This is a genomic window from Corynebacterium sp. 122RC1 (genome assembly GCF_024580955.1).
In the GTDB taxonomy this organism is placed as follows: Bacteria; Actinomycetota; Actinomycetes; order Mycobacteriales; family Mycobacteriaceae; genus Corynebacterium; species Corynebacterium kozikiae.
This window is the reverse complement of sequence record NZ_JANIKD010000009.1, coordinates 1-55,660: the sequence shown is the minus strand read 5'-3', so window position 1 is coordinate 55,660 and position 55,660 is coordinate 1. Positions and strand designations below refer to the sequence as shown.

The following is a 55,660-nucleotide window of genomic DNA, read 5'->3' as shown; positions in this document are numbered from 1 at the left end:
CATCGCCGAGCAATTTGGGCGACCAGCTCAGCAACGGGCGTGGCGTTGGGTTGTGTTTTGGGGTCGAAGGTCAGGCGATGACCACCCGCCTCCACACCCTGCACAATGAGGGCGTCCACTCCGGCCTGTGCAGCGGTCTCAGCCTCATCCACGCTGGTCACGCTGTTCCATGCCTGCGCGCCGAGCTCGTGGAGCTGCGCTACTTGGGCCGAGGTGAACGCACCAAAGCTGAGACTTACTACCGACGGCCCCCGGTCCCCTCGCAACGCCTCCAGGATGTGCTGCCATTTTTGTGGAAAATCGCTGGCCGCCGCGGTGGGTGCCGCTGGGATCTCCTGGCCTGGGAATGCTTTGCTGAGGAGTTCGCGGGCTTGCTCAACGTCTTGCGTCCGTGGAAGTGCCACCTGTGGCGCAAAGAGATTGACGCCGAAGGGCGTGCCGGCGAGCGCGGCCATATCAGCGGCAAATGCATTGAGGGGTTGATTTCCCGAGGCCAGAAAACCGAACCCACCTCCCCGAGCCACCGCCGCGACGAGCTTAGGCGTGCTCGGGCCGCCAGCCATCGGGGCGGCGATCACTCGAACAGTGTGAAACAGCGTTGGCGTATCCGTGGTACCCATGAACGTTGAGTATAGGATCGAGTGCGTGTTTGAGTTCCTTAATCGCATGGATAGGAACAATCGAGAAGTCTTACAGACACCAGATGGCTACACTTCCCAACAACCAGTGCTGTGATACCACTTGCCGTCCACCAGTTTTCTTTGCAATACCTGGTTCAAGCAATTTCCTGCAAATGCCAGGGCCTCCTCGAGATTGTGCAAATTCTCTGGAAGGATCCCATAAGACGATGCTTTTCGGGAAAAACCATTTTCCCAACTCTTTCCTGGTGATGAAATCTGCTGAGGCCAGTCGATTCCACGCCGTTTCACCTCGTGAGCGAGGATCCGAAGGAGTTTTTCAGCAAGGAAATCCTGGGTTCGAATAATCTCAATGAAGTCTGCCAGATCATGGAAACGGGTGCTTTCGATGCCATGGTGAGATTCCCGCATTGCGCAAATTTTGTCTGCAAGGTGGGCCTCAATCGGAGTAACCAATATCCGAAACGGTTTATATCCTTTCTCTTTAGTTACCCGATTAAGTAGCGGATCAATTTCCACAGTTTCGGGCGGTAGTTGAGTGTGGCGTCCCGGAGTCACATCGATTCGAAAGGAATAGAATAACCCGATGCCTAAATAGGCTCCAAGGGTTACGGCAATTGAAGGATTACCGTACCCAGTTTCAACACCCCAACCCCGAGAATTCGCACCTATTACTTGAAACCGGAAAGGGTCTTTTCCTCCTCGTTTCAGTAGACTTTGCAGCTAAATGGCTATTTCCTCGGCACCTCCCCAGGTTGCGCCGTGAGCAAGATCGATATCCTTTGTGAATCGGCCAGACCCGTTCCTCATGAGGAGGGCCGTGCCACCTTTGAGAACCCAGTCAGTGGAAGGTTCTGCGAAGATGCGACTCAGGAAACACTCAAAGACCATCTGAAATTGGATGCTGTCCTTTGCTCGCCCTTGCTTGTGTGCAAGGTCAGCAACCCGGTGAGCAACACTCCTCTGCCAATTGCGAAGTAGCAGATGATCGTCAAAAGCGTCCCGTTTCTTCGCCATGGTGTATTTCCTAATCCAGCAAACCTTTAAGCTGTTACTCGCTGTCGGGAATGTACGTCCATACCCGGCAATCCACGGTGAATCAAAGGTGGGTTTGGCACGTACATCGATTCAAAATCCACTCGAGAAAACGCTCGATACAGCCTCTCTTCTCGGTCCTCATCAGATTCAGCCACGTCTTGGCACGCATGGATGAGGTCCAATCCGGAGTGGAATCCATAGTGATCGGCCGATGGGTCTAAAGCCTCGGCGAGTTTCCGCATGCGTACACCCTCTTTGCGAAGTGCCTCAATGACGAGAGTCGCCAAGTAATTGAGCTCAATTTTTGCAGAGGCTAGGTCTGCAACTGTTCGCACGACAGAGGTCACAGGGAGCCCATTTATCAGCACCACTTCTTCGGATCGCAAAATCCGGTTGCAATACAACTTGATGTCTTTTTGCCCTGTTTGTTTACGCAAGCTGGCTGAAAATTGGTGCCTTTCGGGAATGAAGTCACCAATCTGGTGGACAAAGGCGGCGGATTCGTGGGACACAGCGACGTTGTTGTGCGAATCAATGCGCTCCACCGCAAGTTTTTGCTGCTCCAAAGACACCCAAGCGGCACGCAGATCCGTTACTGGCCCAAATTGCGCGGACGGAAGCAGGTAGACCCCTCGTCGAACCCGCGTAAGGATTCCCCTTTCGGCCATATTGCTCATGTGCAACCTCGAAACACCTGCACGTTTAGCTTGGGCAGTCGTAATGATTCCCCACTGATCCGAGGCCAAGGATTCTAAGAAGTACAACACTTCAAGTGACTTCATTTGCTCCAGCTCCTCAACGACCAAGAACGCAACGTTTCTTCATTTGTATCATCTTAGTCCATACAAATAAAGAACCTATGAGGTGCCAATATTAAGAGCTCTCAAGAACAATCTCGATTCTGGCTGGCCCAAACTCCCCAAATCCCGCCAAAGCCCAGCACCTTTCGATGACGCCCCTCAGGTGGTGCCCGAGAACGTTGAGTATAGGATCGAGTGCGTGTTTGAGTTCCTGAATCGCATCGCTGCACGTTTCCGAAAGACGCCTAATACCCAGGCCGCTGGGCCGCAGCCAGACCCGCAGTGGCTCATCGTGGGCCTTGGCAACCCCGGCGAAAAGTACGCCCAAACCCGCCATAACGTGGGCTATTGGGCAACGGACGCGATGCGCACCCTTGAGTGGCAGCCAGTGTCCGGCACCAAAGCCCTGGTGGTGCGCAAAACTATCGGCGAGGTTCCCGTGGCGCTGGTCCGTTCCACCACGTTCATGAACAATTCCGGCGAGGCAGTGGCTGCTCTGGCGCGCAAGTGGAACATCCCCGCGAGTAACATTGTGGTGCTCCACGATGAGCTGGACATCCCGGCTGGCACCGTGCGGGTGAAAGCGGGCGGCAACGAGAACGGGCACAACGGCCTCAAATCCACCAGCGCAGAGTTGGGCACGAGGGACTACGTGCGAATCAAGATGGGCATCGGGCGTCCGCCAAAGGGCGAGCCGATCATCGACTGGGTGCTGGGGGAAATCCCTCACGACGCCACCCTGGTTGCCCGCAGCGTGGAGGCCGCAAACATCGTGGTTACTGAGGGGTTGCAGCGGGCGCAGCATGTTATTCACAGCATGCGCTAACCTTATTGGCTATGAGTAACCTTGCCGCTGAGGCTTCCCGCCGCCGTACATTTGCCGTGATCGCCCACCCAGACGCCGGTAAATCCACGCTGACAGAGGCCCTGGCGCTGCACGCCCATGTGATCTCAGAGGCTGGCGCGGTGCACGGCAAGGCTGGGCGCAAGGCCACGGTTTCTGACTGGATGGAGATGGAAAAGGACCGCGGTATCTCCATCGCTTCCTCCGCCCTGCAGTTCGAGTACGCCCCTGAGGGGCATACCGGCGAGCCCTACATGATCAACCTGGTGGACACCCCAGGCCACGCCGACTTCTCTGAAGACACCTACCGCGTACTCACCGCAGTAGACGCTGCGGTGATGCTCATCGACGCCGCCAAGGGCCTCGAGCCCCAAACCCTCAAGCTGTTCCGGGTGTGCAAGGCCCGTGGCCTGCCAATCGTGACGGTGATCAACAAGTGGGACCGCCCTGGCCGCACTCCCTTGGAGTTGGTGGATGAGATCGTCTCCGAAATTGGCCTGCAACCCACCCCGCTGTATTGGCCAGTGGGCGACGCCGGCGATTTCCGCGGCCTCGCCCACATCAACCCGGACGGGGAGACGGACCAGTACATCCACTTCTTGCGCACCGCGGGCGGTTCCACCATCGCCCCCGAAGAGCACTACTCCCCCGATCAGGCTTCGGAGAGGGAAGGCGAGGCCTGGGAAACTGCCGTTGAGGAGGCTGAACTTCTTGCTGCCGACGGCGCCGTGCACGACCAGCAGCTCTTCCTGGAGTGTGTGACTTCCCCCTTGATTTTCGCCTCCGCCATGCTGAACTTCGGTGTGCACCAAATCCTCGATACCCTGTGTGAGCTCGCACCCGCACCCGCCGGACGCGCTTCGGATGAGGAAGCGGTGGCCGCGTCGACAAGCGCCATTGATGAACAGCGTGAGGTCACCGGTGACTTCTCCGGCGTTGTGTTCAAGGTGCAGGCCGGCATGGATAAGAATCACCGTGACTCGCTGGCGTTCATGCGTGTGGTGTCCGGGGAATTTGACCGCGGGATGCAGGTGACGCACGCGCAGTCGGGGCGTAGCTTCTCCACAAAATACGCGCTGACCGTGTTCGGGCGCACTCGCTCGACCGTGGAAACCGCCTACCCGGGGGACATCGTGGGCCTGGTCAACGCCGGATCGCTTGCTCCTGGTGACACCATCTTTGCAGGCAAAAAGGTGCAATTCCCGCCAATGCCGCAGTTCGCCCCCGAGCACTTCCGGACCCTACGGGCCAAGAGCCTGGGCAAATACAAGCAGTTCCGCAAGGCACTGGATCAGCTTGCGGCGGAAGGCGTGGTGCAGATCCTGCGTAACGACGCCCGTGGTGACGCTGCTCCCGTGATGGCAGCGGTGGGCCCCATGCAGTTCGAGGTCATGATGGCGCGCATGGAAAATGAATACAACGTGGAGACGGTCGCGGACCCAATCCCCTACTCCGTGGCCCGCAAGACCACCGCAGAAACAGCACCAGAGCTGGCCAAGCAGCGCGGGGTGGAGATCTTCACCCGCACCGATGGGCAGCTCGTGGCACTGTTTGGCGATAAGTGGAAGCTGGCGTTCATCGAAAAGGAACACCCCGAGTTTGAGCTGTTCCCAATGGTTGCTGACTAGCTGAGCCCCGGGATCACCGCGTTCAGCCCCAGCATGATGAACAAGGTGGCCAGTGGGATTGCCACGGTGACCATGGCAACGTCCTTGTAGCTTAGGCGGTGCGTCATGCCACACACCATGAGCATGGTGAGCACCGCGCCGTTGTGCGGCAGGGAATCAAAGCTCACCGAGGCCATCGCGGTGACCCTGTGCATAAGCTCCAGGCTAATCCCCTGTTCGGCGGCCAATTGCGCGAGCTGCTCGCCAAGGGTTTGCATGGTAATGGACAACCCGCCGGAGGAAGATCCGGTAATCCCGGAGATGACCGCAGTGGACACAGTGGAAACCACCAGGGCGTTGCTGCTGACTTCCAACATTCCAGACTTCACCATCGACCACGCGGCAAGCAAGTACCAATGCTCCAAATCAACGATCTACAGCCTGGGAAACACGAAAAATGAGATCGTCTACCGCGTCTTGGTGAGTTTCTTCAAGGAGCTCACCCAGCGCACACACTTGGCGCTCGGTGGAAACAAACCGGTGCCTGCAAAGCTGCAGGATTATTTCCGGGCGATCAACTCTGCGCTGCAGCCGGCATCACCAGCATTCATGCAGGATCTCATCGCTACCGAGGTTGGCAAGAAAGTCTACGATCACAACACCAAAGCAGCTATTGAAACCATCCGCAACCTCTTGGAAGAAGGCGTGATCCGCGGAGAGTTCCAGGCCGTAGACACACACCTTATTGCAGCATTCGTTGGCCACACAATGGAACACATCCAGCAAGGCGATTACCTCCACTTGGCTAGTGTCACCGAGGCATACGCGGCACTGGACACCCTCATACGCAACGGATTAAGCACGCCGCCAGCACCCTAGGCGCTCTCATTTTCGCCGTTGAATCCTCTTGAAAGCAGCGCAGAAAACCTCCAACTTTTTGCCCTACTCAACACCATTCGCGCCGCCAATGGTGACCTCGTGGAGTTCTCTCAGGAGCGGCGCGAAGAATCAAATTGAGCAGCAAGCAATCAGCGATGCTGGAAATCAGGGTCGCGCTTTTCCACAAATGCCGCCATACCTTCCGTTTGGTCTTCAGACGCAAATACGGAGTGGAACAAGCGGCGTTCGAACTGCAGCCCTTGGCCGAGTGTGGTCTCAAAGGCAGCGTTCACTGCTTCTTTCACCATGTAGGAAGCCACCAAGGACTTGGATGCAATGAGCGTGGCGGCCTCCAGAGCGGTGTCCATGAGATCGGCCACGCCCACAACCCTGGACACCAGCCCTGCGGACTCTGCTTCTTCCGCGCCCATCATGCGCCCGGTAAGGCACATGTCCATGGCTTTGGATTTGCCCACGGCTCGGGTGAGCCGCTGGCTACCACCCATCCCCGGCAGCACACCCAGGTTGATTTCTGGTTGACCGAACTTCGCATTATCTGCAGCAATGATGAAATCGCACATCATCGCCAGCTCACAGCCCCCACCTAGGGCGTAGCCGGAAACGGCGGCGATCACCGGTGTGCGCAGGCGGGTAAACTCATCCCATTTGGCAAACCAGTCACTCACAAACATTTCCGTGGCAGATTTGGAGGCCATCTCTTTGATGTCCGCGCCCGCGGCGAAGGCCTTTTCGGAGCCGGTGAGGATGATGCATCCAATGCCTGGGTCTGCATCAAACGAGCGGCCCGCTTGGACAACCTCATTCATGGTTGCCTCGTTGAGCGCGTTGAGGGCCTTCGGGCGGTTGAGGGTAATGATTCCCACGCGGCCTTTGGTTTCGGTGAGGATGTTTTCAAAGTTGCTCATGATGATCCTTTTCGCTTGAGGCTTGCTTGATGTTCGCTTGGTGCTCGCTTGAGGCTTGCTTGGTGCTTACAGCCTGAGTGGCTCAATGTCTGTGGCGTGCAACGACCCGAGGAGGCGTTCAATCTGCTGGGCGTCCACTTTTTCCAGTTCCGCGGGGTCTACTTGGGGTTGCGGTCTTTGTCAATGATCTGGGCACGCACCCCTTCCACAAAATCCGGGTGGGCGTGCATGTTGTTGGACACCGCGAATTCATGCTCGAGCGCCTCACGCAAAGTGAAGTTGGTGGCACGGCAAATGTAGGCCAAGGTGAGCACGCAGGCAGTGGGGCTGTTCCAACGAATCCGCTTGGCAGCATCCGCAGCAAAGTCAGCTTCCTCCGCATCCAGCGCCGCCAAAATCTCGGCCACGGTCTGCCCCTGGTATGCAGCTTCAATGCGGTCCACTTGACCCGAGAACGCCTCGCCGGGATCGGCAGCGTACTCTGCCAAGATTGCGTCCACCTCTGCCGCGGATTCGACCAGCGCATTGAGCGCTTTCGGGCGATTCAACGTGATGATTCCGGCGGTTCCTCGAGTTTCCACCAGTACTTCTGCCACTTCTGCTTCACGTGCTCGCATTGCTTCTCCCCTTTCTCCGCAGCTATCCGCAGCTGTCCGCCTCAAGGAGTAGGGCTTCTCCCTGCCCGCCGCCGCCACACAGTGCAACGGCCGCGCGGCTGGCTTTGCCTGCACCGAGCTGCAATGCGGCGTGAAGTGCCAGGCGCGCACCGGAGGCACCAACCGGGTGGCCGAGGGCAATGGCGCCGCCGCGCATATTCACGTCTTCAGGTTCAAGGCCGAGCATTCGGGCGGAATGTATGGACACAACGGCGAAGGCCTCGTTGATTTCCACGAGGTCGAGGTCACGGACCTCCCAACCCTGGCGTGTCAGCGCCTGTTGGATCGCCTTAGCGGGCTTGTCTTGCAGCGCGTGGTGGGGTCCCGCAATTTGTCCAGGGGCACGCACCACGGCAAGGATCGGGGCGTTCCGACGCTGCGCCTCCTCGCGAGTGGTGAGCACGAGTGCCGCGGCGCCGTCGGTGATTTGGGAAGCGTTTCCCGCGGTGATAGTGCCCTCGGGCGCGAAGGCTGGGCGCAGGCCGGCGAGGGTTTCTGCGGTGGTGTCTGGGCGCACGCCTTCATCGGCGGACACGGTCACCTTCCCCTTGCGGGTGTGTACGCTCACTGGGACGATCTCCGCGGAGAGGTCTGCGGCGGCAGCACGCTGGTGGGAGAGCGCGGCAACGTGGTCTTGTTCTTCGCGGGTGACGGGGAATTCTTGGTTGTAGTGCTCGCTCAGAGCGCCCATGGAGTTGCCCATGTTGGCGGAGGTGAGGGCGTCGTATTCCATGTGGTCCACCAGGGAGGCGCTGCCGAATTTCACCCCGCCGCGCACCTGGGCCAGGTGAGGGGCGTTGCTCATGGATTCCATGCCTCCTGCAACCACGATTGTTGCCTCGCCGCAGCGGATCATGCGCGTGGCATCAATCACTGAGGTGAGCCCCGAAAGGCACACTTTGTTCACCGTGTTGGTGTGCGCTTCCTCGCGTACACCACCGGCGAGTGCCGCCTGCTTGGCGGGGTTTTGGCCAACGCCAGCCTGCAACACCTGCCCCATGATCACCGCGTCTACTTCACTTCCCTCCACGCCCGCGCGCTCCAGGGCACCGCGGATTGCAAACCCGCCGAGTTCCGTTGCGGGAAACGAGCTCAGCCCGCCGAGCAGGCGCCCAAAGGGGGTTCGTGCGGCACCGATAATCACCACATCCTGCGGTGATGCGCCATTCGTGTGTGGGGAGGTGTGCTGCGCCATCGTGAGGGGTCCTTTCCGTGCAAAAGGTGCGGCACCCCAAGATGCGTCACAGGGGATGGCACACAAAACTGTTCAGTACGTTTAGTGTTTGTATCGTAAAGCCACATAGTGACCTGCGGCACCTTTTTCGCGCGGAAACCCCTTACAGCGAGCCGATCCCCATCGCCACCAGGAACACCGAGACGCCGTAACCCGCCAGCTTTGCCATGAGATCCCCGTTGCGCCGCGCCGCGTCGAAAAGCCTACCAAACACACTTTCTGGGAACGCCCGCACCACTCCCGCCAGCACCGCCACGAGCGCAGGGAGGCTCAGCGCGAGGCTTGCATAGACGACGAGGCCGGCGTAACGAACGAACGCGGAGAACTCGCCCGTGGAGAGGTGCGCGAGCCCGAAGAAGAACGGAAGTGAAGTAATTGATTGCACGAATCCCAGCACAAAGCCGGCGAAAACGGTCTGCGCGGAGGGTGCTCGTAGCGGCCCGAGCAGGCGTTGGATGAGGGCGGAGTTGTCGCCGCCGCGCCACGTCCCGATCGCTGCGAGGAGTCCCACCAGGATAAGGAGTATCGCAGCCCAGGGGGATTCAAGGAAGGCCTGGACGTGGGACTGGAGGCCGTCGAACACCAGCATGGTGAGCACGGAGAGGAAGAACACCCCGGACCAGTCCCCGGCGATGAGCAGGCCGACCGTGCGCCAGTATTTTCCTTGTTGCGGAAGGATGACGGCACAGGCGAGCACCACAGCGATCAGCAGCAAGTTCACTGAGTCTGCGAGCGCATAGCTCACCGCATGCAGCATTTACATTCCTTCCCATGAGTACCGTGCAAGTCTACAAGGTTGCAGCCACAAGCCAATCTCGCACATTTTTCCCGCGCAGCCGCTCCCCCGCAGGCATTCCCCTCATGGACAATACAGACCCCAATTTGGGGGCAAATAGCTGCCAAAAGCGGTAAAAATTGCCCCCATTTTTCACTAGAATCAACGGCGGGTTTTCTTGAAACGCCCGATATTTCCGTGTCGGGTTTCATAGGCCCTCGCTAGGCACACGCAAGGCTCACGCTGGGCCCAGGCGGGGAGCGCGGGGATCGCGCGCTGCTCGGCAGTACAGCGTCCCAAGCCTTAAGACCTCAGACCCAAAACCTAAGACCCAAGACCAAAAACCCACGATCTTTTACAGCAGATTTTCAACCGCAAACCGAAGGAAAGAACGTCTCCCATGGCCAAAGACTGGAACGAGAAAATCGAAGCAGCACAACAAATGCTTCCGCTGATCGGCAAGCTCCACCGCAACAACAATGTGGTGGTGTCCGTGTTTGGCCGGCTGTTGATTGATGTGACGGACATTGACATCGTCAAGGCCCACCGCTACTCCCGTTTGGCAACCCACTCTGAGCTCACTCCCGCCCAGACGCTCCCAGTGCTCCAGGCGCTCACCGAGCTGGACTTGGGCACCGCCTCCATTGACATCGGACGCCTCGCGGTGGCACATGAGGAGCGCGGCGGTGACCTCAACGACCCCGCCGGGCTCAAGGAGTTCCTCACCGGCGAGCTGCAGGAAGTGATCGGCACCGAGAACACCTTGGAATCCAAGGACGTAGTGCTCTACGGTTTTGGCCGCATTGGCCGCCTGCTCGCCCGCATCCTGATTGCCCGCGAAGCAGCCTACGGTGGGGTGAAACTGCGCGCCGTCGTTGTGCGTAAGAACGGTGACAAAGACCTGGTCAAGCGCGCTTCCCTACTGCGCCGCGATTCCGTCCACGGCGCGTTCAACGGCACCATCACCGTGGATGAAGAAAACAATGTGATCTGGGCAAACGGCACCAAGATCCAGGTGATCTACTCCAACGATCCCGCCAGTGTGGACTACACCGAGTACGGCATCAACAACGCCATCGTGGTGGACAACACCGGCCGCTGGCGCGACCGCGAAGGCCTCTCCCAGCACCTGCAATCCAAGGGCGTGTCCCGTGTCCTACTCACTGCACCGGGCAAGGGCGACCTGCTGAACGTGGTGTACGGCATCAACCACGAGGCGATCACCGATGAGCACACCATCATCACCGCCGCCTCCTGCACCACCAACGCCATCACCCCAGTGTTGAAGGTGCTCAATGACCACTACGGCGTGATCAACGGTCACGTGGAAACGGTGCACTCCTTCACCAATGACCAAAACCTCATTGACAACTTCCACAAGGGCGAGCGCCGTGGCCGCGCCGCCGGGTTGAACATGGTGCTCACGGAAACCGGCGCCGCAAAGGCCGTGGCCAAGGCACTGCCGGAGCTCGAAGGCAAGCTCACCGGCAACGCCATCCGGGTGCCCACTCCCGACGTCTCCATGGCGGTGCTCAACCTCACCCTTAACCAAGACGTGACCAGGGATCAGGTCAATGAGCTGATGGACAAGGTGGCGCTGCACTCCGATCTGCGCCAGCAAATCGCGTACATCCACTCCCCGGAGGTGGTTTCCACGGACTTTGTGGGCACCACCCACGCGGGCATTGTGGACGGCCTGGCAACCATCGCCAACGGCAACAACCACCTCGTGCTCTACGTGTGGTACGACAACGAGTTTGGCTACTCCAACCAGGTGATCCGCATCGTGGAGGAAATCGCCGGGGCTCGGCCGAAGGTGCTGCCAAAGCGCACCCCAAGCGCGGAAATCTAAAGCAATTCAGAAGGCTGCTTGACCTCACGCCCCAAGGCCGCCGAGACGGTAGGTGCCCACGGCACCTCCAGACCGGCGGCCTTCATGAATGCGTGGTCAGTGATCATTTCCACCCCGCCGGAATGCAGCTCACCATCGTGGAGCACCACAAAGCGGGTGGCTAGGCGCCAGGCGGCGTTGACGTCATGGGTGGAAAACAGCAGCGCAGTGCCCAGGTTTTCCAGGGTCTCAATCAGGGCGCTGGTGCCCTCAGGGTCCAGTCCGGCAGTGGGTTCATCAAGGAGGAGCACACTCGGGCGCATCGCAAGCGCGCCGGCGAGGGCCACGCGTTTGCGCTGGCCAAAAGAAAGTTGGTGTGGCACAGCGTCAGCAAGATCGGCGATGCCCAAGCTCGCGAGTACCTCCTCGACCCGCTCCTGCACTTGCGCAGCATCCAACCCCATGTTGGTAGGTCCGTAAGCTACGTCTGCGGCCACTGAGGTGGCAAAGAGCTGGTCGTCTGGCTCCTGCAACACCATTTGCACAAACGCGCGCACCTGATTGCGTGCCTTGCGCGACGCCGCAACGGGCGCGCCGTTGATGAGCACCTGGCCGGCGTCGGCACGCCAAGACCCCGCCAGAATCCGCATGAGACTGGACTTGCCCGCGCCATTTCTGCCCAGCAAACAGATACGCTCACCTGCGGCGATGTTGAGGGTGACGCCGCGCAGAATGTGCTGCTCACCGCGAGAAAAGTGCACGTCTATACACCCGAGCAACGACCTCACCACAACATGCCTTCCTGGCTCGCACCAATACCTGCGATACACACTAACAACGCGAACGTCGCGCACAGGAATCCCGCCCGCCCACGCGCGCCGAGCTCACCACCGGCCGCAAGCGTTGCTTGGGGGTCCGCGCGCAGCTCCAGGCCCTCGGCGAGGCGGCGGGCCCGGGCAAAGGAGGTAACAAACAGGCTCGCCCCCAAAGAAGCTGCCGACGCCACCCAGCGGCGCCTACTCGAATACCCCAACCGGGCCTGCTGGGCCAAGAAGACGCTGCGTGCGGTGGCCACGAGCAGCGCCACCATGCGATACATGGAGACCATGAGCTCGATGATGAACCCTGGGACGTGAAGGCGTTGCAGCAGGGCGATTGTCTGCGGCAGCGGCGTGGTGAGCGCGTAGAGCACAGTGGCCCACGTGGCCAACAAGCTGCGCAGAAGCAGTGTTGCGGCGTTGCGGACACCGCCGTCGATGAGCACCAGGCCATCGCCGGTGATCGCCACCACCAGTGGGAGCACGCCCACCACCAGGAAAGCGATGGGCGCTGCTACCAGCGCGAGCAGCAATTTCAGCGGCGGCCGCGCGGCGATCACGGTTGCGATGAGCACCCCAGCGATCAGCAACCAGGCGTAGCCGAAAGGGAGCGCCACCACCAACACCAGCACCCCCAGCAGCAGGAGCGCCTTCTCCGCCGCGGGGCGCGAGGCCCAACGGCTGTGCAGAGCGGCGAATTCAAGCTGGTTCATTTACTCAAAAAGACTTGTGGTGGCTGGGGTGTTTTTCGAGGGGCCAGGATGTTATTCCTGAGTACGCTCCTGCTCTTTGGTGCGCCCGCGGTACACGCCGATGGCGTAGCCCAGCACGCTCGCACCGAGCGCCGCCTGGAGGGCAAACAGCCCGGACTCTACCTCGCCGGGGAGTTCCCCGATGAGGGGGTCAAACCACGGATCGTATTCCGGATTGACTTCCTCCACCAGGCCTTCGGCTGCGGCATCAGTGCCTGCGAAGGGTTCTTCAGCGTCGCGGTTACCAAGGTTAATGAACATGGGGAATGCGGCCACCACGATGGCGATTCCGGCGAGCAGCAAGGAGCTGCCCTTGGAGCCTTTTTCGCCTGGGTTTGAGCCGCCCTTTGTGTGCTTGAGCGTTTCTGCCATGGCCTAGATCCCCACCTTCTGTGCCACCGGCTGCGCTGGCTCGGGTAGGAAACCGAGGCGTTGCAACTCAGGTACGGCAATCTTGCTCAGTGCACGAACAATGAGCACCGTGACAATCGCTTCAATCACCGCGATAGGAACCTGGGTGGGCGCGTACAGCCCCATGAACGTGAGCCACGCCTGCACCAGACCCTGCGCATGGTGCGCCAGTGCCAACTGGGTGGCGGTGACAACGTAGGTGGCAAGGTTGCCCAATAGCGCCGCAAGAAACACCGCTAGGTCCATGCTCGCCCCAGCGCCGCGGCTTGCCCGCCACACGCCGTAAGCCACCCACGGGCCCACAATCGCCATGGCAACCACGTTGGCACCCAGGGTGGTGATGCCTCCGTGGGCGAGCAGCAGCGCTTGGAAGAACAACACCAAGGTGCCCAAGAGAGCCATGACCGGTGGTTTGAACAGCACTGCTCCCAGCGCCGTTCCCGTTGGATGTGAGGAAGATCCAGTGACGGAGGGGATTTTGATTGCGGAGAGCACAAAGCTAAACGCGCCGGCTGCGGCGAGCAGCAGTTTGGTTTCCGGCTGCTCCTTGAGCTGCTTTTTCACGGCCACGGCGCCGTGCGCCACAAACGGCGTTGCTACCGCTGCCCACGCCACGCAGTGAGTGACGGGGAGGAACCCTTCTGCAATATGCATAAGTGACAAACTTCTTTCCGTATAAGCCCAGATCCCCGTGGGCTTGCGCTATACCATTTGGGGGCGCAACCGGTCTCCTGGCTTCCACCCGCAAATCCTTAGTGGTTTCCCCTTCCCGCCCGAAAGCAGTGAGGTCACCTGCGTATTTGGTGGTGACAGTGGCGGGGCCCGCTGCCGGATTTGCACCGGCATTCCCGTTGTTGCGCCCTCCGTAAAGACCTTATCACTCAGCTCCTCACCCGCCACCCCACAGAACCCCCCGGTCAAGCTTCCTCACTTCCTACCGACGGTCATCGCACTGTCCGCCGGCCTGAGCAACAAAGGAGCCAAGAGCTACTACGCTGGTACTGGCCCCTGTACGCGGCCCACATTCGGACCCTGCAATTCGGACCCTGCACTGCGAAAGTGAGCACCCTGTGGATGTTTCAGACCCTACCCAGCTCAAGGATGTTGTCACCGACGGCTTTTTCCACCAAATTGAGAAGTCCTGGGCGTTCCAACACAACCTGGGTCAAATTGAAAACGTGCGATTCAACCCCGTAGGTGGCACCCCCAACTACGAGATTATTGCCGACAGCGCCGCGGGCCCCGTTGGCTTCCGTGGCGTCGTGGTTGCCCACTGCACGCGCAACTCTTGGACATGGGCGCACAACAACCAAACCTGGAATATCCCGGAACTCAGCGGCACGCACCCCTTCCACCCTGATCTGGTAGCCGCCGCGCGCACGCTGCATGGTAACGGTCCCGTATTCCAGGTACCCATCACTGATTCCACACAAGAAGGCGCTCGAGAAGGCACAGAACAGGAAGCATTTGACGTAGTGGTGATGGTCGGTGATGCCCTCGCGCTCGCCCCTCGCGCGGCAATCACTCTGGGCCTGGGCCAGCTACCCAAGGACTTGGATCTGGAACGTGCGCTCACCTCCTATGCCGCCGCCCGCGGCCTCACGGTGGCCAAGGGACACCTCAACAAGGGTGCAAATGGGGGCGCAATCGAGGCAACGCCAGAACAGGCCACTCACCAAATAGCTGATTCCGCACACCTGTTTCACCTGCGTGATCAGAAGGGCACCATCACTACGGTCAACCTGCAAACGCAGCAGATTGTCTCTGCGATCACCACTGCGGAGGTGGCGTCGGACGCCTTCTACCTTGCCCACGAGCACAAGCTGTTCGCCGAGGCCACCTTTGGGGCGCAGGATTGGCAGCAAGGCGTGAACGATGTCAGCCTCACCCACAGCATGGTCCGAGTGGGCGATCACGAACTGCAGGCATTGCTGCTCGCCGTGGACGGAACCTGGTCCTGGTTCCACCCCGGCTTTTCCCAGTTCCCGGCAGCAAAGCTCGCGCGCGGGGCGCTCGACTTCGCCCTCGAGCACGGACTCAAAGAGTTCACCACGCCGCAAATAAGCCCCCTCGCGGTCAGCGCCGCACAGTCCATCCTTCAAGCCTGGATTCTCTGGAGCGGACCCATCGGGGAACACCAAGGCACCTTCCTGCTGCGCTCCCCAAGCCTCCAGCTTCCGCCACTCACCCCGGAGGTGATGCAGGCGGTAGAACGCACGCCGGTGCCAGAAGGTATCGACGCAGCCCGGGCGTGGCGCTTCTACATGCAGTCTCGCGGCGGTGGCGTCGAAGCAGGCGCAAGTATCCCGGGGAGCAGCGCCTAGGCGATCGCTGAAGATTACTGCCGAAGCGCTGCGCGAACCTCGGCGACATCTACCGATGGTGGGAAGTTGGGCTGGCGGTCTTTGTCCACCAGCACCGCGCGCACGCCTTCAACAAAGTCCGGCAGGCGGCGGACGTACTCACCCAAGGTGATCTCAAGGTCCAATTCTTGGCGGACCGTGGTGCATTTCGCGCTGGCAGCCATGAGTTCGGCCGCAGCCACCAACGCGCTCGGGGAGGCTGCTGCGAAGTGCTGGGCTACGAGCTCGCGGAACTTCTCATTGGGATGCTGGGCAACCGCTTGCTCGATTTCGGCAAAGCTGGGGCCGGCAAAGGTGGCCTCGATGTCCTCCGCCCACTTGGCCAGCTCGCTTTCCTCCTCCAGTTCCGTGCCGTAGCGCTCCAGGGCGTCATCGATGTCCTCCGCAATGAGCATCTCCCGGAACAACTGCATGTGCTCGGAATGCACCACGTCGGTGGCGATGCCCGTCCACAGCAAATCAGCGGCGCTCAGGCGCCAGCCGGTGAGCACCACAAAGTTCGCGAGCGCAAGGGACGCCTGCCCCACCCGCTGCAGCACAAAGGGCACGCCCACGTCTGGGATGTAGCCGATCGCCATTTCCGGCATTGCTCCGAAGGCACGCTCGCTGATCACACGGTGGGAACCATGCACGGACACCCCAAGGCCGCCGCCCATCACCACCCCGTCAATCAACGCCACATAGGGCTTGGGGAAGGTGGCAATGCGGTTGTTCATGGCGTACTCCTCCACAAAGTACGCATCAGCGCGCTCTTCCTCACCTGCCAGGATGTGCTCGCGAGCTTCGCGAACATCCCCGCCAGCGCAGAAGCCTTTGTTGGACTCCGTGTAAATCACCACGCGGTGGATTGCATCATCGGTTTCCCACTCGCTTAAGGCTTGGTCGATGATGTCCACCATCTCGTGATTCAGCGAGTTCAACGCCTTGGGGCGGTTAAGTTCCAGCACGCCCGTGGAGTTGAGCACATAGGCGCGCACCGGGGAATCTTTGTGATCTGCATGTTTGTGAGCCATGCCCTCATTCTTACCACCAGCACACACTCTAGGTGGCCCGGATCACCATAGAAATGTGAATGTGAGGGGCACAACTACCCCCTTGTTCACACGCACAGAACTCCGGGCACAGGCTGTCCACCCGAACTGGCACAATGGGTGCAGCACAGATGAATCCTCTTGAGTAACCTGAAAGACTAATTTGGCATGAGTATCCCCACCCCCACCCCAACTTCTGCGCCCCGCCGCGGCACTTACTCCGGCCTGATTGCAACGGACATGGATGGCACCCTCTTGGATGGCAATCACCAAATCCCAGATGACTTCTGGCCGCTGCTGGACCGCCTCCATGCGCAGGGGTGGGCTTTCGCCCCGGCGAGTGGGCGCCAGCTTTACACCCTGCTGGACCAGTTTGATCGAGTTGCGGGCAACCAGATCAGCGTGATCGCGGAAAACGGCACCGTGGTGTACCACGAAGGCGAGATCGTCTCCACCACCACCCTTGCCCCCAAGGACGCCCACGCGGTGATCGAAACCATCGAGAACTCTGACTTGGACTGGGGCGTGGTGCTCTGCCGGGCCGACGGAGCCTTTGTGAGCCGCACCGACAATGCATTCCTGAAAGAGGGCATCAAGTACTACCACCGCCTCGAGCGGGTGGAGGACCTGCACGAGCACGTCAATGACCAGGTGATTAAACTTGCCGTGTTTTCTTTCCCCGATGCGGAAACCGTGGCCGCTCCCCTGCTGCGCGGCGTGGCGCCGGACCTCAGCCTGGTGATTTCCGGCGCACACTGGATTGACCTCATGGCACCGGAAGCCAACAAGGGCGTGGGTTTGCGCCTACTCGCACAGGCACTGGACATCCCCATGGAACGCACCATCGCCTTCGGGGACTTCCTCAACGACCTCGAGCTTCTGCAGGCCGCGGGGACCGCGGTGGCAATGGAAAACGGGCACCCCAAAATCAAAGAGGTGGCCACTCGCATCGCCCCACCAAACACCGAGCATGGCGTGCTCACGGTCCTTGAAGAACTCCTCAACTAAAACCCCAGCACCCCACAATCTTGGGGGCACTGGGGCCTTTAGAGGTGCGGCGTGGGGGCGTCGGAACGCTCCCCTCAAGCCCTCAGCCTACTTGCCAGACTTTTTCGCCTTCTTGCCCTTCCCTGACTTTTTCGCCTTCTTTTTGTCTTCCACTTCCAACTGCGCCGCAACATCGGGCACGTAGCGGAAGTCTTCGCGCGGCGGGCGCTCGTAGTCATTGTTGGACTCGGGGCGCTCCGGGATCTCCGGCAGCTCGCGCTCAATGTGCTCATAAGGAATGGTGGAAAGCAGGTGGCTGATCACGTTAATACGGGAACGCTTCTTATCCTCTGATTCCACGGTGTACCACGGCGCGGAAGGGATATCCGTGTGGATGAACATTTCATCCTTCGCCCGGGAGTAATCCTCCCAACGGGTGATGGACTGCAGATCCATCGGAGAAAGCTTCCAGCGGCGCAGGGGGTCATTGCGGCGGGACTTGAAGCGGGCAATCTGCTCCTCATCGGACACAGAGAACCAGTATTTGCGCAGGATGATGCCGTCTTCCACAAGCATTCGCTCAAAGATTGGTGCCTGGTGCAGGAAGCGGCGGTACTCGGCAGAGGTGCAGAAGCCCATCACTCGCTCCACGCCCGCACGGTTGTACCAGGAACGGTCAAAGATCACGATCTCACCGGCGGTTGGCAGGCGCTCAATGTAGCGCTGGAAGTACCATTGGCCCTGCTCTCGGGAGTTCGGTGCGGGCAGCGCCTCAATACGGCAGGTGCGCGGGTTGAGGTATTGGGTGATGCGCTTGATGGCGGAGCCCTTGCCGGCGGCGTCGCGGCCCTCCATCACGATCACCACGCGGGCGCCGGTTTCCACCACCCACTGCTGCATCTCCACGAGCTCAGCCTGCAGGCGCTTGAGCTCTTTCTCATAGGCCTCTTTGGCCAGCTTCTTTGGTTTTGCCACTGCTACTTCACCTCAAATTCCACGAGCTTATCCCACTCCGTCTTCTCCGGAATGAGGGTGTTGATCACGTCTGGGGTGCGCTCAAAGTACTTAGGCAGCTCCTCCTGGGCGCGCTTGAAGTGCGCGGAATTGACGTGAGCCTCAGCAGCATCATCCTGGAATGCCTCGATGAGCAGGAACTCACCGGGGTTGTCTGGGCTGCGGTACCAATCGAAGAAGATGTTGCCTTCCTCAGCACGGGTGGCCTCGGTGAACCACGCCGTTTCTTCAAGGAACGTCTCTTGGTATTCGGGGCGGACTTGGTAGCGCACGTTAATCAAAATCATGGTTTCCAACGTAGGCGAAAATCTGCCCGCCCGCAGCTAGTTATTCCCTGCCGCGAGCGCCCGCAGCCAATCAAGCTCCTCCCCTTGATCCTCACCCACCAGGCGTATTGCCACCCTCGCGAGCTCTTGGGGGTCCGGAAGCTGCTCCAGGACTTGGGCAATTTCCGACGCCGCAAGCGCCCGATCCCCCGCCGCATCCCGCGCGCTAATAAGGCGCTGCATGGTCTGACGGGCTAGGTCCACGCGGTCCAGTGAGGCAAAGAGTTCCAGTGCTTCCATGAGGAAGGACGCAATGATGTCCTGCTTCTCCTCCACGTTGGCTTGTTCCACCAGCTCCACACGCTCGTTGATCAACCCGTGGAGCTGCTCATGCAATTCAATGTGCTGCGGAGGCAGGGCCGCGAGTAACAGTCCCATCTTTTGGTGGCGCAATCTGAGGCGCATCGCGAGCATGGCGGCGGGCTCAATGGTAGCGGCATCAGTGGCGATGGTGGCAGCCTCGGATAAGGCATCTGCCTGCTTGATCACCTGATCAACAACTTCCAGCGCGCGGTCCAACTGCCCTGACTCCCCGAGGTAGTTCGCGAGCTGGCTGCTCATTTCCAGTTCGATAGCGCCGTCCTCGCCGTCTGCCAAATCGCCATATGCCAGGAACTCCTCCAGCACCGCTGCCGCCTGCTGCGCCTGCCCGAGATTGCCCAGTGCGTCGGCGTAGATCTGCGCAACTACGCAACCGTCTGCGTTGAAGCGATGCTCACCTGCGATCATGCGTGCGTTTTCCGCCAACGCACAGGCTGCGTCCCACCGCTCCATTGCCATCAGCACTCCAAGAACCCCACGGGCGGTGTTCAGCGCGTAGGGGCCGAGGCCGGCATCAGCGGCAAGATTCATCGTCTGCTGGACCATCCAAAGACCTTGAAGATATTCCTCCTTTTCAAAGTGGACGTTGGTGAGCACCATTAAGCCACTGATCCGCAGGCCAATCGGATCGCCCGAGGTGAGTGCGCTCTCCCGAAGCATCACCGCCATAGCCTGGTTGTACGCTGCATCAAGATGATCGCTGCGCAGCAACAAGTGCGCCTTGAGCATGTCCAAGCCATCTGGGTAATCCTGGACCTCCACATAGGGTGCGGGAACACCCAGGTGTTCCAAGCGCAGGGCGTAACTGTTCAATGGAAAACCAATACGCTTGTGTTCTTCCAACAACTGCTCCACGGTGAGTTGCTGGCGCCACGGGTCTTCCACCACGTCTTTGAGGGAGGGCAGCTCCTCAAGCTCCGTGAAACCCGCCAACACTGTTGCTTTGAGCCCCGAGCGATCCAAGGACGCGGCAGTGGGCTGCGGCAATCCCTGGCCAGATGCCTGGAGATTGCGCTCAAGGCGGGCGACGGCGCGGGGTTGGAGGATGCCCGGGCGGGCGTCGAAACGCCGCGCGAGTGTGAATGCCAGGTCAGCGCACCACTGTTTCGCCTGCTGCACCGTTGGGCTGTGCAGCGTTGGTGCCTGCTGCCAAGGAAGCTGCTCACCTGGCAAGACCACGTTCAGCACCTCCCCGCCACGTTCGGTAGGCAGGTGGCCGAGCGCCACCGCACCAGCGCTGGCCAGGCCCAGCAGCTCGCGCGGCTCGCTCGCATTAATCCACCACGGGAGGTGGGTGCAGAACAGCTCCACGGATCGCTCCGTGCACCCAGGCATGCCAACCGCCCCAAGCTCCGCGAGCACCCGAATGTGAACGGCGAGTGCGCCGAGCATCGCGGGGTCATTCTTGATTGCGCGGTAGGACTGCACGTGGGCGTTCCAGGCTTTGTCGAACTGTCCTGTCATCGCATAAGGCTCGATGAGGTGGGTAAACAGTGAGTGCGGCTGCGCGGAACAAGTCATCTCATCCGTTGCCAGCGCCTGCTCCGCAACGGCGATCCCGTGTTCCCATTCCCCGCGATCAAAGTGGTAGCTGGCGGCAACTTCCGGGTCGCACGCGGGGCAATTGGAAATTGGGGTGTGCTCGGCGTTGAGCCAGTTGCCGTGTGCTTCCTCGGCGGCTTGCTCATCCCCGATTGCTTCCGCCAGGGTGTACTCCAACTGGAAAAGTGCGCGGCGCGAATCACCGATCTGCTTATACAGCGCATGGGCTTGGTCCAGCAGGTCGCGCAACTGGTTTACTGGCACTTCCGGTACTGCCAACAGGGCGCTGAAGGCGTAGCGATACCCCCAGGCCAATCCTTCAAGGCGTTCCTCATGGAACAGATCAGGGCGGGTCTCGTAGAGTTTTTGCGTGCGCAAGAAGGGTGCCACAACCCTGGTAGCATCCCCGCTGCTGTAGTAGGAATACTGCAGTTGGATGAGGCAATACAGCAGCTCTTCAGCAACATCCACACCCGAATCCAGCAGTTCATCTGCGGTGACCACAGCTTGTGACCACAACTGTGAAGCAGCCTTGCTGTAGGGAACCATCTCCGCGCGTTCGATGAGCTCATCCAAGAAAGAATTGTTACTGCTGTGTTCCATGCTCAACTGTGTGATCCTTGGGGGTGTGGGTTGGGTGCCTGTTTTGCGGGTTGTTGTGTTTTAGAGCGCATGGGCAATGAGCGTGCTGAGCAGGCTCACCGACCACCTCCGGGCCTTCGGCCCGAGTTCTTGGTGCGCGGAGATCAATGCCTGCACATAGAGCGCTCTGATGCCTGCCACGAGCAGTTCTTGCCCGGTGGAGTCTGCATCCAGACGATTGCCGGGCGTGTTTCTACTACTGACTCGCTGCAAGTCCGCGAGCTGCGCGATCACCGGGCTATCCGCATTCAATACCAGCTGCGGCATTTCAGCCTCCGCGCCAAGTGAGTTCGGCGGCTGGTTTCCATTCCCGGACCCGGTCCGTTTCTGGGGGCGGGATTCCAGGAGGCTCATCAGGGCATCGATCTGTTCATCTTCCTCCCGAACTCGCTGCTCAATGCGGCGCCCCGCACTGTCCGGCTGCGGGAGGTACACCGCGGGCAAGTCTTCCGGTGAAAACCGACGCAGCACCACCTCTACATCCTCGCCCTCCAAGGCTTGCTCGCTGGCATGCACCACCGGCATAAGGTGAATCCTTTGGGTGTGGGTTGGCAGTTCCAGATCGTCCAACAGGCTGGTTGCGCTGAGCTCCTCGATGAGGATATCCGGGTAGTCCAGGCGCAGGAGGTCCAGGATTTCCTCATCAAAGGCGTAGCCGGCATTTACCACCAACACCTCACGCGCCTGAGCCACCGCGGCGATGGCCTCAAATGCCTTGGTTGTTCGGGTGAACCGGATGCCGTTTTTCAGCCCGATTACTTCATCCAATGTCATTGGCCCCAACGTGGTGGGTACGGGCACGGTGCGGGCAACGAGCCTGCGGGTTTGCTCATCCACCAACGCAAGGGATTTCAACCCAGCCAAGTGCAGGGACACGAACTCCGCGAATTGGTGCGGGTCCAGCTCGGCCAAGGATTGCAGCCACTGGCGGACCTGCGAGCCGAAGGACTCCCTGGTCTCTGCAAGGGCTTCATCGTTGGCAAGCGCCTCCCGGGACGCCGTGGGGCGCAGGTGTTCCACGTCCACCACCACGCGGGCAAAATACGCCCACTCAGGGAGCAGATCACTGATCCGGTCCCCCAGCATCATTCCATGCAAGTACACCGTGTGCTTCACATGCTGGCCAGGGTGTGCGCCAGAAGGAATAATGTACGCCACGCCGCGAGCGCCGGAGAGGATGTCATTGAGCGGCACACAGGCAAAGGGTGTGAAACCGAAGTGCTGCTCACACCACCGCTGTTGGCCTTCCTCGTCTTGCAGCCACGGGGGCTGCTCGCTTTCCAAAGGCTCGCCATTGATCACGATTTCCGCTGGCAAGTAGCGCCCGTAGTAATCCACCAAGCCGGGGATGCGGCCAAAGTCAAAGTCCGTTCGACGCAGCTCTACCGTAGTGCCGGGGCCAGTTTGCAGCGCTTCCGGCAATTCATGAGGCTGCACCGGGCGGGTGGTCCAGGTGCCATTGGAATTGCCCTCCCACCGGATTGGCTGGTCCAGGGCGTCAATGCTGCGGGAGTACACCACGATGGAGGGTGACACCATAAGCGCGCTCAGCAGTCCAATACCAAACTGGCCCAGGTAGTCACTGCGATGAAAACCGAACTCGTCACGCTTGGAGCTCGCACCAATGGTGGCCAGCAGCTCCCTTGATTCCTCCAAGGTGATTCCCTTGCCGGTATCACTGAAGCGAACGAGATCCAGCACACCGCTCGGGTGAGTGGAGAGAAGCTCAATGTTGATCTGCGCGGGGCAATCGGGGTCTTCCTCCCGGCGCGCAGTGATGGCATCGATGCCATTTTGCAGCAACTCCCGCACAAACACCCGGGGCCCCGAATAGAGGTTGCGGGAAAGCAGAGAGACCATGCCACCGAGGTCAACGTGGAATTGTTGTGGTGAATCCATTACTTCCTCAAGTTCATTACACGCAGGGCCCGTTTACTGGCCCGATCCCCTGCGAAGCCATGTTTGGCCATTCTCCCACGTTCCGCAGCCTCCTGCAGCCTTAGCCGCGCTAAGGAGTTGCCTTGCGTTGTGTGAGTGCTGGGCGCGTCGGTACGCCACCTGATTTATATGCGTGGATCGGAGGGCGTGAAGTGGAGAATTCTCACACTGACACACGGGCGGCAATATGCAACCGTGGCGAAAACACACAGTTCAGGCGGGATTTTCGGGGCGAGTGTGGGTTTGGCGATGACCCAGAGCACATAGACGGCGCGGCGTCGGCAATTTTACAGTGGCACTGAACGTTTCTTTCTTATTTCTTACCTGTAGTCACCCCTTCTGAAGGATTTTCCATGGCTTTGCATCGCATACCCGCCCAGGCAGCCGCGGCTGTGCTCGTTGGTGCGCTCGCGCTGAGTGCTTGCACACCGGACAACGAAACCTCATCTTCCTCCGCCTCCGCCGCTTCCTCCGCAGAAGCAGCCGCCGCGGTCAGCGAAGCCCCGGGTGTGCAGTGGCTCGCCGAGCATCAACTCGCTGGGTTGGATAGCCGCGAGATCATCACGCTTCTGGACGCCCAGGCGCTCGACGATCGCCCGACGGATCTTCGCGCGTCCATCAAGCCGGAGGTACTAGAGCTCAGTGATACCTCCGGTGAAACGGTGACCCTGACGATGCCCGAGGACGAGTTCTATGTAAGCATCGCCCCATACTTGGACAAGACTCACGACTGCTTCTACCACAGCCTCACCACCTGCAAAGGTGAGCTGGGCAATAGGGACGTTGATGTAAAGGTCACGGACAGCGCCGGGAACGTGGTGATTGAACAAGCCACCACCACCTTTGACAACGGCTTTGTGGGCCTGTGGCTGCCGCGGGACCTGCAGGGCGAGCTCAGCATCACCCTTGCTGGGGACACCCCGGAGGGCGCGAAAACCGCCACGGTTCCCCTGGGCACGAGCGCTGATGACCCAACCTGCGTCACCACGGTGCAACTGACCTAGCGCTCAGGCTGGGCTTCCAGGCACCAGCGCTTAGGCCTCAAGCTGCTCGCCCAGTTCCATCCACTCCATTTCAAGGGCTTCGCGCTCCTGTCGGAGTGCTTTGAGCTGGGCGTCAAGCTCCACCAACGCATCGGTCTCCATGGCGGCTGCTGCAGCAGCCATCTTTTCATGCAACGCATCAATCTGCGGGTCAAGTTTGGCCATCTTGCGTTCCACCGCGGCCATCTTCTTGTTAAGTTCCCGGATCTCCTGGTTGCTCAGCGCGCTAGCGGCTCCCGCATTTCCCGCCGTTTCCGGCTGGACCTGCTGTCCCGGCTGGGCCTGCTGTGATTGCGAGTCAGCAGCAGGCGCCGTGGCACCCACAGCGGCGCCTACACCTCGCGGATCCCCTTGCCCCTTCACCGCGCCTGCAATTTGTTCTCTTCGGCGCAGGTACTCCTCAATACCGCCGGGCAGGTTGGTCAGGGCGCCGTCTCCGAACAGGGCCCAGGTGGAGTCGGCGATACGCTCAATGAGGTAGCGGTCGTGGGAGATCACTACCAGGGTGCCCGGCCAGGAATCCAGCAATGATTCCAGCTCTTGGAGCGTATCAATGTCCAGATCGTTGGTGGGCTCATCCAGCAGCAGGAGGTTGGGCTCACTCATGAGCACCCTGGTGAGCTGGAGGCGGCGGCGCTCGCCACCGGAGAGGTCACCCACCGGGGTACGCTGACGCTTCGCGGAAAAGCCAAGGCGCTCTGCAAGTTGGGAAGCGGAAAGCTCCTTCTTGCCAAAGTGCACGTAGCTGGCCACTTCCTCCACGGCATCCAACAGCCGAAGATTCGGATCCAGGTCATCCAATTCCTGGCGCAACCAGCCCAAACGCACCGTTTTGCCTTCAATGCGGCGCCCGGCGCTCAGCGGATGGGCCCCGGCGAGGGCACGCAACAAGGTAGTTTTCCCTGAGCCGTTCACCCCCACCACACCAATGCGTTCACCTGGTGCGAGGCGCCAGGTGAGGTCATTCACCAGTACCCGTGATTCCGGAGCCGGCGTTTCAATGCGCGCATCCTCCAGCTCCACCACAACTTTGCCTTGGCGCTGCTTGGCAAACGCCATGAGCTCCACCGTGTCACGCGGGGCAGGCACGTTGGCGATCAGCGCCTCTGCAGCTTCAATGCGGTAGCGAGGCTTGGAGGTACGCGCCGGCGCTCCCCTGCGCAACCATGCCAATTCTTTGCGCGCGAGGTTTTGCCTGCGCTGCTCCATCGCGTCAGCTTGGCGGGAGCGCTCGGCGCGGGCAAAAATCCAATCGTTGTAGCCACCCTCGTAGGTGTCCACCTGCCCGTCGTGAACCTCCCAAGTGCGGGTTGCCACGGTATCCAAAAACCAGCGGTCGTGCGTAACTACCACTACCGCGATGTTTCGCGAAAGCAGGTGCTGGGCAAGCCACTGCACGCCCTCAACATCCAGGTGGTTGGTGGGCTCGTCCAGCACCACCAGGTCCAAGTCCTGCACCAGCGCGGCCGCCAGGTTCACGCGGCGGCGCTCACCACCGGAAAGCTGTCCCACCAAGGTATCCAAACCCAGCGCGTCCACGCCGATCCCCGCGAGCACCTCCCGCACTTTCGCGTTGGAGGCCCATTCGTAGGTTTGCAGGCCAAGTGGTGCAATGACAACGTCGGCAATGCTCGCCTCCGGATCCAGCTCCGCGCGCTGCGTCACCACCGCCATACGCAGCGCCGAGTTGTGGCTCACTCGGCCGGAGTCTGGCGGCTCGATGCCCGTGAGCACCTCCAGCAGCGTGGTTTTGCCTCCACCGTTGAGTCCAACCACGCCGATTCGATCCCCGGTCTGAATGCCCAAACTCACGTTGTCGAGCAGGGTTTTCAGGCCAAAAGACTTGCTCACCGTTTCCAGATTGATCAAGTTCGCCACGAGGGTCACATCCCTTTCACATACGCGCCGAGGTCCGGGCCAGATGCGTAGGCCGCGCGCCCAAACAATTGCAATTCCGCTACCACTTCACGCGCCTGGGCCTCGCTCTCACACAAAAACGCGCACGTTGGCCCCGAACCCGAGACGATGCCCTTCAACGCACCCGCAGCCACGCCCACTTCCAGGGTCTTGCGCAGCGCCGGGCGGATCGAAAGCGCTGCAGCTTGGAGGTCGTTGTGAAGGTACTTTGCCACCTCCCGCGGATCACCGCTGATCAGCGCTGTAGCCAGGGCCTGGGTGTCCAAGCGCGGGGTGCGCTGCAGCGTATCCAACTTTGCAAACACCCGCGGCGTGGAAAGCCCCTCCTCTGCAAAAGCCAATGCCCAGTGATAGGTGCCACGAGACATCATCGGCACCAGGTTCTCCCCACGGCCCGTGCCCAGGCACGTCTCACCGAGCAGGGTAAATGGCACATCCGAGCCCAGCTCGGCGGCGAGGGCAAGGAGGGTGGGCGTATCGACGTCGCCAGGCAGGTAGGCGCTCACCGCCCGCAGGGCGGCGGCGGCGTCGGCACTGCCCCCGGCCATGCCACCGGCGGTGGGAATACCTTTGTGCAGTTCAAGCTCCACCGGAGGCAACTGCGCTCCGCCTTGGTCTAGGTGCCAGGCGTAGAGGGATTCCGCTGCCTTCCAGGCGAGGTTCGTGTGATCCGCTGGCACGCCGATGCTCATACGGGGATCGCTGGAGGTAATTTCCAGGCGCTGCACAAACTCCCCGCGAGCCGCGTGACCTTGCAGGGGGCGCAACGTGAGCTCGTCGGAAAGCGAAAGCGCCTGGAATACCGTGACCAGGTCGTGGTAGCCATCTTCACGCAACGGCCCCACCCCAAGATGCAAGTTCACTTTCGCATGCGCGACGGCCACGATGCTGTCTTGCACCGCGGTGGACTGCGTTTGCTGCCTAGGCATCGCCGCCGCCTTCCACCGCCTGCTGAGCTAGGGCGATGCGAATGTACTCCTCCACCCCAAGCGTCTCACCGCGCCGACTTGGATCCACTCCCGCAGCCTCCAAGACTTCCGCGCCCACCAGGGGTTTCAGCGCCGAGCGCAACGTTTTCCGACGTTGTGCAAAGGCCGCATCCACAATCGGGAACACTTGCGCGCGAAGTTCCTCAGTAACCGGCCAGGGGCTTTCCCCAGGGGCAAAACAATCAATCCGCACCAAGCCCGACTCAATCTTTGGCGCAGGCCAAAACACATTTTTCCCAATGGATCCGGCGCGGCGCACCGAACCATAAAACGCGGCCTTCACGCTTGGTACGCCGTAGATCTTGCTGCCGGGGGTGGCCGCCAAACGATCCGCCACCTCAGCCTGCACCATCACGAGCACCCGCCGGATCGAGGGGAAAATCCGCAGCAAGTGCAGGAGCACCGGCACGGACACGTTGTAGGGCAAGTTGGCCACCAATGCCGTGGGCTGGTGAATGTCCTGCTCCTGGATCTTCAGAGCGTCACGCTCAATGATGGTGAGGCGATCAGCCACCTGCGCCGCGCGCTGTGCGACCGTGATGGGCAGTTGTGCGGCAAGGCGGGGATCAATCTCCACTGCGGTGACTTGATGAGCTGTGTCCAACAGCGCCAGGGTGAGCGACCCCAATCCGGGGCCCACCTCAATGACGTGGTCTTCCTCGGTGATCTCTGCAGCCGCAACAATCATGCGGACCGTGTTTGGGTCATGCACAAAGTTTTGGCCGAGCTTCTTGGTGGGTTGAACCTCCAAGGCCTCGGCCAGGGTGCGAATTTCCTGCGGACCCAGCAGCGCCACATGTGTTTCCATGAACACACAATCTACCACCCACTCCTACGTGGCTAGGACCTCAAAGTCCAAGCGTTTGAGACCCATCGAGATGGAGGCCAGTGGCGCCAGCCAAGTGCTCAGTACAGGTCCGCCTAGGACAAGCCAATCTCGGCGCAGGCGGTGATCATCGCCTGGTTGTACTGGTAGAGGGCATTGTCACGCTCAATGTACTGCGTGGAAATGTCATTCGCTGCCAGTAGGTCTGCGATGGAGAGCGCCAGCTCCGCCACCGCCGGATCCTCAGTGGCGGCAGCGTAGTTGCGGGCAGCCCCCTCTTGGGCAGCGAAGATGGGGTACTCCTCCCCCTCATGGGCCACCATCCCGGCTTCAACGTCACGCATATAGCCATAGAGCGCCTGACAATTGCGCTCGTTGGCCACAGCCACCGGAACCGGAATCGGAACCACGATGCCGTTATCCGTCTCAATCGGCACTGCGGCGTCGCCTGCACCTAGAACCTCATCGCCTGTAAGTTCCTCGTCAGGGAGTTCCTGCACCCCGGAACTGAAGGCATTGGCGGGAGCCTCCTCTGCGGCCTCGTTTGTGGTGAAGGCTCCTAGGGCTATTGCCGCAACGATCATGAGAACAGTCAAAATGGTGAACACATATCCCAAGATGGTGCCGGCAAGCGCCATTCCACGGCCCTTCTCGCCGCTCTTCTTGATTTTGCTTAGTGCAATGTGGCCTGTGACAATCGCGGCCGGTGGGATGAAGAAAGCCACCACGAGCGCAACGATTGACAAGATGTTGTAGCTCTCGGTGGAGTGAGGTTGCCCACCTGGTGGGTACGAGGAGGCCATGCTGCTTGGGCTGGTCAGGCCCTCATGCTGTTCGTAGTCGCTCGTTGAGTACGCATTCGGCGGCATGGGTTGGTTCGGATACTGGTTGTCACCGTACTGGCTGTCACCGTACTGGTTGCTCATCAAAACTCCTTGGGTGAGGGGCAGCAAGGGCAGCGATGGGAATCGCGAAGGGATGCGATTGTTGGCAGATGTGTTTGCCGCACCCACTCCCGATCGCGGCCATCATCTGCTCAGTGCTTCTTTGCTTCTTTGCTAGTGGGCACAGATACTAACAACTAGTTTCACCACGCGCAGCGCAAGAGGACCAGCGCACGCACTGCGCTGGTCCCAGTCCCCCAAAAAGTGACTTATTCCCTTTTACCGCAGGCCCAACTTTGCGGTACATGCCGGCCATGCGCCCCAACCTTGGCCCTGCTGCACCTTGGTTGCCACGGCGATTTGCTCTTCACGGGTGGCCATCCAAGCCTCTGGGGCGTACTCGCCGCCGCCGTAGGCCAGCCAGGTGGAAGGGGTGAACTGCAGGCCACCGGAGAATCCATTGCCGGTGTTGATGGACCAGTTGCCGGTTGCCTCGCACTGTGCGAGGGCATCCCAAACGGAGCCGTCGGCCACGCTTGGTGCGGTGGAAGCTGGTTTGGTGCCGCGCTTGATGGTTGCGGGGGTTGCCTCGCGAAGAATGGTTTCAGAGACCACCTCGTTGGCAACTTCCAGGCCATTCACGCGGGTAATCTTGCGCTCTACCTCACGCTCACCTGGCACGGCTGGCACTACCACCTGCTCTTCACCCTGGGTCAGGGTTGGGTCATCCTCAAAGATCGGCTCGGGTTCAAATGGCTCCGTAACCTTGAATTGCTCCACGTCCACGCGATCCACCTTGATTTGCATCATGCGGGTCACTGGGGTTTCCGGTGCGGGGATCACCACGTCATCGGCGTCCACCTGGATGCCGCGCTGGGTGAGCACGTCCTCCACGGTTTGGGCGGAGACTTCGGTGAATACCGTATTGGTGCCGTCGGTAATGGAAATAATCTTTGGCGCGACCACGGAAAGCTGCATACCTTCTTCGGGGATGCGCTCTTCACCGCTGGCGCTGGTGGGGGTGAAGCGATTGCCAAGCTCGGAGACGAGCTCTTCCACGGTGGTGGCGTTGGTGGTGATTTGCTTCGTGCTGCCGTCGATGACCACGGCAACCTGCTTGGCGGTGCGGATGGTCACCTGCTCATTCTTGCTGAGCTTCTCCGAGGGAGCGGGGTACACCACATCGTTGGGGCCCACCTGGATACCAGCTTGGTCTAGCGCGCCTTGGACAGTGGAGGCCAGGGTCACCATGTTCACCGGCTCACCATTGACGTCCAAAACAACGTCCTTTTTGAACTGCGCCGCAGCAACGCCGCCTACTGCCAGGGAAGCTACCAAACCGCCGGTGGCTACCTTGACGGCCTTGTTGCGGGCCCTGTGGTCACGGTTAATCCGGTTGATGCTGCGCTTACCCATGTGAAGAAACGTTTTCCTAACTCGTTTTGCTTGCCGTCAAAGGGAAACTTTAACGGAATCAAAAAATCACAATACGGTAACGGCGGGGAAAAGTCGAGAATCTTTTGCGCAGGTCACAGCATTAGCCACTTGAGTCACACAGGTAACATTAGTTACGGATTTGTTACCTGGGTTCGGTGCCAAGGGTGGAAGCTTATTGTCGATCTGCCCGAAATCAAGGCACATCACTTGGCACCTCGCTCCTGCCGCGCGGGACCCTTACCCCTCGATCTGGTAGATCCGGCGGAAGTTGCGCTCCATTTGCTCGGCAAAATCATCCACCGGCATGTCGCGAACATCCGCGATGCACACCGCGGTGTGGCCGATCAGCGCGGGTTCGTTGCGGGCACCCCGGAAGGGTTCTGGGGTCATGTACGGCGCATCCGTTTCAATAAACACCTGCTCAATTGGGGCGATCCGCGCCGCCTCGCGCAGGTGCTCGTTCCGGCGGAATGTCACGTTTCCCGCGAAGCTCAAGATGTAACCCCTGGCAATGGCCTCCTGAGCCACATCCAATTCGGAGGAGAAGCAGTGCAGCATTACGGGAACCTGCATATCCAGCTCTCCGAGCACCTCCATGAGTTGCGCGTCGGCCTCGCGGTTGTGAATCATCAGCGGCTTGGCCACGGTGTTTGCCAGCTCGGCGTGCCAACGTAACGCCTCAATTTGAGTGTCCAAGTCAGCCGTGTGCTCTGGGTCGTGGGTGATCCAGTACGTATCCAGCCCTGTCTCCCCCACTGCCACGCATCGGGGATCGGCGGCAAGCCGCTGCAACTCCCCGCGTGCCTGCTCATCGAGCTGATGCGCCTTGGTGGGGTGAATCGCACAGGCGGCGAACACCTGCTCGTGCTTGTGTGCCAAAGCGAGTGCCGCTTGTGCCTCCGCCAAGCCGTCGCCCACCGTGCACACCCACCGCACCCCAGCAGCGCTCGCCCGTGCCAACAGGTCCTCGCTGGGATCCTTGCAGCTCGTGAGGTGCGTGTGCGCGTCGATAAGCCCGGGAATCTCCCGGTGATACGGGGCGGGCTGCGGACGTGGCTTCTTCTTGCTCATGAACCTGTACCCAATGCCTGCTAGGCCTGCACCGGAGCCCACTCAGGGCCGGTCTCGCCGAGCTCGGGATCCAGCTTTGCAATCAGCGGTGCCGGCTTCTCAAGCGGCACGCCCGGCTCCACCGCGATGCGCTGCCACTTGGCCTGCTGCTCCTGGTAGTCACCCATGATTACCGGGTACTGCTGCCCCAGCTCAGGCACGCCAACGCCCACTGGCTCAACCGGCATGTCGTCGCTGACCTCAACAACCTGAGGCTTTGCAGCCCATACGCCCTGGCGGCCTAACGTCTCATGGACATTTTGTGCAATGTGCGGCAAGTATGGGGTGAGCAGCACGTTGATGTCACTGATCACCTGCAGCGCAGTCCACAGGACGGTGGCCAAGCGCTCGCGCTGAGCCTCAACTTTCGCGAGCTTCCAGGGTTCCTGCTCCGCAATGTAGGCATTGGCCTCACCCACCACATGCATGGCGTGGGAAATACCCTGCTTGAACTTAGAATGCTCCAGCGCCTCTGCAACCACAGCGAAGGCCTCCTCCGCGAGGTCCAGCAGCTTCTGGTCTGCCTCCTGCAACTCGCCTGGGGTGGGAACCTCGCCAAAGTTCTTGTGTGCCATGGACACCGTGCGATTCACCAGGTTGCCCCAGCCGTTTGCCAGCTCGTTGTTCACGCGGCGAACGAACTCGTCCCAGGTGAAGTCGGTGTCATTGTTCTCCGGGCCAGCCACCGCGATGAAATAGCGCAATGGGTCCGGGCCGAACTCCTTGAGGAAGTCCTTGACGTAAATCACCACGCCCTTAGAGGAGGAGAACTTGGAACCGGACATGGTGAGGAACTCTGAAGACACCACCTCAGTGGGCAGGTTCAGCTCACCGAGGGCCTTTACTTCCCCACCCTTTGCACCCTTGCCTGCGTAACCCAGCAGCTCAGCGGGCCAAATCTGGGAGTGAAACGTAATGTTGTCTTTCCCCATGAAGTAGTACGAGCGCGCCTCAGGGTTTTGCCAAAACTCTTTCCAGGCATCCGGAGTGCCGTTGCGGTACGCCCATTCGATGGAGGCAGAGAGGTAGCCCACCACGGCGTCGAACCACACGTACAGCTTCTTGGACGGGTTCTCCTCCCACCCCTCCACTGGAATCGGGATGCCCCAGTCGATGTCACGGCTCATCGCGCGTGGACGCAGGTCCTCCAGCAGGTTCAGCGAGAACTTCAGCACATTGGGGCGCCAATCCTGGCGCGCCTTCAACCAGTCAGCGAGCGCATCCGCCAGCGCGGGCAAGTCCAGCAGGAAGTGCTCGGTTTCCACGAACTGTGGCGTTTCACCATTAATCTTGGAAACCGGATCAATGAGGTCTGCGGGGTCAAGCTGGTTGCCACAGTTATCGCACTGGTCACCGCGGGCTCCCGGCGCGCCACAGATGGGGCAGGTGCCCTCAATGTAGCGGTCCGGGAGGGTGCGGCCGGTGGACGGGGAGATCGCTCCCATGGTGGTCTGCTTGATCATGTAGCCGTTTTCATACAGCCCGCGGAACAGTTCCTGCACCACCGCGTAGTGATTACGGGTGGTGGTGCGGGTAAACAGGTCATAGGAAAGGCCAAGGCCAGCGAGGTCCTGCACAATCTGCCGGTTGTAGCGGTCCGCGAGCTCCTTGACGGTCACGCCTTCCTTATCCGCCTGCACCAGCAGCGGCGTTCCGTGCTCATCTGTACCGGAAACCATCAGCACATTGGCGCCGCGCATTCGCTGGAATCGTGCGAAAACGTCCGAAGGAACACCAAAACCCGCCACGTGACCGATGTGGCGGGGACCATTGGCGTAGGGCCATGCAACGCTAACAAGTACAGACTTAGACATGGCCACTACTTTAACGAACTGCAGGCCGAAACGATATTTCTGGATTGTTGCCGCGAAGATCGGCGCAATCATCAACGCAACTTTCGACGCGGCCAACGCTCCAGGGATGCAGGGCTGCTATGCGCGGGGACGCAGGCGCAGGCGGCGCTTTGCTTCCTCGATCTCCTGGTGCTCGCGCAGGAGGCGGCGCTCGCGGGCGAGCTTGCGCTGGAACGCTTGAGCCTCGCGGTATTCCAGGTAAATGACGTCATTGCGCAGGTCCTTCACGATGGCGAACATCAAGGCGATGAGCACCACCAGGAATGGCGAAGCCGCAACAATAGTGACGTTTTGGAGGTTGGAGAGGGCGTCCTCGTTGGTGAGCAGCAGCGTAAGCCCAACCGCGGCGGTCAGCGCACCCCAGATGGCAGAGAGCCAAGGCGTTGCGTTGGCGCGGCCGTTTTGGGACATGGATCCCATCACAGTGGAAGCGGAGTCCGCGGAGGTAATAAAGAAGGTAGCCAACAGCAACATGGCAACAAATCCGGCAACCGTACCACCGGGGAAGGTGCCCAGAAGGTTGAACAGTTCCTGCTCAGGGGAATCAGCCGCAATGGAACGCCCCTGCTGCTCGAGGTGGATGGCGGTGCCACCGAAGATTGCGAACCAAATGGTGGAAACACCCGCTGGCACCAGAAGCACACCAATACAGAATTCACGCACGGAGCGGCCACGGGAAATACGTGCCAGGAACATGCCCACGAATGGGGACCAGGAAATCCACCATGCCCAGTAGAAGATGGACCAGGAGCTCAGCCAATCGCCGGCGGTGCCGTTTGCGGACTCAGCGGTACGCCCGATCATCATCGTGAATTGGTCCAAGTAGTTACCAATTGAACCTGGGATGAGGTTCAGGATGGAGATGGTTGGCCCAACGATGAACACAAAGATTGCCAGCAGCGCGGCAAACACCATGTTCGTGTTGGAAAGGTACTGAATGCCCTTGCCCACGCCAGACAGTGCAGAAAGGATAAAGGCCAGGGTGAGCACCAAGACGATGCCGATCACCACGGAGTTTGATGGGTTTTCAATCAGCCCGGATGCCTCCAAGCCTGCCTGAATCTGCAGCGCACCCAGGCCTAGGGAACAGGCGGTACCAAACACCGTGGCAAAGATTGCCAGAATGTCAATGCACTTACCCAGCGGGCCTGCGGCGCCCTTTTCACCAATCAGCGGCACAAAGGCGCTGGAAAGCAATTGCTTACGCCCGATGCGGTAGGTGGAGTAGGCGATTGCCAAACCGACGATCGCATAGATGGCCCACGGGTGCAGCGTCCAGTGGAACATCGCGGTGGCCATAGATGTGCCCACCTCGTTGGGGTTACGGCCAGGAACACCATCCCGGTAGAAGGCCAGCGGCTCCGACGCACCGTAGAACATCAAACCAATGCCCATGCCGGCGGCGAACATCATGGCAATCCAGCTCACCGTGGAAAACTCAGGCTCCTCATTAATCGCACCCAGTTTGATGGTGCCAAACTTCGAGGCCGCAATCGCAACCACGAACACCACAAACACGGTGGTGAACAGGATGAACGCCCAACCAAAGTTGTTCACCACGATCTCCAGTGCGCGGGAGGCAAAGGCCGCAAAGCTCTCCGAGCCGAGCAGACCCCACAGCACAACCGCTGCGATGAGCACACCGGCGATGCCGGTAATGGTCCAGTCGATCTTGCTGTCCTCACTATCGGCAGCGAGCGCAACCGTTTCATCTTCTTGCGCCGAGGCGTCGATGGAACTGAAGTCTGCGTCCAGCATCGTGGCCAGCTCTTGCGTGGCCGTTGCTTGAGCCTCCTGAACCTCGGAAGCCTCGTGAGCTGCGGGAGTAGTGGGAGCGGTAGGCGTTTGCGTTGGCATAGCCCCTTCTTGCGGGGCACGCCCAACCCCGCTTTGTGGATTTGTCATATTTTCTTCCATACATTCCACTGTGTGGAATATTGCAGCGCATGGCAAATTTTATGCCCCATTTTTGCCTGCTATGCACCCAATCAGGAATGTTTTGTTATCACTTTTGCTAGTGGGGAGACCTCGCCCACACTGCAAAGAAGTATGCGGCATTTCCCAAGGGCACTTCCAGTTTTTCCATCCCCCACGTTCACCCGCGAAACGCAGGATTACGAGCCCCAGAAGTTAAACCTTTACAATTTCATAACGTTCAGGGCCAGAACGCGAACGCGGCGTCTCTCAGGCCTGTTCGCGGTCCAAGGCAGCCTGGTACAGCTCGCGGCCGGAGTACTGCGTGCCCTGTGCAGCCTGTTTACAAGCGTCCTTCAAACGCATCCCCTCCGCCTGAAGTTTTTCCACCTGATCCAACAGGGAATCCAGATCAACTTCTAATTCTCCTGCCCCGTCAAGCACCACGGTAATTTCCCCACGAGCATGGTCCACGGCCCACGCAGCCATCTCATCCAGAGTCCCACGACGCACCTCTTCATACGTCTTGGTGAGCTCACGACACACCGCCACCAGACGCTGCGGACCCAGTACCTCCACAGCGGTGGCCAGCGTTTCCGCCAACCGATGCGGCGACTCAAAGAACACCACAGCACGCTGTTCCTGCCGCAAAGACTCCAACCACGCGCGCCGTGCACCCGGCTTACGCGGAGCAAAACCATCAAAGGCGAACTTCCCCACTTTCAGTCCAGAAAGTGCCAAAGCGGTGGGCACTGCCGACGCCCCTGGGAAGCACGTCAACGGGACCCCAGCGGCGTGTGCGGCCTCAACAAGGGGAAAGCCGGGGTCGCTCACGATCGGCATCCCGGCGTCGGTGACCACCAACACCGTCTGATTGTGGGCCAACTCCACCAACTGCGCTGCGCGGGACTGTTCGTTGTGGTCAAAGTTGGACACCACTTTGCCGCGAATTTCAATCCCCAACGCCTGTGCCAAGCTGCGCACCCTGCGCGTATCCTCCGCCGCAATCACATCCGCGTAGGCCAACCCCTCTTTGAGGCGATCAGTGGCATCGCCGATATTGCCGAGCGGAGTTGCAGCCAAAATGATGCCCTTGGGCAGGGAGTGGGAGGAAGTCATGCACCTCAGTGTGCCACAACGGTACTCCCGCAACATCGCAGTGAACATCGCAGTGAACATCGCAGAGGCTTATGCGGGCGGTCCGCTTCACAGTAGAATCGGCACCCGTGAACTCCAACTCGCAGGCATCCACCCCACACCCAACCCCCACGCAACCCTCAACGGGGCCTGCGCAGGTGCGGGAGGATGCCGCGTTGGCGTCGGAAATTGCCCCAAATCCCTCCACGCTGCGCCTGACTCGCATGCAATACCAGTGGAGCCGCTTTGACACCGTGACCACCGCCGCGGTGGCGTTGCTGGCGCTGTTTACGCGTTTTATTGGGCTCAATGCCGCCCAGGCAGGTGGGACGCCGGTGTTTGATGAGAAGCACTATGTGCCGCAGGCGTGGGATATCGTGCGCAGTTGGCAGAACCTGGCGATTGGCGGCATTGAATCCAATCCGGGGTATGGCCTGGTGGTGCACCCACCGCTGGCAAAGCAAATGATTGCTTGGGGCGAGATGCTCTTTGGCTATTCGCCAATGGGTTGGCGCGTGGTCACCGCGCTGTGTGGGGTGGGCGTGGTCTTGGTGATTATGGCTATCGCGCGCAGGCTTTCTGGCTCCGGTTGGGTGGCGTTGTTCGCGGGGCTGCTTGCCACCTTTGACGGCGTACTGTTGGTGACCTCGCGTTTCGGCATGTTGGACATCATCCAGGTGCTGTTCATCGTGCTGGCCTGCTGGGCGCTGATTCGAGACTGGCAACTGACCGAGTCGCGCGCACCGGCGAGCCTGCAGGCTGCAGCCGGAACACACGGACAACACGAGCAAAGTGGGGATTCTGAGGGGGATCTGACTGGGACGGAAGCTACCGCCCAGCCCAAGTTTGCGTGGCGCTGGTGGCGGATCGCCTGCGGTGTCTTCCTTGGTTTGGCGTTGGCAGTGAAGTGGTCTGGGCTCTACTACATGGCATTCTTCGGGGTGCTCGCAGTGTTGCTGCACGCGCGGCTGGCTCCCTCTCTGCGGCAGTGGTTCCTCGATTCGGTGCGGGCTTTCGCTGCGCTGGTGCTGCTGCCAATCGCGGTGTATGCGTGGACGTGGCGGGCCTGGTTTGCACAAGAAACCTCGGTGTACCGCCATGCCGCCTCTAACGGCACCATCCCCGCTGATTCCTGGATGCAGGCGTTGCCGGATGCGCTCGCGGGGTGGGTGTACTACCACTCTTCGGTGCTGAACTTTCATGCGTCGCTGACCACCTCGAGCGGGCATGACCACCCCTTTGACTCCAAACCTTGGGAGTGGCTAGTAGGCCTCAAACCCATCCTCTACCTCTCCACCACGGACATCGCTTGTGGGGAGCAGACCTGCAGGAAGATGCTCTACCTCTTTGGCACGCCAATCATATGGTGGCTCATCGTTCCGGTGGTGCTGTGGGCGCTGTGGGCTGCGGCGAAGAAGAACCAATGGCGGATGTATGTCATTCCGTTAGTGGGCTTTGCCGCAGGGTTCATCCCATGGGTGGCAAGCTACGACCGCCAAATGTACTTCTTCTATGCCACCGCACTCATCCCGTTTGTGCTGGTGATGATCGCCTGCATGCTTGGCACCATGCGCCAAAGCGCTCACCCTGCGCTGCGCATTGCGGTGCCTGTGTACCTGGGCATGGTCATTGCAAGTTTTGTGCTGTATAGCCCCATTCTCTACGGGTTGCAGATCCCGGACAGCTTCTACAACATGCTCATGTGGCTGCCGGCCTGGCGCTAACCTGCTAGGCCCGCAGGCTATCGCCCCCGCAGGCTATCACCACTGCAGACTATCGCCATTTGGACTCGCCAACTCTAACCCCGAATCCGAGTGCCCGCAGCGCCTCCTGGAGCACCACCCAACCGTTGGTGGCCAGCCAGGTTGCTCCCAGCACCACCACGGTCAGGCCCAGCAGGGCGGCTTGCCACAACATGGGCTCGGGCAGCTCACCGAGCAGGAAGTTGCGCAGATTGAAGCCAAAATGGAACATCCATAGCGCACTCAACAACACCACCACACCCGAAACCACGCGCGGCTGCCAGGCCGCAAAGAAGCACACAAAGCCCAGGGCAAAACGCACGATGGCGGCCTCGGTGACCAGTTGATATCCGGCGGGGTCAAGGGAGGCGTCGATGGCCAAGGACTGCTGCAGGTACCCTACCGCCCACGCAATCCACGCGACGCCGAGCACCACCGTTGCCACGCGAGCAAGCGCCATCCCCAGCGCGCGGGTTGCCGCTTGCCTGCGCCATTGCGGTTCCACGCCCTCGATGATGATCTTGGACAAATCCGGGGCGGAATCTCGTGGGAAGTCTGCCGGTGGGGCCTGGAAGTGGAGGTTCCGGTTCAGCAGCGCCGCCCGATTGTAAAACTCTTGGCAATCTGCGCAGGTGGCAAGGTGAGCGTCGATCGCATCGTCACTCACGTTTAAGCCGTGCTCCTCCCCGTCAAGACGCGCGGAAAGTGCTTTTTGTACCTCGCTACAACTCAGCACGGCTGAGTACCTCATCGAGGCTCGCACGCCCGGCGCCAAACACCAACACCGTGATCAGCGCCGCGATCATCACAACAGGCAGCTCAAGCCCGGAAACGCCCTCCGGCAGGTGCACAAAATAAATTGCGGCGAGCACAAGCAGCGCCAGCGCGCCGGCAAAAAATGTGGTGAGCAACCCCAGGGTGAGCAGCGCCCCACCGATCATCTCTGCGGTGGCCACAAGGAAAGCACTGAACTTCGGCTGCGGCACTCCCCATGCACTGAACTGGCCCGTTGTTTCCGTGAGCCCAGAGAGGAAAAAACGGTCAAAGCCATGAGCAATGAACACTACACCAAGCGTTGCACGCAATATCAGCAACGCGGCATCACGCACTACCTGCCTGTCCATTGGCTTTCTCCTTCCCGTACCTTTCCGCACCCTCCCGCACCTACCGGATCCAGGGGTCCTGCACGAAACTCAGCACGCTCCCTAACCCAAATCCGAATCCGAATCCGATTCCGGTTCCAATTCCGGTGCCAGCGATGGGGCGTTAGCCGCACCTTAGCTTACGCGCAGATGGGACACGTCGGCGTCCGTCCCCGCTGCAGCACCGCGCGGCCCCTCTTCGGTAGAGGAAGCAGGTCCCACGGGCGGCAATACCGAATCCATGGTGAGCTCGTCCAGATCCACAAAATCGGGGCTCTCATCATCAATTTCCAGCACCACGGCACCAGGGTGTCGCAGGCGCTGCGGAATGCCCAACAAGTCATCGTTCGCGCTTCGCACACCAAGGCGGGCACGGCGCAACTGACGCACCCGACGCTTACGCAGCTCTTCTTCCGCACGCACCTGGCTTCGCAGAGCCAGCAGGTACACCGCACCCAGCAGCACAGCAGTGCCGACGCCCGCCCAGGCCCAGCCGCCCAAGATCACAGCGGCGATCACGGTGAGCACAATCAGTGCCGCGAAGCCACCGAGAGTCCTCCGCCGGCGCTGGAAACGATCGGCGCTGTGGGCGTCGTCAGCGATCGGATCATAGCCGCCGCGCCCACGGCGGGACTCGGCGAACTCAATGTCCTCTTCGGTAAGCTCCGCGGAATCTGCCGCGTCATCGTCCTGGTGAGCTGCGGATTCACTAAGGTCCTGCGGGTCCTTCGCGGCTGGGTGAAGGAAATCAGCGGCGGCGGTGTAGGCGTCGTTGAACTCGTAGGTGCCGTCCTCATCCACCCACACTCGCGGTGAGGTTTCCGCATCCGTGCGCTCGTGCTCTTCATCTGCAACCTTGGGCAGTACCACGGTGTCTTCCACCAACACCTCATCCTCAGACACCTCAGCATCCCCAGGGGCATTTGCGGCTTCTGCATCTTCGTGAGCCTCGAGTTCAGAGGCGGAAAGGTGCACGTCACCGGCCTTGAGGTTGGGGCGGCGCTTCATTGGAAGCTCTTCGGAACCACCCGTGTAAACCACGCGGGTCTCATCAAAGGCCTCTCCAGCTTTGCGGATTGGCTTTTGCCCACGCAGCAGCCAAGGCGCCAGCACGAACAGCCACACCAGGATGATCAGTACGATCGCTAGAGTTCCAGACACCAGCTCACTGCCCTTCTACACCTTCAAATCACAGCGTTTTGCGCTGGCATAGGCCAGCGCCACTTCTATCCCCACTACCCTATTGCCGGGGTAAGCCGGGAGAGTTCAGGCGCGCCGAGTACGCAGCCAATCTTGGTACTCTTCCACCGTTTGGGCCAGGAGATAGTGGTCCCGCCACTGACCATCAATATGTAAGTTGCGCAGCAGGAATCCTTCCCTGCGGAACCCATTGTGTTCGAGGATTTTTTCCGAGGCGATGTTTTCCGGCAAGTGCGTTGCAGTCAGTCTGTGCACACCCACGCGCTGAAAAGCATGGCGAGTGCCCAGGGCGCAGGCGATGGTCCCAATGCCGCGGCCGGTGTAGCGCGAGGCCACCCAGTAGCCAATCCAGGCCTCATTGGCCACCCCACGGGTGATGTTGCCAATGGTCACTTGCCCCGCAAACTGGCCATCCACCTCAATGACGCAAGCCACTGCCGCCCCTGCGTGGCCCAGCTCGCGCAGTTGAATGTAGTGCGCACGCCACGCACTACTGCTGTGCGCCTGAGTCCACGTCCCCTCCACGGTAGGCTCCACGGGTTGCAGGTATTGCTGGTCTGCGATCCGCAACATGCGCCACGCCGCGCCATCCCTGGCCTCCAGGGGGCGCAGCCGCACCTTATGCCCGGACACTTCCACCGTTTCCGTGTACTCGCCGAAGCCGGGAGTCCGGGGGTGCGGGGCGCCAACCGCCGGCATGGAGCGCTCAAACAGCCTCGCCAGAAACACCGAACCACCAGCTACTGCTGCTGAGAAAGGAACATCACGTCCACGATGTCACCTGGGCGAACCTCAGCGGCGGACTCTGGAATGCGAATCATGGCGTTTGCCTCTGAAAGCCCAGCCAGCAGGTGTGCAGGGGCGCCATTGGCCCCACCGAGTGCCTCCACCAGGTAGTCCTGGGTTTGGGCGTCACGCATCAACCGAGCGCGCACAAACCCGCGTCGATCCACACGCGAATCCACCCGGTTGAGCGCACGCGCGCGCACCGTGCGGCGGTGCGGGCTGCGCTTGCCCAGGCACATCCGCACCATCGGGCGGATGAACACCTCAAAGATCACGAGCGCAGAAACAGGGTTGCTGGGCAGCAAGAACACCGGGATCTGCTGCTCACCCAGCAGGCCGAAGCCCTGCACAGAGCCGGGGTGCATGGCCACACGGGTGGTGTCGATCTGCCCCAGGTCTGCCAGCACCCTGCGGATTTCCTCCGACCCCGAGCCACCCACGGCACCGGAAATCACAATGATCTCGCTGCGCAGCAACTGAGATTCCACAATCTCGCGCAACCTGCGCGGCTCCCCTGCTGCGATGCCCACCCGGTGCACGTCGGCACCCGCATCCCTGCCGGCTGCGGCGAGCGCATAAGAATTGACGTCCAAGATTTGCCCGAGGCCAGGATCGCGGTCGATGTCTACCAGCTCATGCCCCACCGAGATCACGGACATACGCGGGCGCGGGTACACCAGCACTTTGGAACGCCCGACAGCCGCGAGTAGACCAATGTGCGCGGGGCCGAGGATTGCGCCGCTGCTGACGGCGACGTCGCCGGGGCGAATGTCGTCACCCTGTCGGCGCACAAACTCACCGCTGCGCACGGGGCGAGTCACGGTCATGCGTTTGCGGCCGCGGTCAGTCCATTCGAGTGGAACCACCGCATCGGCCAATGTGGGAATCGGTGCGCCAGTATGCACCCGCACCGCCTGCTTCGGCTGCAAGCGCAGGGGGCGCTGAGAACCCGCGGAAACCTCGCCGACCACCGGCAGGGAGGCCTCCATCTGTGCGATCGGCTCATCATGTGGCTGACCGAGCCCACGTTCCCCACCAATATCTACAGCGCGCACGGCGTAGCCATCAATCACCGCCTGGTCAAAACCAGGCAGGGGGCGTGTGGCCTGCACTTCCTCAGCGCACATCAGGCCGAGTGCTTCTGCGATAGCAATGCGAACTGGCTCAGGGGCAATCGCCGCCTGAGTGACCAGTGCGAGTTGTTGCTCAACCGAGCGCACCTGAAGCCTCCAATCTTGGTGTTGGGATCTCCTGTGGAGCCTAGCAGGGGTGATGTGGAAACAGCCGCTCTTCTTCCGGCGTCACCACCCTCACCGCAAATGGCTTCCGGCGCCTTTACGCGCCGTGCTCTTCCAGAATCGCGCGCAGAACCTTTTTCAGATGTGGCCCGTACACGGGGTCCGCCAGGCCAAAGTCCACCACCGCCGGAATGTATCCGCCGGGATTGCCCAGGTCATGGCGCTTGCCCTCATGAACCACGATGTGCACGGGGTGACCTTGCTCGATGAGCAGGGAGATCGCGTCAGTGAGCTGCAGTTCCCCACCGGCACCCGGAGTGATCCGGCGCAGCGCATCAAAGATGGCGCGGTCCAGCAGGTAGCGCCCGGTGGCCACGAACGTTGATGGAGCGTCCTCCACGCTGGGCTTTTCCACCATCCCGCGCACCTTCTTCACATGGTGCGGGCCTTGGTAATCCGCTTCTTCAATGTCAAACACGCCGTAGTTGTACGTCTCATCCTCCGGCACGTCAAAGGCGCAGAGCACGGATCCGCCCAGCTCATTGCGCACTTCCAGCATCTTTTCTAGGACTCCGGTGGGCAGCACCAGGTCGTCGGGAAGCATTACTGCTACAACGTCTTCATCCTCATCCAGCACGGCCTCCGCGAGGCCCACCGCGTGCCCCAAACCGAGGGGCTTTTCCTGCTCCACAGCAACGGGGGAAATCAGCGACCCCGCCCGGCGAACCTTGCGCAACTGCTCCTCTTTCCCTCGGCTGGCAAGGGTTTCCTCCAGCTCAGGGCAGGGCTTGAAGTGTTCCAACACTTCCTGTTTGTTCGGCGCAGTGATGATTGCCAGACGGGTTGCACCAAGAGCAGCCGCCTCCTGGGCAATCAGCTCAATGCCTGGGGTATCCACCACGGGGAGCAACTCCTTGGGCACGGTTTTTGTGGCGGGAAGGAACCTGGTGCCCAGGCCCGCCGCGGGAACAATCACCGTTTTCACCGCGCGAAGAAAGTCAGTCATACTCCCCACCCTACCGCCGCGCAGTGCTGGAAAATTGCAGCGCCACTGGTTTTTAGGCGCACAAATCTTCACTAGCATTGTGAGCCATGCACTCCAAAGCAGCGATGCGTCAGATTCTACGAAGCAGCAGGCAGGCACTCGGCAAGCAGGAAAGAGAGCGTGCCGACGCCGCCATCTGCACCCACCTCACAGCACTCCTGGCGCGGCAAGGCGCCACACAGATCGCGGCTTACGTCCCCGAAGACGGCGAACCTGGCGGCGAGCTCCTGCTCCCCACGCTGGGTAAACTCGCCACCGTATGGCTGCCGGTCATTCAAGACCACTCCCTGCTACATTGGGGCACCTACGCCGGCCCGCAGAGCCTCAAGCCAGGCCGCTTTGGCATCCCGGCTCCCGAAGCGCAGCGAGACAGCAGCGTGCTGCATGAGCTCGACCTCATCGTAGTGCCCGCAATGGGTGCGCGTCCCGACGGCACCCGCATCGGCCGCGGAGCCGGTTTCTACGACCGAGCACTCGAAGGTGTAAGCACCCCAACCGTAGTGCTGCTCTACCCAGAGGAGGTGCGTGAAGACATCCCCGCGCAGCCGCACGACGCCGCAGCAGATTTTGTACTCACCCCCGATGGAACCGTTGGGGGCACGGGCGCAGTCTAAACACATATGCGCCTTGACCAACTCTCTTCCCTCCTCCACCCTGGGTATCGCCGCAGTCTGTATCTTCGCCGCGGGCTGGCCGCCATCTTGGTGATCGCCGCCTTGCTCAGCGCGCTGCTGGGCAGCCACGAACCCCGTTCCCCGGTGGTGCAATACACCCAGGAGATCTCCCCTGGGCAGGTAATCCCGGAGGAAGCCGTGGCCGTGATCTCCGTGCCTTCCGCTTGGGCGCCGGAATCAGCGGCTACTTCCACAGAGCAGGTAGCGGGATTGATTTCGGTGACTCACCGTCAATCGGGGATGTTCGCGGCCCCGCAAGATGTCATGGACCCCAGCCTTACCACCAGAAACGTGGGCAACACCACATTTGCCCCTGAAACCAATATCGTCCCACTCAAATTGGCAGATCCACAGCTTGCCAGCATGTTGCAACACGGCGATACAGTAGATGTAATTAGCCACAATTCTGAGGTTATTGCCGCAGGTGGAGTGGTACTTTATGCCTCCAGCGAGCAACAGGGGTTGGCGCTTATTGCACTTGAAACCCATGCTGCACACACGGTGGCCTCGGCAGCCTTGGAGCGGCCCTTGGCTGTGGTGATCAGTGGCGCCCGTGCACAACAGCACCACAGTCCTATAAGGTGATCACCCGAACCAACCCCCGCTTTTTAAAGAAAAGGTTATTCAATGCTGAAGGGTTTCAAAGACTTCATCCTCCGCGGCAACGTTGTTGAGCTTGCCGTAGCCGTTGTGATCGGCTCCGCGTTCACCGCAATCGTGACCGCTTTCTCCGATTACATCATCAACCCGATGATCGCCTCCATCGGCGGTGCCGACGTTTCCGGCCTGGGCTTCCACATCATCTCCAGCAACCCAGCCACCTTTGTGGACTTCGGTGCTGTGATCACCGCTGCAATCAACTTCCTCATTGTTGCTGCAGTTGTGTACTTCATCCTGGTTGCCCCAATGAACAAGCTCAACGAGATGCAGGCTGCCCGCAAGGGTGTTCAGGAGGAGCCAGAGGCTCCTGCTTCCATCGAGGCAGAGCTGCTCACCGAGATCCGCGACCTTCTCAAGCAGAACAAGCTGCAGTAATCCTTCGCGCATCATTGCGCTGGAAACGCATAATCGCCGTACCTTTCGGGGTACGGCGATTATTGTTATTCCCCATAGTGGGGCGGGCGCTGCGCCTGGTAAAACTCCAGGTCATTGCTTTCTTCTGAGCCCTCCACCTCTACTTCAGGCGCGGCTGTGGCTTCAGTTGCGGCCTGCCAGGTGGGGTCTGTATCCCAAGAGCGGTCATAGGGGACGTCGGAAAGCCGCTTGACCCTCCTGCGCGGTTTGCTCACGCCTGTAGCCTCACGCCTGGACCTCGGCCCTGCGCAGTTGGTCAATAAGGTGGTGAACCAGCGGGGTGAGGGTGGCCATGCCGTCGCGGATCGCAGCGCGGGAATCCGCAAGGTTGATGATCACGGTGGAACCTGAAATTCCGGAGATGCCGCGGGAAGTGCCGGCGTCCACGGCACCGCAGGCCAGGCCGGATGCGCGGATCGCTTGGGCAACGCCGGGGACGTCTTGATCCAACACATCCCGGGTGGCCTCTGGGGTTTTGTCGCGCGGGCCCACACCGGTGCCGCCCACGGTGAGCACCAGGTCCACGCCGCCCACCACAGCCGTTTCAATTGCCTGGCGGATCTTCGAGCGCGACTTATGCACCGCCAGCACCCCATCCACCACAAACCCGCCTTCGGTGAGCAGCTCAGTGCACAGCCGGTCCGTATCTTCGCCGGAGCCAATGGTGTGGTCACTAATCAACACCACCAGCGCACGGCGCGGCGGTGGAGCTGCACCCTCGGCTTCTGAGGCGAGGAAGAATGCCTCGTCTGGCTCGATGGAATCTTCAAGTGCGCCGATGAAAGGGTGGCTCATTACGCGGTACCTGTTCTATGCGTTGGGGGTTGGTGCTTGGTTGGTGCCCGCCGGTACAGGCGCAGCTTCTTGCAGTCTAAGCCGTGGGCCTGTACCGCGGGCTAGTTCTTAGGGGGAAATCCTGCCGAGGTGAATTTTATAGCGCCTTATTGGGCACCATTTCTCATACGGCCCTATTCTCCGGTGAGCGTGACCTGGACCTCGCGGGAGTTTGCTCCATTTGCATCCTCCACAACGAGCGTGACCGCTTGACCAAATTCACTGCTGCGCACAGCGGCGATCAGCGCATCCGTGGAGTCAATGCTGCGGTCATTGATCCTGGTCACCACGTCACCGGCTTGCAGGCCGGCGGCCTCGCTCGGACCTCCGGGGGTGACCTCACTGATCATCGCGCCACGCACGTTGGAGTTCGGGTTGAGCTGCACACCGAGCATTGGGTGGGTCACCTGCCCAGTTGCAATCAGTTGGTCTGCCACGCGACGGGCAAAGTTCGCCGGGATTGCAAAACCGAGTCCAATGGAACCGGAGGAATCCGAACCGGAGCTCAACGAGGCAATCACCGAGTTCATTCCCACAAGGTTGCCGTTCATGTCCACCAGCGGGCCGCCAGAGTTGCCGGGGTTGATTGCGGCATCGGTTTGGATCGCGTCAATGAGCGTGGACTCACCGGTATTGGAGCCACCGGCGCGCACGGGGCGGTTCATCGCGGACACGATACCGGAGGTCACCGTTGCGGAAAGCCCGAGCGGCGAACCAATTGCCACCACTTCCTGCCCCACCTGCAGGCTGCTGGAATCGCCAAAACTCATCACCGGGAGATCTGCAACATCGCGGATCTTGATCACCGCAACGTCCGTGTTGCCATCTCCCGCTACAAAATCAGCGAGCAGATCCCGGCCGTCGTTGAGCGTGACCACCACTTGAGCAGCTCCATCAGCGGCACCGGACACAACGTGATTATTGGTGAGCACGTAGCCGTCGCCGGAGATGATGGAACCGGAACCCTCACTCACGCCCGTGCGGGTGGACACCTGAATGCTCACCACGGAAGGCAACACAGCTGCGGCCACCTGCTCCACTGACCCAGCCGCTGCTACGGTTGCCCCCTCATTGGACACCGGCGTGCGCAGTTGCTCCAACACCGCAGAGGTGGAGGTCACCTCCTGGTTCCGGCTGGCGTACACCCCGGTGAGCGTGCCCGAACCGATTGCCGCCACCAACGCAAGCGCAATCGCTCCGGTCAGCGGCACAGTGCGGCTCTTCTTCGGCGCCGCCGCTTGCTGCGCAGCATTCAACTCCTCGCTGGGTCCCAGCAGCGTCACCGTGGAATGCTCCTGCTGCGAACCCTCACCCTCACTCACGCCCGCAACCGGACCCGGAACCGGCACTGCGCCTTCCCATTGCTGTTCCGACGCCCCCGCCGCCGCAGCAGACTGGGATTCAGGGGCGGAAAGGTTGGAAGGGTTGGAAGGGGTGGAAGGGTGAGTGTATGGGTTGCGCACCTGCTGGAAGTCCGCCGTGGATGCATGTTGCGGGTCCTCAGGCTGCGCTGGGATCTGCTCAGTGTGCGGGTTGAAAGGGTTGGAAGGGGTGGAAGGGGTGAGAGAGTTATTGTTTTCGCTGTTCATGGCGGTTAGTGTGCTCCATCCAACTGGCGGTTTAATCCAGAACTTCTGCTATTTGTCTGTGAATCTCTGTGTGAAACAGTGTGAAACGGTGTGAATGCCGCTGACATCCCCGATCTCAAGCCGCGGCCCTAGCCTGGTCAGCGGTCGGTGATACGTGAGATCTGTTCCCCCTAGGATTCCTGGGTGTGTTCGGCGCTGGGGGCGTCGGAGAATCCGGGCAAGGTCATCACCATCTTGGTGCCGCCGTCGTTGGACTCTTTGGCAACGATGCTGCCGCCGTGGCGGACCATGACTTGGCGAACGATCGCCAACCCCAGCCCGGAACCGGGCATTGCGCGGGCTTCCACCGAGCGGTAGAAGCGTTCAAAGATGCGCTCGCGGTCTGCCTCGGGCACGCCTGGGCCGGAGTCGGAAACAGAAATGGTTATGGTGTTGCGCCCGGTTTGCTCCATCTCCAGGCGCACGGTACCTTCCTGCGGGGACCATTTTGCGGCGTTATCCAGCACGTTCACGAAGGCGCGGTTGAGGGAGGCGTAGTCACCCACCACGCACCAGGGGATCACCGAGATTTGGAAGGTCACGTCCGTTCGGCGGCGCTGCACACGTTCTAGGGCGTGTTCCACCACCTCTTCCAAGTTCACCTCAGCCTCAAGTGTTTCAGTTTTATCCAGGGACTGTTCGCGGGCCAGATCCACCAGGTCACCGATCAACGTGGAAAGCTCTTCCATTTGCGCGATCACGTCCGCCTCAAGTGCCTCGCGGTCTGCGATGGAAAGGTGCGGGCTGTCAGACTTATACATCATCATGAGCAGCTCAATGTTGGTGCGCATGGAGGTGAGCGGGGTTTTCAGCTCATGGCCGGCGTCAGCCACCAGCTCTGCTTGCCGCGCCCGAGAAGAATCCAGTGCCGCCAACATCTCATTGAAACTGCAGGTGAGCTGCGCGATTTCGTCCTGTCCCTCCACGGGGATGGGGGTAAGCTTGTCCGTCTCCGTGACTCGGCGCACTGCATTTCGCAGGTGAATCACCGGGCGCAAACCAGTATTGGCCACAAAGATGCCGGCAACAACGGCCAAAAGGATACCGGCAACACTCACTCCCAGCAGCACAAAACCGAGGTTATTGGTGATGCTTTTGATGGAGGAGCTTTGCCGCGCCACAATTACCGTGGTGCCTGTGTTTGGATCTTCTTTGGTGAGCACCCGCATGCCCTCTAAGGAATCTGCGGTGTAGCCCTGCTCATTTACGGTGGCGTTTTCCGCCACGGCGATGGTATCCCCTATCGCATACGGCCACTGTTGGTTGGTCACGGCGATTTTGTAATTGGGGTTGAACCGGCGGAACTCTTGGAGTTCCTCTTGGACGGCTTCGGGCGCAACGCTCGCATTTTCTAGGCGTGAAAGGGTGGCCTCTGCTTTAGCGTTGAGGTCGAGATCCATTGAGTTGCGCAGCGTACTGTTTACGGACCAGTACGCCACGATCGTCATGAGGCCCACCGCGATTGCTACCAATGAGGCGGTGAGCATGGCGATGCGCCATTTCAGGGAGCGCGATGATGCGTGATCCACAAAGGAACCCATGCCGCCTTTACGGTCTTTGCCGTGGGCCGGGCGCCGCGAGGACTTCCGCAACATCAACGCGACTTAACTCCCTACTGGTTATGTTCCTTCAACACATAGCCAACACCGCGAACGGTGTGGATGAGGCGAGGCTCACCATTGGCTTCAGTTTTCTTCCGTAGGTAACCAATATACACCTCAAGCGCGTTGCCAGAGGTTGGGAAGTCATACCCCCACACCTCCTCCAAAATGGTGGTCCGGGAAAGCACACGCTTTGGGTTTGCCATCAACAGTTGCATCAACGCGAACTCCGTGCGGGTGAGGCTAATTACACGGCCGCCGCGGGAAACCTCACGGGTTTCGGAGTCCAGCTTCAAGTCAGCAAAGCTGTACTTGCTGGAATCTCCGGTGCCGACGGCGTCAGCCGCCGCACGGCGCAGGAGTGAGCGCACGCGCGCGAGGAGCTCTTCCAGGGCGAATGGCTTGAGGAGGTAGTCGTCGGCGCCTGCATCGAGGCCCGCAACACGGTCTGCTACACCGTCTCGGGCGGTGAGCATGAGGATTGGGCGCTCGTCACCGTTTGACCTCAGGGAACGGCAAACTTCAAGGCCATCCATGTTTGGCATCATGCCGTCAAGGATCACGAGGCCTGGTTGTTCCCGCTCAATGACTTCAAGGGCAACCACGCCGTCCTCTGCGGTAGTCACATCGAAGCCATTGAATGCCAGGGATCGGCGTAGGGAGTCCCGGACAGCTTGGTCATCATCTACGACAACAATTTTCATTGGCTGTTTGCCTACTTTCCTTGAAAAATACGGTCACCAACTGACTGCATCACTACTGCAAAGTTACTGTAATTTTGCCAGAAAGTGGACACAGGGGGCCGTGGATAGAAAAAACCGGCAAGGGTACGCGTTTTCCGTCCCTTACCGGCCCGTTCTGCTGAAAATGGAACTCAGCTTAGAATTGCTCAACCTCAACCAGGCCAAGCTGAGCAGCCTTCACCAGACGGCGTGGGATGCGTACGGTCTGGCCGTCGATCTTCACCTCTTGGAGTGCTACGTTGTCAGCCTTCCACTGGGAACGGCGAGAGTGGGTGTTTGCGCGAGACATGCGGCGCTTTGGAACTGCCATGAGTTGTTCCCTCCTTAGTTCTTCTTCTTGCGGCGGGCCATGGCGCCGAAGCGGCGCTCGAACTTCTCCACGCGGCCGGCGGTGTCCATGACACGCTGTGCGCCGGTCCAGAATGGGTGAGATTCGCTGGTCACGTCAACCACGATCAATGGGTACTCGTTGCCATCTTCCCACTCAACGGTGCGGTCAGAAGTGGCGGTGGAGCGAGTCAGGAACTGGTAGCCAGTACCTGCATCGCGGAACACAACCGGGTGGTAATCCGGGTGGATGTCCTTCTTCATATGTATTCGTTTCCCTCAGGATTGAGACTTCGGGTCGGTTCCCAGCGCTTTTGCCAGAAAACTCACTTAAGCGAGCAGTGTTGGCGTCTGGGATCGTGCCCGAGTTGGGTGCGAAATGATCTTCTTACATCTGCCTAGCAGCTCTATTGTGCGCAGGTGAGCAGGGTTTTCTGCACGCTCACGCCCTCCAGGCCACAGACAACTTTGCCAATCTTACAGGGTTTTCCACCATTTGGGAAATCCCTAAAACCCCTCACTATCACCCAATTTGCACGGCCGCTTTCTTCTCCGCGCGCCTCATTTGGGTGCGCGCAGCTTTAGCCATAAGCGCGTGGGACACCGTCTCCATCGGCCCGCGTGGAAAGCGGCGCAGCCACAGGGTGCTGCAACCGATCATCAGCGCGCAGCCCAGCACAAAGAAGCCCAAGACCCAATATGTGAAGTATTCACCCTCAATCAACCGCCCAACTCCGAACCAATTGAATACCACTAGACCAAAGATGTTTTGGCCAACGTAGCAGCTCAACGCCATCTTGCCCACGTTCGCAACGTGGGCACCAATGAGGCCCACTTCCCTACTCTCGTTGCCGCCAGAGATGCCCTGCCCCGTGGAGCCCTGGGCGCGTCGGCAATACCAAGCCGCAATCAGAGAGAGGATACCCAGCGCCACCAGCGAGGAGCTCCCGTAGCGGGAGAGCGCGGAGAACGCCGAGGGGCAGAACAAGCGCAGGAAGAGATCGAGTGGAATACCTGCGCCGAGGCCCAGCGCCATCATCTGCGTGCGCAGCTTCGCCCCGTGAGGCTCAAACAGGCCGGCACGGTAGAGGCGGGAACCAACAATGAACATGCCGAGGCCCATGAGGAACATGATCGGCACCTCAAAACGCCACATGCCAAAGTTGATAATTCGCTCCTGGATTTGCGCAAAGTAGCTGGTGGGATACGGCGATGCTTCGGTTGCCAGTCCCGCTTGCGCTTCGGCAGCGGAAAGGGAGCTCCACACCAGGAAGGAAAGGAAGCTCAGGTGGACCACAAGGCCTGCCCACATCCACCGCTTCACATGCTTGGAGGCGAGCAACGGCGCGACAGCGAGCGCGGTGAGGGCGTATCCCATAAGGACGTCAAAGGCAAACACGAAGATGTAGTTCAGTGTGCCTTCCAGCATGAGGATCCAGGCGCGGGGGCGGTAGCTGCGTGGCCAGGGCCTTCCGCGGCGCAAGGCGGATTGGTACTGAATTTCCAGGCCGATGCCAAACATCAAGGTGAGGAGGCCGAGGAACTTGCCGTCGGTAATTACACCCATCAACGACTCAATCTTCTCACCCACGTTCTGCTGGCCGAGCTGCTCCCACAGAGCTGGGCCACTGACCAGGCCGCCGAGGTCAATGCCATTGAAAGGACGGGCAAACAGCCACACGTTGGCGGCAAAGGTACCGAGGATCGCAACACCACGGGCAACGTCCAGCGCTTGGATACGGTGGGCGGCCTTTGTGGGCGTAGCTTGAGTTTGCAATGTGTTCATGGTTTCCACGCTAAGAACGCTGCGGCGCGTAGACATCGCGCCACGGTCACCACTTTGCCCCAGAAATCATGACCCAAGTCATGGGTCTGCGGGTGCACACCCTTTTAGGCTTGAAGCTATGAGTGTGCAGAGTCCCACAGACGCGTCAAAGTTCCCCCAGGCAGCCAAGAGCTCGAGGGCAGCCAGGGGTTTCGCCTCAATGGAATCGGCATTTCTGGATTACGGGTTCACCACGGCGGCAGCCTTGGCCGCGAGCGCCATCTACAGCCAGCAAGGAGGCCGCGAAGCAACATACCTTTTGCTGGCCTTCGCCTGTGCATCGTGGATCTGGTGGCGCACCGCCCCAGGCAAACTCTCCGTGCTGCTGTTCACCCTGTGCACGCTCGCATTGTGGGTGACCAGCGACAACTTACTGGCCCTCTTCCCCTTCTGGCTCGCGGTCATTGCGCTCATGCTGGAAGACCTCTCCAAAGTGGCCATCACCTCCTGCGTATTAGTGGGCTGCTACGCCGCAACGATGATCCTTGGCACATCCCTCACCTGGGTCCAAGAATTGCTCAACATGGCCTCGATCACCCTGTTTCTGCTGGCAGGATTACACCTCGGCGGTCTCGTGCTCCGCGCCCGCGAAGCCAACGCACAGTTGCGCCAGGAGCTCACTCAGGCACGCGAACTCACGCTTGCCGACGAACGCGCGCGCATCTCCGCGGCGTTGCACGACGGCTTGGGGCACCACCTCACCAGCATTGGGCTGCATATCGACGTCGCCCAGCGCACCTTCCCCACAAGCCCCGAGCGCGCGGAAGCTCAGCTCAAAATCGCGCGTGCTACCTGCACCCAAGCACTGCAGGAAATGCGTTCCACCGTGCGAGCACTCCATCCGATTGCCCTCCAGGAAGGCTCGTTGTCCGATGCGTTGCAGGCGGTGAGCGATACGTTCAAGGGAACGGGCCTAGAGGTGGTCACGAACATTCAGATTGGCGCCCTCTCCCGCGAGATTGAGCTCCTCCTGCTCAGGATCACCCAAGAAGCCCTCACGAACACCGCGCGGCACTCTGGAGCAACCAAGGCCCACCTGAGCATTCACGAGGCGCATGGGCAGGTTCACTTCCGACTCGAAGACAATGGCATAGCTACCTCTGAGAGCTCCGTAACTACCGAAGGCTTTGGGCTGAAAACTCTGCGGGAGAGGATTGAGGCTCAGGGCGGCACATTGAACCTCACGGCTAATGAACAGGGCGCTGTGCTCGAAGCCAATCTGAAATAAAGGAATGCTGCTATGCCAAAGATTTTGCTGATTGACGACCACCGCGTCATCCTGGACGGCCTCAAACTCCTCCTGGAAACCTTTGAAGGCTTTGAGATCGTGGCCACCAGCACCGATGGCCGCCGCGCCAACGCCCTGGTGCGCAAATGGGAGCCCGACGTAGTGGTGACCGACGCCGCCATGCCCGAATTCAGTGGCCTAGACGTGGTGCATGATCTGGGCAAACACTACCCACAGCTCCCAGTATTGGTGCTCACCACGTTTGACGATGCCTCCCTAGTCCACAACCTCATGAAAGCCGGGGCGGCGGGCTACATCCTCAAAGACGTGTCCCCGGAACAACTTGCCGAGGCGATCACCCAGGTAGCCCAAGGTGGTGTGGTGCTGGACCCCCGCGTAGCCCGCTTCGCGTACACCAATCCAGCCGCGGCGCAGCAATCCCAAGAGCTGGCCATTCTCACCCGCGCCGAACGCACCGTTGCCGAACTCGTTGCCCAAGGGGCAAACAACGCAGAGATCGCAAGCACGCTGCACCTCGCGGAAGGCACCGTGAAAAATCACGTATCGTCCTTGCTGCGAAAGCTTCAGGCGCGCGACCGCACCGTGTTGGCCCTCCACCTCGCGCGGGCGCTCAACCCACAGGACCCGGTTCCCGGCACCGATGCGGCGCCCCGCTACTGAATGGGACCTTGCTTCCGCGCAGGAGCCCTGAGTGGTGGTGGCGCTGGCGGCGTCGGAACGCCTCCCTTTTCACTGCAGTCACACGGGCTACGGCGAAGATTGTGGACGCGGCGGGGATTAGGAAAATTCACCTCAAGCATGTAAGCTTTTCCCTTGCTGTTGTCACAATGTACGTTTATCGCCCCTTCGGCTCGTGTTTGGCAGCTCGCTTCTCCCGGTAGTACGCCTGTGAAAAGGCGTTTTGCATTTTGCGCCGCGGATAGGCAAGCGCCCGCAGGTTTTGGAGTGGGCGGCTAGGAGAAAGAAACCTATGTCGGCTATTTGCCAGGTTACGGGACGCAAGCCGAGCTTCGGCAAGCAAGTCTCACACTCGCACCGACGCACCTCCCGCCGTTGGAACCCCAACGTGCAGCGTCGTAAGTTCTACCTGCCCTCTGAGGGCCGTACCATCACCTTGAACGTTTCCACCAAGGGCCTGAAGATCATTGACCGCGATGGCATTGAGTCCGTGGTTGCAAAGATCCGAGCACGTGGGGAGAAGATCTAAAAGATGGCACGCAATGACATTCGTCCGATCATCAAGCTGAAGTCTACGGCTGGCACCGGTTACACCTACGTCACCCGTAAGAACAAGCGCAACAACCCTGATCGCATCACCTTGAAGAAGTACGATCCGGTAGTCCGCAAGCACGTCGAATTCCGCGAGGAGCGTTAATTCATGGCTAAGAAGTCTAAGATCGCCAAGAACGAGCAGCGCAAGGAAATCGTCGCCCGCTACGCGGAGCGCCGTAACGAGCTCAAGGCAATCATCAAGAACCCAAACACCTCTGATGAGGACCGTCTGGACGCACAGTTTGAGCTGAACCGTCAGCCACGCGACGCATCCCCAGTTCGCGTCCGCAACCGCGACTCCCGCGATGGCCGCCCACGCGGCTTCCTGCGGAAGTTCGGTGTTTCCCGTGTCCGCCTGCGCGAGATGGCTCACCGCGGTGAGCTTCCTGGCGTTCGTAAGTCCAGCTGGTAATCGGAGGTTCCAATGAAGCGCAACAACATCAAGAAGGCGCGGATCGAGCAGTCCCGCCGCCCAAAGAAGAACCCTCTCAAGGCTAAGGGCATCGAGAAGGTGGACTACAAGGACATCGAGACCCTTCGTCTGTTCATCTCTGATCGCCAGAAGATCCGTTCCCGCCGCGTTACCGGCCTGACCCCGCAGCAGCAGCGTCAGGTAGCAACCGCAGTGAAGAACGCCCGCGAGATGGCTCTCCTGCCGTTCACCACCCGCTAAGCGCCAGCTCGTTACAGCTACGCATTAGAAGGGGCGACGACAGCTCTAGTCAAACAACGCTCCGCCACATGAAGTGGCGGGGCGTTTTTGCGTTTTGGGGGTTTGGTTGGGGGCTTGGTTGGGC

General features: G+C 60.4%; 56 protein-coding genes, 1 pseudogene and 1 riboswitch (1 of these 58 cut by a window edge). Of the genes and pseudogenes, 17 read left to right on the top strand and 40 right to left on the bottom strand.

What is annotated here, in order from left to right:
* The 3 genes and pseudogenes from NQ050_RS06015 to NQ050_RS06005 form a co-directional block, all read right to left on the bottom strand.
* Positions 1–620, bottom strand: partial view of a nitronate monooxygenase gene (locus NQ050_RS06015; protein ID WP_257038391.1) — the 5' portion only. It extends 385 nt beyond the left edge of the window; the window shows 620 of its 1,005 coding nt (coding positions 1–620); the start codon lies at positions 618–620; its stop codon lies beyond the left edge, outside the window.
* A gap of 87 nt (positions 621–707) precedes the next feature.
* A pseudogene (locus tag NQ050_RS06010) lies at positions 708–1,529 on the bottom strand (nucleotidyl transferase AbiEii/AbiGii toxin family protein).
* Between the two features lie 152 nt (positions 1,530–1,681).
* On the bottom strand, positions 1,682–2,458 hold the full coding sequence (locus tag NQ050_RS06005) for a type IV toxin-antitoxin system AbiEi family antitoxin domain-containing protein (protein WP_257038390.1): 777 nt from the start codon (positions 2,456–2,458) through the stop codon (positions 1,682–1,684).
* Positions 2,459–2,675: 217 nt separating this feature from the next.
* On the opposite strand from NQ050_RS06005, the gene pth reads away from it, so the two are divergent.
* Entirely contained in the window at positions 2,676–3,302 is a 627-nt protein-coding gene (pth, locus tag NQ050_RS06000) for an aminoacyl-tRNA hydrolase (RefSeq protein ID WP_257038389.1), read from the top strand.
* Between the two features lie 11 nt (positions 3,303–3,313).
* Entirely contained in the window at positions 3,314–4,948 is a 1,635-nt protein-coding gene (locus tag NQ050_RS05995) for a peptide chain release factor 3 (RefSeq protein ID WP_257038388.1), read from the top strand.
* Here NQ050_RS05995 and NQ050_RS05990 read toward each other — a convergent pair.
* On the bottom strand, positions 4,945–5,205 hold the full coding sequence (locus tag NQ050_RS05990; RefSeq protein WP_257038387.1) for a hypothetical protein: 261 nt from the start codon (positions 5,203–5,205) through the stop codon (positions 4,945–4,947). The genes NQ050_RS05995 and NQ050_RS05990 overlap by 4 nt on opposite strands.
* Before the next feature lie 4 nt (positions 5,206–5,209).
* On the opposite strand from NQ050_RS05990, the gene NQ050_RS05985 reads away from it, so the two are divergent.
* Positions 5,210–5,806, top strand: a complete 597-nt coding sequence (locus NQ050_RS05985) for a TetR/AcrR family transcriptional regulator (protein WP_257038386.1) — start codon at positions 5,210–5,212, stop codon at positions 5,804–5,806.
* A gap of 149 nt (positions 5,807–5,955) precedes the next feature.
* Here the strand turns inward: NQ050_RS05985 and NQ050_RS05980 are convergent, their stop codons facing one another.
* From NQ050_RS05980 to NQ050_RS05965, 4 genes are all read right to left on the bottom strand, one after another.
* On the bottom strand, positions 5,956–6,732 hold the full coding sequence (locus NQ050_RS05980; RefSeq protein ID WP_257038385.1) for an enoyl-CoA hydratase: 777 nt from the start codon (positions 6,730–6,732) through the stop codon (positions 5,956–5,958).
* Between the two features lie 158 nt (positions 6,733–6,890).
* The gene (locus NQ050_RS05975; RefSeq protein ID WP_257038383.1) at positions 6,891–7,349 is read right to left on the bottom strand and encodes an enoyl-CoA hydratase/isomerase family protein; all 459 of its coding nucleotides are present in this window, start codon (positions 7,347–7,349) and stop codon (positions 6,891–6,893) included.
* 22 nt (positions 7,350–7,371) lie between these two features.
* Positions 7,372–8,583 (bottom strand): acetyl-CoA C-acyltransferase, encoded by a 1,212-nt coding sequence (locus NQ050_RS05970; protein WP_257038382.1) that lies wholly within the window; start codon positions 8,581–8,583, stop codon positions 7,372–7,374.
* A 142-nt stretch (positions 8,584–8,725) separates the two neighbouring features.
* A complete protein-coding gene (locus NQ050_RS05965) occupies positions 8,726–9,379 on the bottom strand; it encodes a hypothetical protein (protein ID WP_257038381.1) in 654 nt (217 codons plus the stop codon).
* Positions 9,380–9,797: 418 nt separating this feature from the next.
* Here NQ050_RS05965 and NQ050_RS05960 point away from each other — a divergent pair, with 418 nt between their 5' ends.
* Positions 9,798–11,249 carry a glyceraldehyde-3-phosphate dehydrogenase gene (locus tag NQ050_RS05960; protein ID WP_257038380.1) on the top strand — a complete coding sequence of 484 codons (1,452 nt, stop codon included), beginning with the start codon at positions 9,798–9,800 and terminating at the stop codon, positions 11,247–11,249.
* Here the strand turns inward: NQ050_RS05960 and NQ050_RS05955 are convergent.
* The 4 genes from NQ050_RS05955 to NQ050_RS05940 are packed head-to-tail and all read right to left on the bottom strand — an operon-like array spanning position 11,246 to position 13,863.
* On the bottom strand, positions 11,246–11,989 hold the full coding sequence (locus tag NQ050_RS05955; protein WP_257038379.1) for an ABC transporter ATP-binding protein: 744 nt from the start codon (positions 11,987–11,989) through the stop codon (positions 11,246–11,248). The two genes, NQ050_RS05960 and NQ050_RS05955, sit on opposite strands and share 4 nt — an antisense overlap.
* Before the next feature lie 23 nt (positions 11,990–12,012).
* On the bottom strand, positions 12,013–12,759 hold the full coding sequence (gene cbiQ / locus NQ050_RS05950) for a cobalt ECF transporter T component CbiQ (RefSeq protein ID WP_257038378.1): 747 nt from the start codon (positions 12,757–12,759) through the stop codon (positions 12,013–12,015).
* 51 nt (positions 12,760–12,810) lie between these two features.
* Complete coding sequence (locus tag NQ050_RS05945) at positions 12,811–13,170, bottom strand: energy-coupling factor ABC transporter substrate-binding protein (RefSeq protein ID WP_257038377.1); 360 nt, start codon at positions 13,168–13,170, stop codon at positions 12,811–12,813.
* A gap of 3 nt (positions 13,171–13,173) precedes the next feature.
* Complete coding sequence (locus NQ050_RS05940) at positions 13,174–13,863, bottom strand: energy-coupling factor ABC transporter permease (protein ID WP_257038376.1); 690 nt, start codon at positions 13,861–13,863, stop codon at positions 13,174–13,176.
* Between the two features lie 70 nt (positions 13,864–13,933).
* Positions 13,934–14,062, bottom strand: a riboswitch (cobalamin riboswitch).
* Between the two features lie 217 nt (positions 14,063–14,279).
* On the opposite strand from NQ050_RS05940, the gene NQ050_RS05935 reads away from it, so the two are divergent.
* Positions 14,280–15,533: a DUF6882 domain-containing protein gene (locus NQ050_RS05935; RefSeq protein WP_257038375.1), complete on the top strand. Its 1,254-nt coding sequence runs from the start codon at positions 14,280–14,282 to the stop codon at positions 15,531–15,533.
* 14 nt (positions 15,534–15,547) lie between these two features.
* Here NQ050_RS05935 and NQ050_RS05930 read toward each other — a convergent pair whose 3' ends face one another.
* A complete protein-coding gene (locus NQ050_RS05930) occupies positions 15,548–16,585 on the bottom strand; it encodes a 3-hydroxyisobutyryl-CoA hydrolase (protein ID WP_257038374.1) in 1,038 nt (345 codons plus the stop codon).
* 186 nt (positions 16,586–16,771) lie between these two features.
* On the opposite strand from NQ050_RS05930, the gene NQ050_RS05925 reads away from it, so the two are divergent.
* Complete coding sequence (locus tag NQ050_RS05925; protein ID WP_257038373.1) at positions 16,772–17,611, top strand: HAD family hydrolase; 840 nt, start codon at positions 16,772–16,774, stop codon at positions 17,609–17,611.
* Positions 17,612–17,698: 87 nt separating this feature from the next.
* On the opposite strand, the gene ppk2 is transcribed toward NQ050_RS05925, so the two are convergent.
* The 4 genes from ppk2 to NQ050_RS05905 are packed head-to-tail and all read right to left on the bottom strand — an operon-like array spanning position 17,699 to position 23,334.
* Positions 17,699–18,565 carry a polyphosphate kinase 2 gene (gene ppk2, locus NQ050_RS05920; RefSeq protein ID WP_257038372.1) on the bottom strand — a complete coding sequence of 289 codons (867 nt, stop codon included), beginning with the start codon at positions 18,563–18,565 and terminating at the stop codon, positions 17,699–17,701.
* A 2-nt stretch (positions 18,566–18,567) separates the two neighbouring features.
* A complete protein-coding gene (locus NQ050_RS05915) occupies positions 18,568–18,891 on the bottom strand; it encodes a putative quinol monooxygenase (protein WP_257038371.1) in 324 nt (107 codons plus the stop codon).
* Positions 18,892–18,927: 36 nt separating this feature from the next.
* On the bottom strand, positions 18,928–21,396 hold the full coding sequence (locus NQ050_RS05910; RefSeq protein ID WP_257038370.1) for a hypothetical protein: 2,469 nt from the start codon (positions 21,394–21,396) through the stop codon (positions 18,928–18,930).
* Between the two features lie 60 nt (positions 21,397–21,456).
* Positions 21,457–23,334: an HSP90 family protein gene (locus NQ050_RS05905; RefSeq protein ID WP_257038369.1), complete on the bottom strand. Its 1,878-nt coding sequence runs from the start codon at positions 23,332–23,334 to the stop codon at positions 21,457–21,459.
* A gap of 392 nt (positions 23,335–23,726) precedes the next feature.
* Here NQ050_RS05905 and NQ050_RS05900 point away from each other — a divergent pair, with 392 nt between their 5' ends.
* A complete protein-coding gene (locus NQ050_RS05900; protein ID WP_257038368.1) occupies positions 23,727–24,377 on the top strand; it encodes a CueP family metal-binding protein in 651 nt (216 codons plus the stop codon).
* A 30-nt stretch (positions 24,378–24,407) separates the two neighbouring features.
* On the opposite strand, the gene NQ050_RS05895 is transcribed toward NQ050_RS05900, so the two are convergent.
* The 9 genes from NQ050_RS05895 to rsmI form a co-directional block, all read right to left on the bottom strand.
* Positions 24,408–26,294 (bottom strand): ABC-F family ATP-binding cassette domain-containing protein, encoded by a 1,887-nt coding sequence (locus NQ050_RS05895; protein ID WP_257038367.1) that lies wholly within the window; start codon positions 26,292–26,294, stop codon positions 24,408–24,410.
* A gap of 5 nt (positions 26,295–26,299) precedes the next feature.
* The gene (locus NQ050_RS05890) at positions 26,300–27,262 is read right to left on the bottom strand and encodes a 4-(cytidine 5'-diphospho)-2-C-methyl-D-erythritol kinase (RefSeq protein WP_257038366.1); all 963 of its coding nucleotides are present in this window, start codon (positions 27,260–27,262) and stop codon (positions 26,300–26,302) included.
* On the bottom strand, positions 27,255–28,130 hold the full coding sequence (rsmA, locus tag NQ050_RS05885; protein ID WP_257038365.1) for a 16S rRNA (adenine(1518)-N(6)/adenine(1519)-N(6))-dimethyltransferase RsmA: 876 nt from the start codon (positions 28,128–28,130) through the stop codon (positions 27,255–27,257). Before rsmA ends, NQ050_RS05890 begins: the two co-directional genes overlap by 8 nt.
* Before the next feature lie 113 nt (positions 28,131–28,243).
* Positions 28,244–29,074: a DUF4190 domain-containing protein gene (locus NQ050_RS05880; protein WP_257038364.1), complete on the bottom strand. Its 831-nt coding sequence runs from the start codon at positions 29,072–29,074 to the stop codon at positions 28,244–28,246.
* 237 nt (positions 29,075–29,311) lie between these two features.
* Positions 29,312–30,448, bottom strand: a complete 1,137-nt coding sequence (locus NQ050_RS05875; protein ID WP_257038363.1) for a resuscitation-promoting factor — start codon at positions 30,446–30,448, stop codon at positions 29,312–29,314.
* A 258-nt stretch (positions 30,449–30,706) separates the two neighbouring features.
* Entirely contained in the window at positions 30,707–31,540 is an 834-nt protein-coding gene (locus tag NQ050_RS05870) for a TatD family hydrolase (protein ID WP_257038362.1), read from the bottom strand.
* A gap of 20 nt (positions 31,541–31,560) precedes the next feature.
* Positions 31,561–33,393, bottom strand: coding sequence for a methionine--tRNA ligase (metG, locus tag NQ050_RS05865; RefSeq protein WP_257038361.1), 1,833 nt, complete (start codon positions 33,391–33,393; stop codon positions 31,561–31,563).
* A gap of 117 nt (positions 33,394–33,510) precedes the next feature.
* Positions 33,511–35,349 carry a BCCT family transporter gene (locus tag NQ050_RS05860; RefSeq protein WP_373456419.1) on the bottom strand — a complete coding sequence of 613 codons (1,839 nt, stop codon included), beginning with the start codon at positions 35,347–35,349 and terminating at the stop codon, positions 33,511–33,513.
* Between the two features lie 267 nt (positions 35,350–35,616).
* Positions 35,617–36,465 carry a 16S rRNA (cytidine(1402)-2'-O)-methyltransferase gene (gene rsmI, locus NQ050_RS05855; protein ID WP_257038360.1) on the bottom strand — a complete coding sequence of 283 codons (849 nt, stop codon included), beginning with the start codon at positions 36,463–36,465 and terminating at the stop codon, positions 35,617–35,619.
* A 242-nt stretch (positions 36,466–36,707) separates the two neighbouring features.
* Between rsmI and NQ050_RS05850 the strand changes: the two genes are divergently transcribed.
* Positions 36,708–38,207: a dolichyl-phosphate-mannose--protein mannosyltransferase gene (locus NQ050_RS05850; protein ID WP_257038425.1), complete on the top strand. Its 1,500-nt coding sequence runs from the start codon at positions 36,708–36,710 to the stop codon at positions 38,205–38,207.
* Positions 38,208–38,256: 49 nt separating this feature from the next.
* On the opposite strand, the gene NQ050_RS05845 is transcribed toward NQ050_RS05850, so the two are convergent.
* From NQ050_RS05845 to NQ050_RS05820, 6 genes are all read right to left on the bottom strand, one after another.
* Positions 38,257–38,892, bottom strand: a complete 636-nt coding sequence (locus NQ050_RS05845) for a hypothetical protein (RefSeq protein ID WP_368734687.1) — start codon at positions 38,890–38,892, stop codon at positions 38,257–38,259.
* A gap of 55 nt (positions 38,893–38,947) precedes the next feature.
* On the bottom strand, positions 38,948–39,349 hold the full coding sequence (locus NQ050_RS05840) for a DoxX family protein (protein WP_257038358.1): 402 nt from the start codon (positions 39,347–39,349) through the stop codon (positions 38,948–38,950).
* 153 nt (positions 39,350–39,502) lie between these two features.
* Positions 39,503–40,528: a gephyrin-like molybdotransferase receptor GlpR gene (gene glpR, locus NQ050_RS05835; protein ID WP_257038357.1), complete on the bottom strand. Its 1,026-nt coding sequence runs from the start codon at positions 40,526–40,528 to the stop codon at positions 39,503–39,505.
* 105 nt (positions 40,529–40,633) lie between these two features.
* Positions 40,634–41,266: a GNAT family N-acetyltransferase gene (locus tag NQ050_RS05830; RefSeq protein WP_373456421.1), complete on the bottom strand. Its 633-nt coding sequence runs from the start codon at positions 41,264–41,266 to the stop codon at positions 40,634–40,636.
* A 41-nt stretch (positions 41,267–41,307) separates the two neighbouring features.
* The gene (gene glp, locus NQ050_RS05825) at positions 41,308–42,573 is read right to left on the bottom strand and encodes a gephyrin-like molybdotransferase Glp (RefSeq protein ID WP_257038355.1); all 1,266 of its coding nucleotides are present in this window, start codon (positions 42,571–42,573) and stop codon (positions 41,308–41,310) included.
* Between the two features lie 115 nt (positions 42,574–42,688).
* Entirely contained in the window at positions 42,689–43,597 is a 909-nt protein-coding gene (locus NQ050_RS05820) for a UTP--glucose-1-phosphate uridylyltransferase (protein ID WP_257038354.1), read from the bottom strand.
* 86 nt (positions 43,598–43,683) lie between these two features.
* On the opposite strand from NQ050_RS05820, the gene NQ050_RS05815 reads away from it, so the two are divergent.
* The 3 genes from NQ050_RS05815 to mscL are packed head-to-tail and all read left to right on the top strand — an operon-like array spanning position 43,684 to position 45,345.
* Positions 43,684–44,250, top strand: a complete 567-nt coding sequence (locus tag NQ050_RS05815; protein WP_257038353.1) for a 5-formyltetrahydrofolate cyclo-ligase — start codon at positions 43,684–43,686, stop codon at positions 44,248–44,250.
* A gap of 6 nt (positions 44,251–44,256) precedes the next feature.
* Positions 44,257–44,895, top strand: coding sequence for a hypothetical protein (locus tag NQ050_RS05810; RefSeq protein ID WP_257038352.1), 639 nt, complete (start codon positions 44,257–44,259; stop codon positions 44,893–44,895).
* Between the two features lie 42 nt (positions 44,896–44,937).
* Positions 44,938–45,345 carry a large conductance mechanosensitive channel protein MscL gene (gene mscL, locus NQ050_RS05805; RefSeq protein WP_257038351.1) on the top strand — a complete coding sequence of 136 codons (408 nt, stop codon included), beginning with the start codon at positions 44,938–44,940 and terminating at the stop codon, positions 45,343–45,345.
* A 65-nt stretch (positions 45,346–45,410) separates the two neighbouring features.
* Here mscL and NQ050_RS05800 read toward each other — a convergent pair whose 3' ends face one another.
* The 8 genes from NQ050_RS05800 to NQ050_RS05765 all read right to left on the bottom strand — a co-directional run bounded on the left by NQ050_RS05800 (position 45,411) and on the right by NQ050_RS05765 (position 52,303).
* On the bottom strand, positions 45,411–45,599 hold the full coding sequence (locus tag NQ050_RS05800) for a hypothetical protein (protein ID WP_257038350.1): 189 nt from the start codon (positions 45,597–45,599) through the stop codon (positions 45,411–45,413).
* Between the two features lie 10 nt (positions 45,600–45,609).
* Entirely contained in the window at positions 45,610–46,179 is a 570-nt protein-coding gene (locus NQ050_RS05795; RefSeq protein ID WP_257038349.1) for a molybdenum cofactor biosynthesis protein B, read from the bottom strand.
* Positions 46,180–46,352: 173 nt separating this feature from the next.
* Positions 46,353–47,807, bottom strand: a complete 1,455-nt coding sequence (locus NQ050_RS05790; protein WP_257038348.1) for a S1C family serine protease — start codon at positions 47,805–47,807, stop codon at positions 46,353–46,355.
* A gap of 170 nt (positions 47,808–47,977) precedes the next feature.
* Positions 47,978–49,441, bottom strand: a complete 1,464-nt coding sequence (locus NQ050_RS05785) for a HAMP domain-containing sensor histidine kinase (RefSeq protein WP_257038347.1) — start codon at positions 49,439–49,441, stop codon at positions 47,978–47,980.
* A 17-nt stretch (positions 49,442–49,458) separates the two neighbouring features.
* On the bottom strand, positions 49,459–50,151 hold the full coding sequence (locus NQ050_RS05780) for a response regulator transcription factor (protein WP_257038346.1): 693 nt from the start codon (positions 50,149–50,151) through the stop codon (positions 49,459–49,461).
* A gap of 175 nt (positions 50,152–50,326) precedes the next feature.
* Positions 50,327–50,500 (bottom strand): 50S ribosomal protein L32, encoded by a 174-nt coding sequence (rpmF, locus tag NQ050_RS05775; protein ID WP_013241515.1) that lies wholly within the window; start codon positions 50,498–50,500, stop codon positions 50,327–50,329.
* Between the two features lie 14 nt (positions 50,501–50,514).
* Entirely contained in the window at positions 50,515–50,781 is a 267-nt protein-coding gene (locus NQ050_RS05770; RefSeq protein ID WP_257038345.1) for a type B 50S ribosomal protein L31, read from the bottom strand.
* A 259-nt stretch (positions 50,782–51,040) separates the two neighbouring features.
* The gene (locus tag NQ050_RS05765) at positions 51,041–52,303 is read right to left on the bottom strand and encodes a DUF418 domain-containing protein (RefSeq protein WP_257038344.1); all 1,263 of its coding nucleotides are present in this window, start codon (positions 52,301–52,303) and stop codon (positions 51,041–51,043) included.
* A 118-nt stretch (positions 52,304–52,421) separates the two neighbouring features.
* Between NQ050_RS05765 and NQ050_RS05760 the strand changes: the two genes are divergently transcribed.
* The 6 genes from NQ050_RS05760 (at position 52,422) to rpsR (ending at position 55,536) form a co-directional block, all read left to right on the top strand.
* Complete coding sequence (locus tag NQ050_RS05760) at positions 52,422–53,570, top strand: sensor histidine kinase (RefSeq protein ID WP_257038343.1); 1,149 nt, start codon at positions 52,422–52,424, stop codon at positions 53,568–53,570.
* Positions 53,571–53,582: 12 nt separating this feature from the next.
* Positions 53,583–54,251, top strand: a complete 669-nt coding sequence (locus NQ050_RS05755) for a response regulator transcription factor (RefSeq protein ID WP_257038342.1) — start codon at positions 53,583–53,585, stop codon at positions 54,249–54,251.
* Between the two features lie 310 nt (positions 54,252–54,561).
* Positions 54,562–54,798, top strand: coding sequence for a 50S ribosomal protein L28 (gene rpmB, locus NQ050_RS05750; RefSeq protein WP_257038341.1), 237 nt, complete (start codon positions 54,562–54,564; stop codon positions 54,796–54,798).
* Between the two features lie 3 nt (positions 54,799–54,801).
* Positions 54,802–54,966, top strand: coding sequence for a 50S ribosomal protein L33 (rpmG, locus tag NQ050_RS05745; protein WP_006063179.1), 165 nt, complete (start codon positions 54,802–54,804; stop codon positions 54,964–54,966).
* 3 nt (positions 54,967–54,969) lie between these two features.
* Positions 54,970–55,275 (top strand): 30S ribosomal protein S14, encoded by a 306-nt coding sequence (gene rpsN, locus NQ050_RS05740; RefSeq protein WP_257038340.1) that lies wholly within the window; start codon positions 54,970–54,972, stop codon positions 55,273–55,275.
* A 12-nt stretch (positions 55,276–55,287) separates the two neighbouring features.
* A complete protein-coding gene (gene rpsR, locus NQ050_RS05735; protein WP_257038339.1) occupies positions 55,288–55,536 on the top strand; it encodes a 30S ribosomal protein S18 in 249 nt (82 codons plus the stop codon).
* Positions 55,537–55,660: the final 124 nt, after the last annotated feature.

Excerpts from the sequence above, each read along its gene's own strand:
- NQ050_RS06005 (WP_257038390.1), bottom strand. The coding sequence starts at position 2,458 with ATGAAGTCACTTGAAGTGTTGTACTTCTTAGAATCCTTGGCCTCGGAT.
- NQ050_RS05995 (WP_257038388.1), top strand. The coding sequence starts at position 3,314 with ATGAGTAACCTTGCCGCTGAGGCTTCCCGCCGCCGTACATTTGCCGTG.
- NQ050_RS05990 (WP_257038387.1), bottom strand. The coding sequence starts at position 5,205 with ATGCAAACCCTTGGCGAGCAGCTCGCGCAATTGGCCGCCGAACAGGGG.
- NQ050_RS05985 (WP_257038386.1), top strand. The coding sequence starts at position 5,210 with ATGGACAACCCGCCGGAGGAAGATCCGGTAATCCCGGAGATGACCGCA.
- NQ050_RS05980 (WP_257038385.1), bottom strand. The coding sequence starts at position 6,732 with ATGAGCAACTTTGAAAACATCCTCACCGAAACCAAAGGCCGCGTGGGA.
- NQ050_RS05975 (WP_257038383.1), bottom strand. The coding sequence starts at position 7,349 with ATGCGAGCACGTGAAGCAGAAGTGGCAGAAGTACTGGTGGAAACTCGA.
- NQ050_RS05970 (WP_257038382.1), bottom strand. The coding sequence starts at position 8,583 with ATGGCGCAGCACACCTCCCCACACACGAATGGCGCATCACCGCAGGAT.
- NQ050_RS05965 (WP_257038381.1), bottom strand. The coding sequence starts at position 9,379 with ATGCTGCATGCGGTGAGCTATGCGCTCGCAGACTCAGTGAACTTGCTG.
- NQ050_RS05960 (WP_257038380.1), top strand. The coding sequence starts at position 9,798 with ATGGCCAAAGACTGGAACGAGAAAATCGAAGCAGCACAACAAATGCTT.
- cbiQ (WP_257038378.1), bottom strand. The coding sequence starts at position 12,759 with ATGAACCAGCTTGAATTCGCCGCTCTGCACAGCCGTTGGGCCTCGCGC.
- NQ050_RS05945 (WP_257038377.1), bottom strand. The coding sequence starts at position 13,170 with ATGGCAGAAACGCTCAAGCACACAAAGGGCGGCTCAAACCCAGGCGAA.
- NQ050_RS05940 (WP_257038376.1), bottom strand. The coding sequence starts at position 13,863 with ATGCATATTGCAGAAGGGTTCCTCCCCGTCACTCACTGCGTGGCGTGG.
- NQ050_RS05930 (WP_257038374.1), bottom strand. The coding sequence starts at position 16,585 with ATGGCTCACAAACATGCAGATCACAAAGATTCCCCGGTGCGCGCCTAT.
- NQ050_RS05925 (WP_257038373.1), top strand. The coding sequence starts at position 16,772 with ATGAGTATCCCCACCCCCACCCCAACTTCTGCGCCCCGCCGCGGCACT.
- NQ050_RS05915 (WP_257038371.1), bottom strand. The coding sequence starts at position 18,891 with ATGATTTTGATTAACGTGCGCTACCAAGTCCGCCCCGAATACCAAGAG.
- NQ050_RS05910 (WP_257038370.1), bottom strand. The coding sequence starts at position 21,396 with ATGGAACACAGCAGTAACAATTCTTTCTTGGATGAGCTCATCGAACGC.
- NQ050_RS05905 (WP_257038369.1), bottom strand. The coding sequence starts at position 23,334 with ATGGATTCACCACAACAATTCCACGTTGACCTCGGTGGCATGGTCTCT.
- NQ050_RS05900 (WP_257038368.1), top strand. The coding sequence starts at position 23,727 with ATGGCTTTGCATCGCATACCCGCCCAGGCAGCCGCGGCTGTGCTCGTT.
- NQ050_RS05890 (WP_257038366.1), bottom strand. The coding sequence starts at position 27,262 with ATGCCTAGGCAGCAAACGCAGTCCACCGCGGTGCAAGACAGCATCGTG.
- rsmA (WP_257038365.1), bottom strand. The coding sequence starts at position 28,130 with ATGGAAACACATGTGGCGCTGCTGGGTCCGCAGGAAATTCGCACCCTG.
- NQ050_RS05880 (WP_257038364.1), bottom strand. The coding sequence starts at position 29,074 with ATGAGCAACCAGTACGGTGACAGCCAGTACGGTGACAACCAGTATCCG.
- NQ050_RS05875 (WP_257038363.1), bottom strand. The coding sequence starts at position 30,448 with ATGGGTAAGCGCAGCATCAACCGGATTAACCGTGACCACAGGGCCCGC.
- NQ050_RS05870 (WP_257038362.1), bottom strand. The coding sequence starts at position 31,540 with ATGAGCAAGAAGAAGCCACGTCCGCAGCCCGCCCCGTATCACCGGGAG.
- metG (WP_257038361.1), bottom strand. The coding sequence starts at position 33,393 with ATGTCTAAGTCTGTACTTGTTAGCGTTGCATGGCCCTACGCCAATGGT.
- NQ050_RS05860 (WP_373456419.1), bottom strand. The coding sequence starts at position 35,349 with ATGGAAGAAAATATGACAAATCCACAAAGCGGGGTTGGGCGTGCCCCG.
- rsmI (WP_257038360.1), bottom strand. The coding sequence starts at position 36,465 with ATGACTTCCTCCCACTCCCTGCCCAAGGGCATCATTTTGGCTGCAACT.
- NQ050_RS05850 (WP_257038425.1), top strand. The coding sequence starts at position 36,708 with ATGCAATACCAGTGGAGCCGCTTTGACACCGTGACCACCGCCGCGGTG.
- NQ050_RS05840 (WP_257038358.1), bottom strand. The coding sequence starts at position 39,349 with ATGGACAGGCAGGTAGTGCGTGATGCCGCGTTGCTGATATTGCGTGCA.
- NQ050_RS05830 (WP_373456421.1), bottom strand. The coding sequence starts at position 41,266 with ATGCCGGCGGTTGGCGCCCCGCACCCCCGGACTCCCGGCTTCGGCGAG.
- NQ050_RS05820 (WP_257038354.1), bottom strand. The coding sequence starts at position 43,597 with ATGACTGACTTTCTTCGCGCGGTGAAAACGGTGATTGTTCCCGCGGCG.
- NQ050_RS05815 (WP_257038353.1), top strand. The coding sequence starts at position 43,684 with ATGCACTCCAAAGCAGCGATGCGTCAGATTCTACGAAGCAGCAGGCAG.
- NQ050_RS05810 (WP_257038352.1), top strand. The coding sequence starts at position 44,257 with ATGCGCCTTGACCAACTCTCTTCCCTCCTCCACCCTGGGTATCGCCGC.
- mscL (WP_257038351.1), top strand. The coding sequence starts at position 44,938 with ATGCTGAAGGGTTTCAAAGACTTCATCCTCCGCGGCAACGTTGTTGAG.
- NQ050_RS05795 (WP_257038349.1), bottom strand. The coding sequence starts at position 46,179 with ATGAGCCACCCTTTCATCGGCGCACTTGAAGATTCCATCGAGCCAGAC.
- NQ050_RS05790 (WP_257038348.1), bottom strand. The coding sequence starts at position 47,807 with ATGAACAGCGAAAACAATAACTCTCTCACCCCTTCCACCCCTTCCAAC.
- NQ050_RS05785 (WP_257038347.1), bottom strand. The coding sequence starts at position 49,441 with ATGTTGCGGAAGTCCTCGCGGCGCCCGGCCCACGGCAAAGACCGTAAA.
- NQ050_RS05780 (WP_257038346.1), bottom strand. The coding sequence starts at position 50,151 with ATGAAAATTGTTGTCGTAGATGATGACCAAGCTGTCCGGGACTCCCTA.
- rpmF (WP_013241515.1), bottom strand. The coding sequence starts at position 50,500 with ATGGCAGTTCCAAAGCGCCGCATGTCTCGCGCAAACACCCACTCTCGC.
- NQ050_RS05770 (WP_257038345.1), bottom strand. The coding sequence starts at position 50,781 with ATGAAGAAGGACATCCACCCGGATTACCACCCGGTTGTGTTCCGCGAT.
- NQ050_RS05765 (WP_257038344.1), bottom strand. The coding sequence starts at position 52,303 with ATGAACACATTGCAAACTCAAGCTACGCCCACAAAGGCCGCCCACCGT.
- NQ050_RS05760 (WP_257038343.1), top strand. The coding sequence starts at position 52,422 with ATGAGTGTGCAGAGTCCCACAGACGCGTCAAAGTTCCCCCAGGCAGCC.
- NQ050_RS05755 (WP_257038342.1), top strand. The coding sequence starts at position 53,583 with ATGCCAAAGATTTTGCTGATTGACGACCACCGCGTCATCCTGGACGGC.
- rpmB (WP_257038341.1), top strand. The coding sequence starts at position 54,562 with ATGTCGGCTATTTGCCAGGTTACGGGACGCAAGCCGAGCTTCGGCAAG.
- rpmG (WP_006063179.1), top strand. The coding sequence starts at position 54,802 with ATGGCACGCAATGACATTCGTCCGATCATCAAGCTGAAGTCTACGGCT.
- rpsN (WP_257038340.1), top strand. The coding sequence starts at position 54,970 with ATGGCTAAGAAGTCTAAGATCGCCAAGAACGAGCAGCGCAAGGAAATC.
- rpsR (WP_257038339.1), top strand. The coding sequence starts at position 55,288 with ATGAAGCGCAACAACATCAAGAAGGCGCGGATCGAGCAGTCCCGCCGC.